This window comes from Streptomyces sp. NPDC059906, from assembly GCF_042730645.1.
In the GTDB taxonomy this organism is placed as follows: Bacteria; Actinomycetota; Actinomycetes; order Streptomycetales; family Streptomycetaceae; genus Streptomyces; species Streptomyces rubrogriseus.
Map to the genome: position 1 here is coordinate 335,794 of NZ_JBHWKU010000005.1, position 47,760 is coordinate 383,553.

Consider the following 47,760-nt stretch of genomic DNA (forward strand, 5'->3'; position numbering starts at 1 on the left):
TTCAGCGCGGCGGCCGTTCTCCTGTACGCGGGGGACGCCTTCAGCCTGACCGTTTTCGGAGGGCTGTCGGACAGCGTCTCGGCCACGACTCTGATGGCCGCCGCCGGAATCCTGATGGCCGCCTCCGTTCTCCTGCCACTTCTCCTGCACGTCTGCCGTTCCGGTGCGCGGCCCGCCCTCGCGGCGGACGACCGGGTAGCGGCGCCGACGGGCCGGAGCGAGGCGGGCGCATGAGCCCAAGGGCGCTTGTCATCGGGGGAACGGGCATGCTCGCCCCCGCTGTTCGGGTACTGGCCGACGAGGGCTACGAGGTGTTCCGGCCGAGTCGCCGTGGTGGTGGCACCGGTGTGTGGATCAAGGCCGACTGGACCGATCCGCCCGGCTTCGCGCGTACCGTGGCGCAGCGCGTCGGTGATCCGGTCGACCTGTTCGTCCTGTGGGCCCACCGCCCCCACCGAGCCGAGATCGCGCGGTTGCTGCGCCCGCTCGTCGGCACCTCCACGGTGGTGGTCGAAGTGGCCGGCTCGGCCCAGTACCGGGAGAGGGGCGAGGAGCGCGACATCGCGGGCTCCAGGCTCGTCGTCCTGGGGCGGGCCGCCGGGCCCCACGGCGAGCGCTGGCTGACGCACCCCGAGATCAGCGAGGGGGTGCTGAGGGCGCGGCACGCGCCGGTGGGCGCCGTGCGGTTCGTGGGCACCGTCCCCGAGTGACACGGTGCGACGGTGGATTCACTACGTGTGAGTGGCGACAAAATGTCATGCGCACATGTCGGAAGTATGGAGATCCTCCTGGCGGAATGCCACAGGATCTCACGGGCATAGCGCGCGTTCGGCTTGTTATGGGTACAAAGTCATCGTCTTGACTGGCCTGTTCCGTACGTGGCTACCTACCAAGATCAGCGTCTCTCCAGGTAGGAGCCAGCGTGGACCCACGGACAAGCACTTCCGCCGAGCCACGCGTTCGCTTCCTCGTTCTCGGCCCGCTCGAAGTCTGGTGCGGCGAGGACCGCCTGCAACTGAACCAGCCCTTGCAGCGGTGCGTCCTGGGCGTGCTGCTCCTGGAAGCCGGACGTGTCGTCCCCCTCGCGCGTCTGATCGAGGCCGCGTGGGGCTCGCAACCGCCGGCCACCGCACGGCATCAGGTGGTGAAACTCGTCTCCCATCTCCGCAAGCGACTGCCCGACCCGGAGACGCTCATCAGGGACGGCGCCGGGTACCGCATCGTGATCGAGGACGACCAGCTCGATCTGACCCGGTTCGGTGCGCGTCTGGCCCGGGCGCGGCAGGCTGCCGAGGGCGGCGCACCCGCCGCCGCGGCCGATGAACTGTACGCGGCGCTGAAGCTGTGGCGGGGCCCCGTCCTCGAGGGCTCGGGCGGCGCGGTCGTCGAATCCGCGGCCGCCGTGTTCGAGGAACGAAGACTCACCGCCGCGGAGCAGCTGGTCGATCTCAGGCTCGCGGCCGGGCAGGCGGTACAGGCCGTCGGTGACCTGCGGGCGCTGATCGCCGAGCACCCTCTGCGGGAGTCGTTGCGGGTCCAGCTCATGCGCGCCCTCTCGCACCGGGGGCGGCCGGCGGAGGCACTGGAGGAGTACGCACAGGCCCGGCACCTCCTCGCGGAAACGCTCGGCGTCGACCCCGGACCCGAACTGACCAGGACCTACGAGGAGATCCTCCGCGGCGCCGGCCCGGAGCACCGCCCGTCCGGCGGCGGCCTCGCCCACGCCCCCCAGCCGGTGCCCGCACGGGTCACGGCCGATCTCCCGGTCTGTGCGCTCCCCTACGACGTCCAGGACTTCACCGGCCGCGAGGCGGAGACGGAGGCGCTCCTGGCGGTGGCCGACAGGCCGGGGCCCACCATGCGCCTGTTCACCGTCGACGGCATGGGCGGAAGCGGCAAGACGGCGCTGGCCGTCCACGTCGCACACGCCCTGCGGGCGACGTACCCGCAGGCGCAGCTCTTCGTGGACCTGTGCGCCTACAACCCGGGCAGCGCCCCCCTGTCCCCGGGGGAGGCGCTGGGTGTGCTGCTGCGCTCCCTCGGTGTCCCCGGCGATCACATTCCGGAGGAGACCGCCGCGCGCAAGACGCTCTGGCGGACCGTGACGGAGAACATCAGGCTCCTGCTCGTCCTGGACAACGCGGTGGACGCCCGCCAGGTCGGCCCCCTGCTGCCCGTCTCGGCAGACGCGCTCGTCCTGGTCACGAGCCGGACCCGGATGGCGGACCTCGACGGCGGCGCCTCCCTCGCCGTGACCTGCATGCCCCGGCCGGACTGCCAGGCCCTGCTCGCCCGTTGCGTGGGCAGCCGGCGCATCGACGCGGAGCCGGAAGCGGTCGACGCGCTCATCGAGCTCTGCGGCCGACTGCCCTTCGCCCTGCGGATAGCCGCGTCGCGACTGCGTGCCCGGGCGCGCTGGCGGGTGCAGGACCTGGTGGACCGGCTGAGCGATGAACAGCACCGGCTCGACGAGCTGGAGAGCGGCGACCACAGCGTCAGCGCGAACATCGCGCTCTCCGTCAGGGCTCTGGCCCCCGAACACCAGCTGCTTCTCAGGCAGCTCGGCGCGCACCCGGGGACCGACTTCGGCGTCGGGTCGGTGGCGGCGCTCGCCGGGATCGCGCGTGCGCGGGCCGATCGCTCGCTGGACGTTCTCCTCGACGCCCACCTGCTGGACCAGCAGTCCGCCGACCGGTACTCCTTCCACAATCTCGTGCGCAGCTTCGTGCACCAGCTCGCCGCCGAGGAGCAGTTCGCGCCCGAGCGCGAGCGTGCCGTGCACCGCCTGATGGACGACTACGTGGTGACGTCCCGGGCGGCGACCGACATCCTCCAGCCCGGCCGCCGGGACATCCCCCTGGATCTGCCCGCCGACGCCGGGGCCCACCGGATGCCCGGCGACGAGACGCAGGCGCTGGCATGGTTCGACGCCGAGCGTGCCAACCTCGTCCAGTGCGTGCACGTGGCCCGGCGGACGGGGCTCGACCGCCACGCGGTGCTGCTCGCCCGGGATCTGGGCAACTTCCTCCAGCAGCGGGGATTCCTCGGCGATCTGCTGGAGGTGGACACCCTCGCCGTCGAGGCGGCCCGGCGAGTGGGAGACAGGTCGTTGGAGCGCAGTGCCCTCATCTCCCTGTCCGCCCCGTGCTGGCACACGGGCCAGCACCGCCGGGCGCTCCACGTGCTGGAGCAGGCACTGGCCATGGCCGTGGCGGACGACGACCCCGCCGACGAGGCCCTGATCCTTTCGAGGATGGGCTCGCAGCTGAGCAACCTCGGCGACTTCACCGCGGGGCTGAGGCACAAGATGTGGGCGCTGCGGCTGCACGATCGGCTGCGCGACCCGCGTGGTGCCTGCTGGGCGTTGATCGGAATGAGCTCGGCGCTGGTGCGCCTGGGGCACTACGAAACCGCCGGGGGCTGTGCCACCAAGGCGCTGTCACTCGCCGGAACCCTCGGGGACGCCGACGCGGAGATCATGGCCAGGGTCAACCTGGCCAACGCCTGCAACGGCCGAGACGGACACGACGACGCACTTCGGCACCTGGAGGAGGCGCTCGGCGTCGCGGGGCGAACGGGCGCGATGGACGGCCTGGCGGTGGTGCACGCACGCCTGGCCGACACCTGTGCCCTGGCCGACGACCTCGACGGTGCGTTCATCCACGGAAGCCAGGCCCTGGAACTGGCGAGGGCGATCCGCCGGCCGGCGCTCACGGCGACGGCGCAGAACCTGCTCGGCGCCGCGCATCACCGGCTGGGCGACGCCGAGGCCGCGCTCTCCCGGTACGGCAGCGCGCTGGAAGCGGCACAAGAGGCCGAATCACGGTACGAGCAGGCTCGCGCACTGGCGGGCACGGGCAACGCGTTTCGTCTGCAGGGGCGTATCGAGGAGGCGTTCGCGCGTTGGGACGCCGCGCTCACCTCCTTCGCCGCGATGCGCGTGCCGGAAGCGGCCGTCGTGGCCGAGACCCTCGCCACCGCCCGCCGGTCCGGGCCGCCCCGGGCGCCGGAAGAACACCTGGCCCGGACACCGGCGTCGCACGGGGGCGGGTGATCAGCCGCCGACCTTGTCGTCCTGCGGCGTCACGATCGCCGACGCCCGCACGGCGTGCTCCTGCGAGGTGTCCGTCGCGGCGTGAGCGGCCACGAGGGCCCCGGTGGTCAGCAGCAGCCCGGCGAGGGCGAGTCCTCGACGAGAGAGAAAAGTGCGCAAGGTGATCCCCGTTCTTCCCGAATGGTCCGCAGGCGGTGCCGCCTGCGGGGGAAACCCTCCGACGGCGCGCTCCTCCTGCGGTCCCACCTCGGTACCACCGCGCGCCCGTGGGACTTGTGAACGTGTGACACAGGGCACTTTTCCGAGTGACCCGGGCCGGGATGGGCATGAGCCAGCCTGAGCGAGTACCCGGGTCTCACCATGCGATACCGCAGGGGCGAAACCCGGACGCTCGGTAAAATGAGCCGACCGCAGTACATATACGTACGTGCGGAAAGAGACGGATTGAGCGAGGAGCGCACGTGGGCCTTGTCGTGCAGAAGTACGGAGGCTCCTCCGTAGCCGATGCCGAGGGCATCAAGCGCGTCGCCAAGCGGATCGTGGAAGCGAAGAAGAACGGCAACCAGGTGGTCGCCGTCGTTTCCGCGATGGGCGACACGACGGACGAGCTGATCGATCTCGCCGAGCAGGTTTCCCCGATCCCTGCCGGGCGTGAACTCGACATGCTGCTGACCGCCGGGGAGCGTATCTCCATGGCGCTGCTGGCCATGGCGATCAAAAACCTGGGGCACGAGGCCCAGTCGTTCACCGGCAGCCAGGCCGGAGTCATCACCGACTCGGTCCACAACAAGGCCCGGATCATCGACGTCACACCGGGTCGCATCCGCACCTCGGTCGACGAGGGCAACGTGGCCATCGTGGCCGGCTTCCAGGGCGTCAGCCAGGACAGCAAGGACATCACCACGCTGGGCCGCGGCGGGTCCGACACCACGGCCGTCGCCCTCGCCGCCGCGCTCGACGCGGACGTCTGCGAGATCTACACCGACGTCGACGGCGTGTTCACCGCCGACCCGCGCGTGGTGCCGAAGGCGAAGAAGATCGACTGGATCTCCTTCGAGGACATGCTGGAGCTCGCTGCCTCCGGCTCCAAGGTGCTGCTCCACCGTTGCGTGGAGTACGCCCGCCGGTACAACATTCCGATTCACGTGCGGTCCAGCTTCAGCGGACTGCAGGGCACGTGGGTCAGCAGCGAGCCGATCAAGCAAGGGGAAAAGCACGTGGAGCAGGCCCTCATCTCCGGAGTCGCGCACGACACCTCCGAGGCCAAGGTCACGGTCGTCGGGGTGCCCGACAAGCCGGGCGAGGCGGCCGCGATCTTCCGCGCCATCGCCGACGCCCAGGTCAACATCGACATGGTCGTGCAGAACGTGTCCGCCGCCTCCACGGGCCTGACGGACATCTCCTTCACGCTGCCGAAGACCGAGGGCCGCAAGGCCATCGACGCGCTGGAGAAGAACCGGCCGGGCATCGGCTTCGACTCGCTGCGCTACGACGACCAGATCGGCAAGATCTCCCTGGTCGGCGCGGGCATGAAGAGCAACCCGGGCGTCACCGCCGACTTCTTCACCGCGCTCTCCGACGCCGGGGTGAACATCGAGCTGATCTCGACCTCCGAGATCCGCATCTCGGTCGTCACCCGCAAGGACGACGTGAACGAGGCCGTGCGCGCCGTGCACACCGCCTTCGGGCTCGACTCCGACCGCGACGAGGCCGTGGTCTACGGGGGCACCGGGCGCTGATGTCCGCCAGGCAAGACACCGGCCGGGACGGCGGCCGTACAAGTCGGCCCACGCTCGCCGTCGTGGGCGCGACCGGTGCCGTCGGCTCGGTCATGCTCCAGATCCTGTCCCAGCACGCGGACGTCTGGGGCGACATCCGCCTGATCGCCTCCCCGCGCTCGGCCGGCCGCAAGCTGGCCGTGCGCGGGGAGGAGGTCGAGGTCGTCGCGCTGAGTGAAGAGGCCTTCGACGGGGTCGACGTCGCCATGTTCGACGTGCCCGACGAGGTCTCCGCGCGGTGGGCGCCGATCGCCGCCGCCAAGGGCGTGGTGGTGGTCGACAACTCCGGCGCCTTCCGGATGGACCCGGACGTGCCGCTGGTCGTGCCCGAGGTCAATCCGCACGCGGTGCGGATGCGGCCGCGCGGCATCGTCGCCAACCCGAACTGCACGACGCTGTCCATGATCGTGGCGCTGGGCGCGCTGCACGCCGAGTTCGGGCTGCGCGAGCTGGTCGTCTCCTCGTACCAGGCGGTCAGCGGGGCCGGGCGGGACGGCGTGGACACGCTGCGCCGGCAGCTGTCGCTGGTGGCCGGCACCGAGCTGGGGACGCACCCCGGTGACGTGCGGCGGGCCGTCGGCGACGACACCGGGCCGTTCCCGGAGCCGGTCGCGCTGAACGTCGTACCGTGGGCCGGATCGCTGCGGGAGGACGGCTGGTCCTCGGAGGAGATGAAGGTGCGGGACGAGTCCCGCAAGATCCTCGGGCTGCCGAACCTCCCGGTCGCGGTGACGTGCGTACGGGTGCCGGTCGTCACCACGCACTCCCTGACCGTGCACGCCCGCTTCGAGGGCGAGGTCAGTGTCCAGGGGGCCCGGGAGATCCTGGCCACCGCTCCCGGCGTCGTCCTGTTCGACAACCCGGCCGCGGGGGAGTTCCCGACGCCCGCCGACGCGGTCGGCACCGACCCGACCTGGGTCGGCCGGGTGCGCCGGGCCCTGGACGACCCGACCGCCCTCGAACTCTTCGTCTGCGGGGACAATCTGCGCAAGGGCGCCGCGCTCAACACCGCGCAGATCGCGGAGCTGGTGGCGGCCGAGTTCGGCTGAACCGGGATCAGAGAGGCGAAAAGGCCCGGCGGCCGTGGGTTTCGTTTGTAGGATCCATGGACGAGATGTGATCCGAAAGTTGGTCCGGACTACTTGTACCGGGCACCCGCGCCGTCAGAGGATTTCCTCCCCGCCCTCCGCAACCGTGCGAGCGGCGGGGAGCGTCTTTGCGGTCACCCATTCGTGGCGCGGGGCGTGGTTCGGCGCGGGGACGCCGAGGACGGGCGTGGGGACGCCCGTTCACATGGAACACAGGGGAAGAGCGGACGATGAGGGCCTATGACGCACCGTCAGCCGGGTGGCCGCCCGGGCGGCTGCCCGACGGACCCGGGAACGTGACGCCCGGCACGTACAACCCTCACGGGGGTGGACGTGTCCAACTGGCGTGGCAGAGGTTCTCGATTTCACCGCAGGCACGCGGGGCGCGGCTCTGCGCCCTCCCGTCCGGTCCGTCCGTCCCCGTGTGGCCGGTCCGGCCGGTGGCATGCCGGTGATCGCGCCGATGCCCGCAGCGCGGCCGGCCCGCATATCGAACCAGCGCGACGGCGCCGAGGACGTGGCGGCGGGTACCACCGTCGACCACCTCACCGAGACCTACCGGGCGCACTACCGCTCGCTGCTCGGTCTCGCCGCCCTCCTCCTCGACGACACGGCCTCCTGCGAGGACGTCGTCCAGGAGGCCTTCATCCGGGTGCACTCGGCGCGCAAACGCGTCCGCGACCCGGAGAAGACCCTGGCGTACCTGCGGCAGACCGTCGTCAACCTCTCGCGCTCGGCACTGCGCCGCCGCATCCTCGGCCTCAAGCTCCTGTCCAAGCCCATGCCGGACATGGCGAGTGCGGAGGAGGGGGCGTACGACCAGCTGGAGCGCGACTCCCTGATCAAGGCGATGAAGGGCCTCCAGCGCCGGCAGCGCGAGGTGCTGGTCCTGCGCTACTTCGCCGACATGACGGAAGCCCAGGTCGCCGAGACGCTCGGCATATCCCTGGGCTCGGTCAAGGCCTACGGGTCGCGCGGGATCGCGGCGCTCAGGGTGGCCATGGAGGCGCCGGCATGAGCGACGGCAACGACGCGCGACGGGACACCCGCGACGGGCGTGACCTGGGGTCGGGTGCTCGTGATGGGCGTGACTCGGGGTCGGGTGCTCGTGACGGGCGTGACTCGGGGTCGGGTGCTCGTGATGGGCGTGACCTGGGGTCGGGTGCTCGTGAGGGGCGTGACTCGGGGTCGGGTGCTCGTGAGGGGCGTGACCTGGGGTCGGGTGCTCGTGAGGGGCGTGACTCGGGGTCGGGTGCTCGTGACGGGCGTGACCTGGGGGCGGATGCCCGTGACGGGCACGACCCGGGGGCGGATGCTCGTGACGGGCATGACGCAGGACCGGACGCCCGGGACGGGCATGACGCGCCCGCCGGACCGGCCGGGCGGGAACAGCAGAAGCACACGCACGACACGCACGCTGGGAACGGAACTGTGAACCACGGCCCCGCCGCGCAGGGCCCCGACGCTCCAGGGGCCGACGGGCCGGCCGCCGACGAGGCCGCCCTGCGCGCGATGATGCAACGAGCGGTCCGGGAGATGGAGCCGAGCGACGGCACCCTGGAGCACCTGCGGCGCGCGGTGCCCGCCCGGCGGGCCCGCAAGCGCCAGGCCCTCGTCGGCGCGGCGGCCGCCGCCCTCTTCCTCGGTACGGCGGTCCCGGCCCTCGTACACGTCTCCAACGCCACCGGCGCGGGCGCCGACCCGTCCGTCGCGGGCAACGCCTCACAGGCCCAGGGCGGCGCCTCCCAGGGCAAGGACCCGGCCGGCGGCCAGAGCGGCGTCGCCGGCTCCGGGGACACGCCCGAGGACCCGGACAAGGCCGACCCCAAGGAGACGCCCGGCGGCAAGGAGCCCGGCGCCGCGACGGGCGCGCCCCCCTCGGGCGTCCCCAGCGCCAGCAGCCCCGCCGACGTCCCCGCCTGCGCGCCGGGGTCGCTCGGCCCGGCCGTCGCGAGCAGCGCCGAGCCCGACTCCACGGGCGTGGTCTACGGCTCCTTCCGCGTCACCAACGTCTCCCCGGGCGGCTGTACCGTCACCGGCCCCGGCACCGTGGTCACCGCTTCGCTGGGCGCCGCGGAGGCCACCAGGATCGGCACCGCACGGCACGCCGCCGGGGACGCCGCGGCCGGACTGCCCGACCCGTCGCTGGAGACCGCCTCGCTGGCCCTGGCACCGGGCGCCGCGTACGAGGTGCAGTTCGCCTGGGTGCCCTCGGAGACCTGTCCCACCACCGGCGGCACCCCGGGAGGCGGCAGCGGCGGGCCCTCGCCAGATCCCTCGCCCACCGCGGACACGACCGCCGCGGGCGGCACCTCCGCGGGCGGCGGCGAGGCCGGGCCCACGACCCAGCTGATCACCGAGGACGGCCCGGCCGAGGGCAGCGTGTCGGTGACGTACACGCCGGAGGGCGGTTCCGGATCGGCGACGGCCACGGTGTCCAACGCGTGTGCGGGGACCGTCTACTGGACCGGCCTGCTGGCGGACTCGGGCTCGGGGGCGTAGCCCGCAGGTCAGGTCCCGCGGGTCAGGAGACGAACCCCGCCCTGGCCTTTCCGGCGTCCTCGTCCTCCGTGGCCTCCGTGGCCTCCGTGTCCTCCGTGGCCTCCCCGTCCTCCGCGACCAGGCCCAGCTCGGCGTCCCGGGCGAGTTCGACCTCGCGGCGCAGCAGCCGGAACCACATGAAGATCACGAAGCCGACGAAGGCGAACCACTCGGCGGTGTAGCCGAGGTTCTGGAAGGCCTTCAGGTCGAGGCCCGTGTTCTGCGGCGCGCTCACGGGCACGGCCCGCATCCCCGAGTCGCCCTCGTTCAGCGTGACCCAGGCGTCGTACACGTCGTAGGGCACGAGGTTCAGCAGCGTCGCCGCGCTGATCGCGCCGGTCTGCCCGTCGGGCCACCCGGAGCGCCCGCTGACGCCGCCCGCGCCGGGGGACTCGGCGGCCTGGAGCGCCCCGGTGACGGTGACCTCGCCGGTGGGCGGGGCCGGGGCCTTGGCCGGGTCGGGTTCACCGGGGAGCCAGCCCCGCACGACCGGCAGGGCCTCGCCGCTGTCGGTGCGCAGGAGCGTGAGGACGTAGAAGCCCTCCCGGTCGTCCAGCTTCCGCTCTGGGACCAGCAGCTGATCGTCGTACCGGCCGGTCACGGTGGCCTGCCTGCCGACCGTCGCCTTGTCCACGGGCAGCAGCTCGGTCAGCGGGCGCGCCGCGTCCCGGGCGGCCGACTCCTGCTGCGTGGAGGCGGTCTCGTGGTCCTGCACCCGGTCCTCGAAACGGCCGAGCTGCCAGGAACCCATGAAGATGCAGAAGGGGATGGACAGGACGACGAAGACGTTGATCCCCCACCATCGGGGCGTCAGCAGAAACCGGTACACGCCCTCCACGGTACGGTGCGCGCCCGGACCACCCGGCTGCGGGGTTGTGGAAAACGTGACGGAGGGAGGAGGTTGTCCACAGGCTGGGGATCTCTTCTGCGCGTTGTCGCCGGGTCGGGGCAGTATGGGGCCATGACTGAGAGCAACGGGTTGCGGCAGACGCAGGGCGAGCAGGTGCCCGACTGGGAGAAGCGGTTCCGGGCGCCGAGGGTGTCGCTGCCCGACTGGGCCGAGGACGCCCCGGACCGCTCCCTGTTCGTCTCGAACGCGACGGGGACGTACGAGCTGTACGCCTGGGACCGGTCGAGCGGGGAGCAGCGCCAGGTCACGGACCGGCCCAACGGCACGACGGACGGCGTGCTCGCGCCGGACGGCGACTGGATCTGGTGGTTCGACGACAAGGACGGCGACGAGTTCGGCGTCTGGCGCCGCCAGCCCTTCGCGGGCGGCGCGGACGAGGAGGCCGTGCCGGGCCTCGACCCCTCCTACCCGGCGGGCCTCGCCCTCGGCCGGGACGGCCGCACGGCGGTGATCGGCCGCTCCACCGACGAGGACGGTACGACGATCCACCTCGCGCGCGGGGACGGCGGCGCACCGGCGGAGATCTACCGGCACCGCGAGTCCGCGGGCGTCGGCGACCTCTCCCACGACGGCTCCCTGATCGCGATCGAGCACACCGAGCACGGCGACGCCATGCACTCGGCGCTGCGCGTCCTGCGCCCCGACGGCAGCACGGTCGCCGAGCTGGACGACACCAGGGGCGGCGCGGAGGAGCTGGGCCTTGAGGTGCTGGGCTTCGCGCCGGTCGACGGCGACACCCGGCTGCTCATCGGCCACCAGCGCCGGGGCCGCTGGGAGCCCCTGGTGTGGGACGTGGCGACGGGCGAGCAGACCGACCTCGCCCTGGAGCTGCCCGGTGACGTCAGCGCCGAGTGGTATCCGGACGGCTCCGGCCTGCTGATCGTGCACGGCTTCGAGGCCCGCAGCGAGCTGTTCCGCTACGACTTCGCCGAGCGCGGCCTGACGGAGATCGACACCCCCGCCGGCACCGTCTCGGGGGCCACTGCCCGCCCCGACGGCAGCGTGGAGTACCTGTGGTCCTCGGCCGCCGAGCCGTCGGCCGTCCGCTCCACCACCGGCCGCGTCGTCCTGGACCCGCCCGGCCTGAAGTCGCCCCGCTCGGTCCCGGTGGAGGACGTGTGGGTGGAGGGGCCGGGAGGCCGCATCCACGCCCTGGTCCAGAAGCCCGCCGGGGCGGCCGGTCCGTTCCCGACGGTCTTCGACATCCACGGCGGCCCGACCTGGCACGACAGCGACTCCTTCGCCGCGGGCCCGGCCGCCTGGGTCGACCACGGGTACGCGGTGGTCCGGGTCAACTACCGGGGCTCCACCGGTTACGGCCGCGCGTGGACCGACGCCCTCAAGCACCGGGTGGGCCTCATCGAGCTGGAGGACATCGCGGCGGTGCGGGAATGGGCGGTCGCCTCGGGCCTCGCGGACCCCGAGCGCCTGATCCTCACCGGCGGCTCCTGGGGCGGCTACCTCACCCTCCTCGGCATCGGCACCCAGCCCGAGGCGTGGACGCTGGGCATCGCGGCCGTGCCGGTCGCCGACTACGTCACGGCGTACCACGACGAGATGGAGGGTCTCAAGGCACTCGACCGCACCCTGCTGGGCGGCACCCCCGAGGAGGTCCCCGAGCGCTTCGAGGCCTCCTCCCCGCTGACCTACGTCGACGAGGTCAAGGCCCCGGTGTACATCTCGGCGGGCGTCAACGACCCGCGCTGCCCGATCCGCCAGGTCGAGAACTACGTCGAGCGCCTGGAGGCCAGGGGCGCCGTCCACGAGGTCTACCGCTACGACGCGGGCCACGGCTCCCTGGTCGTCGACGAACGCATCAAACAGGTACGCCTGGAACTGGACTTCGCAAGCAGAAACCTCCCGAAGCCGTAGCGCCTTCCCGGGGCGGCTTCTCGGCCGACCGAGTGTGTCTTCGGGCTGGCTTCTTGGCCGACCGAGTCGGGTGGTGGGTGGGCATAGGCCGGGGGTCCAGGGGGCGGAGCCCCCTGGCGGGGTCGTAGGGGCGGCGCCCCTACACGTCAGCCCCCCGCCGGGCCCGCCGCCCCAGCAACTCCGCCAGCCCTCTCCGCGTCGCCGCCAGCACCACCCGATCCGAGCCCCGCAGGACATACGTGTTGGGCAGCTCCCACACCAACCGCGCCCCCCGCACCCCCTCCGCGGCACCGCCCTCCCCCCGCCGACCGTCGGAGACCTCCCCGTCGGAGACCTCGAGCGCCAGCACCCGCCACGCCCCCGCCCGGAACGCCTCCCCGACCGTCTTCCCCTCCAGCTGGGGATGCCCCGCCACCTCCACCGCCGCGAACAGCAGCACCCGCCGCTCGACGGGGATCGCCCCGAGGATCTGGCGGCCCATCATCGCCCCGGCGAAGGACGGCGCCGCCAGGTGCGTCACGCTCCGGCTGCGGGTGAGCGCGCCGGGGTGGGCGGCCCGCAGGGTGCGGTACACGGCGGTCGCGAAGTCGTCGTCGTACAGGCGCAGCACCACCCGCAGCCGCGACCGTACGGACCGCGCGTACAGCACCGCCTCCAGGTTGGTCGTGTCCACGCTGGTCAGGGCGAGCAGCGAGTGCGCCCGGTGGATCTTGGCGGCCTCCAGGACGCCCTCCTGGGTGACGTCCCCGAGCACCACCGGCACCCGCAGCCGCCGCGCGGTCGCCATGCCGCGCGCCTCGGGGTCGGCCTCGACGCACACCACGGGGATGTCCATCTCCCGCAGCCGGGTCAGGACGCGGGTGCCGATCTTGCCGAGACCCAGCAGGACGACATGCCCGCCGAGCCCGCGCGGCGGCTTCCGCAGTGTCGACGCGCTGCGGAAGGTTCCGAGGGCTTCCAGCACGGCGGCCAGCAGGACGGGCAGCAGCAGCAGCCCGACGAACCCGGAGAGGAGCTGGAGAATCTGACGGCCGGTGTCCTTGTTGTGCGCGGGTTCGTTGATGGAGAACAGGTCGAGCAGTGTCACGTACGTCGCGTGCAGGGGATGGTCGCCGGTGACCAGCATCAGGGCCACGGCGAGGGCGACCACGCAGGCCGCCAGGCCGGCCAGCGACCACCGCAGCCGCCGTGAGAACAGTTCGCCGAAGGCGGGCACACCGGCCCGCCCGGCGGGCAGCGGCGGCCCGGAGTACGACACCTGCTCCAGGGCCACGGTCCCGCGTCCGGTGGCCGCCTCCACCGCCGCCGCGTCGGGCAGCAGTTGCGGCCCGTGCTCGCCGCTGTCCTCCGAACCGTCCGCACCGGCCGGGTCGTTGCTCGTCGCGGACAGCAGTGCCAGGGTGCACAGCCCCGGGTCGGCCACCTCGCCGGGGCGGGGCGGATTGCGTTCGACCGCGCGCAGCAGCAGACCGTCCGTCTCGACGACCTTGCTGGTGCCGACGAGGGCGGTGGCCGCCAGCGCGGGCGCGGCGGTGTCGGCGTCGGACAGGACGGTCGTGGACCCGGCTCCGGTCCCGGCCCCGGTCCCTGCCCCGGGGCCGTCGCCCGTCGCCAAGGTCACGCTCTGGTCGAGGAGTTCCTCGATGTGCTGGCCCAGGCGCCGGTTGTACAGACGCAGGACCAGCCGCAGCCGGGGGTTGAGCCGACGGGCGGTCAGGGCGGCACGGATGTTGGTCTCGTCGTCGTCGTACACGAGGGCCAGCGCGGTGGCCCTCTCGACACCGGCGTCCGCGAGTACGTCCTCGGTCGGCTCGGTGGCGTCGAGTTCGCGGTCGGCGCCGCCCGGATCGCCGTTGCCCGTCCGGTTGACCGCCGCGTTGACCATGTCCAGCAGCGCCGCCGAGGCCGCGCGGGCCCGCCCGACCGGCTGGCGCACCCGGTGCCCGGCGGGCGGGACGACGAGTGTGACCTGTTCGCGGTAGACGCCGCGCAGTTCCGCGGCCAGCCGGTGGGCCAGTCCGTCGTCGCCGCACACCACCATGTGCGCGTACCCGTCGCCCTGCGGAACCTGGCTCGGAACGCTCCCCGTATGAGTCCCCATTTGAGGAAGGACAGTACAGGCGACGGGCGCGGTTCCAGGAGTGCCCGAAGAGATCGAGGGCGGCATTAAAGACGCGTAAAGATTGCCGGAGACCGGCAATGACGTGCTGTCGCGCCGCGTGTGACGATTCATCTCACCGAAGCTCAGCGACGGGCGGGAGGGGGACGGCACGCATGGCCTGGTTTCTCGGGCTGGGTATCACGGGGGTCGTGCTGCTCGCCCTGTCGCTGGTCTTCGACGGACTGCTGGAAGGCGTCTTCGACGGAGTGCTGGACGGCGTCCTGGACGGGTGGCTGTCGCTGCCGGTCGTCGCCGGGTTCGTGGCGATGACCGGCTTCGGTGGCGCCATCGCCCTCGGCGCCGGCTGGACCGGTCCCGCGGGCGCCGCCGGGGCCGGCGCGGTCGCCGGAGTGGGGGCCGGCTGGCTGACGTACCGCTTCGGCCGCGCCCTGATGCGCGACCAGACCGCCGTCACGCCTCGTACCGACGACCTCCTCGGCACGTCCGGCAAGGTCGTGACCGCCATCCCGGCGGACGGCTACGGCGAGGTCCTGCTCCGGCTCGCCGGGCAGCCGCTGAAGTGCGCGGCGCGCAGCACGGTGCCGCTGGCGCGGGGCGCCGAGGTGTGGGTCGAGGCGGTGCCGACGGGGACGTCGGTGGTGGTACGCCCGGTGGACCGCTGAGTTCTCCGCCTTCTGTGTCTCCTCTGCCGTCTCTGCCGTCTCTGCCGTCTCTGCCTGCTCTGTCTCTCTTCTGTCCGTGTTCTGTCCGTTCTCTCTGTGTGATTCGGGGGCGTTGTCATGAGTCCTGTCGTCATCGCGGTGCTGGGAGTCGTCGTACTCCTGGTGCTGCTCGCCCTGGTGGTGGTCAGCCGCTACAAGGTGGCCGGTCCGAGCGAGGCGTTCATCGTCACCGGGCGGCGCGGCAAGAGGTCCACCGATCCGGAGACGGGCCGCGTGTTCACCGACAACAGCGGCCAGAAGGTCGTGGTGGGCGGCGGCGTGTTCGTCGTACCGTTCGTGCAGCAGCGGTTCACGCTCGACCTCTCCTCCCGGCACATCCCGGTCGCCGTGCGCGGCGCGGTGACGCTGCGCGGGGTGAAGGCCAATCTCGAAGGTGTCGCGATCGTCAAGGTCGGCGGCACGGAGGACGCGATCCGCGCCGCCGCGCAGCGGTTCCTGATGCAGCAGGACGGCATCGTCGGCTTCACCCAGGAGGTGCTGTCCGGCGCGCTGCGCGCGATCGTCGGCCGGATGTCCGTGGAGGACGTCATCCGGGACCGGGCCGCCTTCGCCGGCCAGGTCGCCGAGGAGGCGGAGGCGAGCCTGTCCGGGCAGGGCCTGGTGCTCGACGCCTTCCAGATCCAGGACATCACCACCGAGGGCTCCTACCTGGAGGACCTCGGCCGTCCCGAAGCGGCACGCGCGAAGCAGGAGGCCGACATCGCGGAGGCGGTCGCCCGGCGGGCGGCCGAGCAGGCGCGGCTGAAGGCGGAGGAGGAGATCGCGGTCGCACAGCGGACCCTCTACCTGAAGCAGGCCGAGATCAAGGCCGAGACCGACCAGGCCGAGGCCCGCGCCAACGCCTCGGGTCCCCTCGCGGAGGCGGCCCGGCAGCAGGACATCCTCGCCGAGCAGGAGAAGGTCGCCGAGCGGCAGGCCGCGCTGAAGGACCGCCAGCTGGACACCGAGGTGCGCAAGCCCGCCGACGCCCAGCGGTACGCCGCCGAGCAGGAGGCGGAGGCCCGCCGGGTGGCGCGGGTGAAGCAGGCCGAGGCCGAGCGCGCCGCCGGGATCGCCGCGGCCCAGGCGGAGGCCGAGCGGGCCCGCCTCACCGGTGAGGGCGAGAAGCAGCGGCGCAGCGCCCTGGCGGACGCCGTACGGCTGGAGGGCGACGCCGAGGCCGCCGCGATCGGTGCCAGGGGCGCGGCCGAGGCCGAGGCGATGGAGAAGAAGGCCGACGCTTTCGACCGGTACGGCGACGCCGCGGTGCTGCAGATGCTGGTCGAGGTGCTGCCGCAGGTGGTGGCGAAGGCGTCCGAGCCGCTGGCGGCCGTGGACAAGATGACGGTCATCTCGACGGACGGCGCGAGCCGGCTCACCCGCACGGTCGCCGACAACGTGGCGCAGGGCATGGAACTGCTGGGCTCGACCACGGGCGTCGACCTGGCGTCCCTGCTGAAGGGCGTCACGGGAAAGGAGGGCGTCACGGGAAAGATGGGCATCACGGCCAAGGACGGCGTCACGGCCAAGGGCGAGGCGGGCCGGGCCACCACCGAGAACGGCAAGGTGGAGATCACGGACTGACGCCCCCGCGTCGACCGGTTGCCGGGACGGCCCGCGAGTCTAGATCTCCTGGGCGGGCCACCCCAGCAGCCGGGCTCCGATGACCGCGGTCTGCAGCGTGTAGCGGTGCACCGGGTCGGAGGCGTTCGCCCCGGTCAGCTGGTGGACGCGGTCCAGCCGGTAGGTGAGCGCCCGCACGCTGAGCGTGAGACGCCGGGCGGCCTCGGCCGCGGTGCAGCCGGCGTCGAAGTACACCTCCAGGGTCCGCAGCAGCGGCTCGGCACCGCCGCGGGCCTCGCGCAGCGGACCCAGCACGCTCAGCACCAGGTCGGCCATCGCCTGGCGGTCCCGGGCGAGGACCGGGTAGACCAGCATGTCCGCGGCACGCACCACGGGCTCCTCCAGGCCCAGCCGGTCGGCGAGTTCGAGGGTGCTGAGCGCCTCCTCGTAGCTGTGCACGACGCCGCCCGCGCCGTTCTGCGGCCGCCCGACGGCCACCCGGTTGCCGTCCGTGGCGGCGTAGGCCTGCTTGGCGAAGAAGGTGAGGACCTCGTCCTGGTCGCCGGGCGCGATGCAGATCAACTGCCCGTTCTTGGTGGTGATCAGGACGCGCCGGTCGCCGAAGCGGGAGATGAGCGCGCTCTCCACGACCCGCGTGACCGGGGCGGTGTCGTCGTACGCCTCGGGCCCCTGGGCCACCGCGACGGCGTGGGCGTGGGAGAGGACGAGCCCGAAGCGCTCGGCCCGTTCGGCGAGGCGGCCGAGGTCGCTGCGCCCGTAGAGCAGGTCGTCGATGAACTCCCGCCGCGCGGCCTCCTCCTGGCGTACGGCGAGCCGCTGCGCGCGTTCGTAGCCCTCCGCGAAGGCGTCCACGGCCTGGGCGACGGCGGCGAGCACGGTGCCCGTGGCGTCGGCGCCGGAGACCGTCGCACCGCGGCCGGGCCAGGAGGTGCGGGTGGCGTCCAGGTGCAGCCGGACGAGACTGCGCAGGCTGTGCCCGGCCTCCGCGGCCTGCTCTCCGAAGAGCCTGCGCTCCTCCAGCTCGTCGCGGGTCAGCCGGCGCCCCGTGTCGGCGACGCCCGCCAGGATCTCGGCGTACCCGGCCAGGTACGTGTCCCGCTGCTCCGTCTGCAGGTCCGTCACCCCGCGCCTCCCCTGCCGTTCACGCCCGGTGCGCGGTGTCCGGCAACGTGAGGGTAGTCAACGCTGCCGGAAACCGGCAACGCGGAAGGCAGGGGGCAGCGGCTAACCTTCGCCGGCCTCTCCCTAGGGCCGCTGGTACGGCTGCTGACCGGACGGTCCGTACGCCTGACCACCGGCCTCCTGCGCCTGGAGCTGCTCCGCCTGCTCCTTGGTCACCTGCTGCTCGGCGCCGCAGAAGGTGCACTGGGTCGCGTACTTCGTCGAGAAGGGGAACAGCGGCACGAAGAACAGGGTGAACTTCGTGACGCGCTTCCTGAGCGTGTGCGCGGCGGGATTGCCGCACCGGCCGCACACCAGGGTCAGTATCGCGAGCTGGTAGAGGTACCCCTTGGTGCCAAAAATGATCACGAGCTGTTCCTTCCCGGTCGGCCCCCGCGGGCGCGCGGGACAGCCTGATCACGTATGTCTACACGTACACCTACAGGTCGCACGCCGCCGTATTTGGGTGCCGCCCCGGATGGCCCGGACGGGCCCGTGCGGGCGAGTCTGGAAGCCACTCCCCTTACCCGGCCGCCACATCCTGGTGTGATCGTGATGCCCCACCCCGCAAGGAGAGCACATGGCCCGCCCCGCTGACCGCGTCGCCCGTCCAGGGCCCCGCGTCGGGAGGAGGACCCCATGCCCGTACCCGAAGACCGCCGGCTCGACGAGATCGAGTCCCGCCTGCACCGCGAGGACCCCCAGTTCGCCCGGGCCTTCGCCGACGGCCGTCCCTGCCGCCCGCGCGAGTACCGGTACCACCGGGCCTGGCTGCTGCTCGCCGCCGCCCTGGGCGCGCTGGCCGCCGGCATGTTCCTGGCCCACGGGCTGCTCATCGCCGCCGGGCTGGTCTTCGCCGGTGTCGCCGGTGAACTCTTCGACCCGCACCGGCGCGAGCGCGGCACCCGGTGCCCGCCGTCCGGGTCCTGACGTCGGCGGGCACGGGGCGGCGGACACGCGCGCGTGCGGGGTGGTCGGCACGGTCGCGTACGGGGTGGCGGGCACGGTCGCGTACGGGGCTGCGCACGCCGGTGCATGCGGGGCTGCGCACGCGGGCGCGTACGGCCCGGAGCGCGTCCGATGACCCTGTCCGAGCTGTACGTGATGCTGCTGATCGGCGGCACGGTCCTGCTGGCCAGCATCGCCGCGGCCCGGGCCGCCCACCGCATCGGCCTGCCCAGCCTGCTGCTGTTCCTGTGCGTCGGGCTCGTCGCGGGCGAGGACGGGCTCGGCCTGCGCTTCGACGACGCCCAGCTGGCCCAGGCACTGGGTGCCGCCGCCCTCGCGCTCATCCTGGTCGAGGGCGGGCTGACCACCCGGTGGAGCGACGTCCGGAGCCTGCTCGCTCCGGCCGGAGTGCTCGCCACGGTGGGCGTGGTGATCTCCGTGGTGGTGACCGCCGCGGGCGCGCACTGGCTGCTGGGGATCGACTGGCGGCTTGCCCTGCTGATCGGCGCGATCGTCTCCTCCACCGACGCCGCCGCCGTCTTCGCCGTACTGCGCGCCCTGCCGCTGCCGCGCAAGGTGAGCGTGCTCGTGGAGGCCGAGTCCGGCTTCAACGACGCGCCCACCATCATCCTGGTCCTGCTCTTCTCCACCACCGCCGAGCTGCCGGGCCCGCTCCCCGTCGTGGGCAACCTCCTCTTCCAGCTCGTGGCCGGCGGCGTCCTGGGCGTGGTGATCGGCCGCCTCGGCGTCGCCGCGCTGCGGCACATCGCTCTGCCCGCGACCGGCCTGTACCCGCTGGCCACCGTCGGTTTCGGCGTCATCGCCTTCGCCGCCGCCGGAGCGCTGGGCGCCAGCGGCATCATCGCCGCCTACCTCTCCGGGCTCGTCCTCGGCAACGCCAAACTGCCCCACCGCGCGGCCACCCGCTCCTTCTCCGAGGGCGTCGGCTGGCTGGCCCAGATCGGGCTGTTCGTCATGCTCGGCCTGCTCGTCGACCCGAGCGAACTGCCCTCCGCGATCCTCCCGGCCCTGGTCGTGGGCCTGGTCCTGCTGCTGCTCGCCCGGCCGGTGTCGGTACTGCTCTGCCTGCTGCCGTTCCGCGTGCCCTGGCGCGAGCAGGTCTTCATCTCCTGGGCCGGTCTGCGCGGCGCGGTCCCCATCGTGCTCACGACCTTCCCGGTCGTGGCCGGGGTGACCGGTGCGCGCGACGCCCTGAACATCGTGTTCGTGCTCGTCGTCCTGTTCACCCTGCTCCAGGGGCCCACACTGCCCGCCGTGGCCCGGTGGACGGGGGTGACCCGTCCGGACGCGCTGCGCGAGATCCAGGTCGAGACGGCGCCGCTCGACCTCCTGGACGCCGACCTGCTCACCGTGTCCGTCCCGCCGGGTTCGCGGCTGCACGGCGTCACCGTCTTCGAACTGCGGCTGCCGCACCCGACCGCCGTCACCCTGGTCGTCCGCGACGGCGCCAGTCTCGTCCCCGACCGCGACACCGTGCTGCGCGCCGGTGACGAACTGCTCCTCATCACCACACCCCAGGTCCGGGAGGCGGCGGAACGCCGACTGCGCGCCGTCGGCCGCCGCGGCAAACTGGCCCGCTGGCTGGGCGAGCACGGCACTCCGGAGTCGGAGCCATTGCTCCCCATGCACCCCGAAAAGCATCACAATGCGTAATAAGTGATGCGGTAAACTTCTTTACCGAGCCGTGATGCTCCGTCGAGCGGACGGGCGCTCAGTTCACCCAGACGGTACGGCAGTTCGAGGAGACGGGGGCAAGCCGGATGCACCAGACGCACCGAGCCGCCCCGCCCGTCAGCCCCGCCGACCCCGTGAACCCCACGCGCATCGACAACACGGCCCGAGACAGCGTCCCCGAATCCTGACGCACCCACACGCCGCAACCGAGGCCGGCAACCCCTCAGCCGACCGAGGGCAGCCGCCCGCTCCGTAGCTGCGAGCAGCCGCAACGCCGCCGCCGCGGACAGCCGCAACGCCGCCGCCGCTGCGAGTGCCGTAACGCCGCCGCCGCTGCGGGCAGTCGTGCCGCTGGGGCGGCACGGGTGGGCGCAGCGGCACCCCGCAACGCCGGGCAGCGCACCCACCCGGCCCGCACCGACCACGCACCGCACCCGCACCGCACCCGCACCCGACCACGCCCCGCCCGCGGCCCCGCACGCCCGCCGCCACCGACCCCCCCGGAGGACAGACGCCCGTGCACAACACCACCGCCGTGCTCATCGAACTCGGAGCGATCATCCTCGCCCTGGGCCTCCTCGGCCGCATCGCCGGCCGCGTGGGCTTCTCGCCCATCCCCCTCTACCTCCTGGCCGGCCTCGCCTTCGGCCACGGCGGCATCCTGCCCATGCAGGCCAGCGAGGAGTTCACCGCCACGGGCGCGGAAATCGGCGTCATCCTGCTCCTGCTCCTGCTCGGCCTCGAGTACAGCGCCTCCGAACTGGTCACCAACCTCAAGACCCAATACCCCTCCGGCGCGGTCGACTTCGTCCTGAACGCCGTACCCGGCGCCGTGGCGGCACTGGTCCTGGGCTGGGGCCCGGTGGCCGCCGTCGCACTCGCGGGCGTCACCTGGATCTCGTCCTCCGGCGTGATCGCCAAGGTCCTCGGCGACCTGGGCCGGCTGGGCAACCGCGAGACCCCCGTCGTCCTCGGCGTCCTCGTCATCGAGGACCTCGCCATGGCCGTCTACCTGCCGATCCTCACAGCCCTGCTCGCCGGCGTCAGCCTGGCCGGCGGCGCCGTCACCCTGCTGATCTCCCTGGGCACCGTCGGCGCCGTCCTCTACCTCGCGCTGCGCCACGGGCGGCTGATCAGCCGCGCGGTCTCCTCCGACAGCGCGGAAACGCTCCTGCTGGTGGTCCTCGGCCTGACCCTCGTCGTGGCGGGCCTCGCCCAGGAACTGCAGGTCTCCGCGGCGGTCGGCGCGTTCCTCGTCGGCATCGCGCTGTCCGGCGAGGTCGCCGAGGGCGCCAGCAGCCTCCTCACCCCGCTGCGCGACCTGTTCGCCGCCGTCTTCTTCGTCTTCTTCGGCCTGTCCACCGACCCGGCCGACATCCCGCCGGTCCTGCTCCCGGCCCTGCTCCTCGCCGCCGTCACCGCCCTCACCAAGGTCGCCACCGGCTGGTACGCCGCCCACCGCGCCGGCCTGCGCGGCGCGGGCCGCTGGCGGGCGGGCGGCACGCTGGTGGCCCGCGGCGAGTTCTCGATCGTCATCGCCGGGCTCGCGGTGGGTGTCGAGCCCCGCATCGGCCCGCTGGCGACGGCGTACGTCCTCATCCTCGTCGTACTCGGCCCGCTCACGGCCCGTTTCACCGAGCCCCTCGCCCGCCGCCTCACCCGCGGCCCCCGCAAGGCCGCGCCGGCCACCGCGACCACTCCCGCGGAGTCGACGCACGCCAACGTGTGAGGGTCGGGGCGGTGGCCCCGCGCACCGAAGCGAGGGCCGGGCTCACTCCCGCCCGAGGATCTCCGCGGCCGCGTCGACGCCCTCCCGCGTACCGATCACGATCAGTGTGTCGCCGTCGGCCAGCCGGAAGTCCGGCCCCGGGGACGGGAGCGCCTCGGCCCGCCGCAGCACCGCGACGACGGACACGCCGGTCTCGGTGCGGGTACGGGTGTCGCCCAGCAGGCGCCCGTTCCAGTGCGACGCCGCCGACAGTCCGATCCGCTCCGCGACCAGCCCCAGCTCGGCCGTCGACAGCAGGCCCGGACTGTGCTGGGCGGGCCTGAGCGCGTCGACGACCGCGGCCGCCTCCTCCGCGTCCAGCCGCAGCGAGAGCGCGGCGTCGTCCGGATCGTTTCTGCGGTACGCGCTCAGCGTCCGCGCCCCGCCCTGCTCCGCCACCACCGACAACCGGCGCCGCTCACGGGTGACCAGGTCGTAGCGCACGCCCGTCCCCGGCAACGGCGTCCTGCTCGTACGCGCAGCACCCACGGCCGCCTCCCTGTATCCCCAGGCCAGTCCTTCCGGCAACCCGCGACACCCTAGATCCTGTCCGGCCGGGCGCGGCCGTCCCGTGCCACTCCCATACGCCTCCCTTACGCCGTACCGCCCTCCTTGTCCGGCATGACGACGAGACTGATGAGGTGGCGGACGCGGCCGTCGTCCGGTCTGCGCCCGGTGCGACGGGCGACCACGGCCTCCAACTCCGCGACGAGTTCGGTGAACTCCTCGCCCGTCAGCCAGACCGCGCCCTGCCGGTAGAGGACGCCTTCGCGGACGGGCTCGGTGTCGTCGCGGGAGAGGTAGCGGTCGAAGTCGGCCATGAGGGCACCGGTGAAGACGGTGAAGGCCTGCCGGTGGTCGTCCTTGGTCATGGCGGCGCGGGCGTCCTCGTCCACGAGGGCCTCGTCCTGGCGGACCCGGTAGCTGCGCTCGACGGTGCCGCGCACGCGCCTCTCCTGGCTCACCTCCAGGACACCGGCCTCGGTGAGCGTGGCCATGTGCCGGTACATGGACGCGGGCGAGACGTCGGGGAGGCGTTCGCGCAGCTGAGCCGTGGTCAGTTCACCGGCTGCGACCAGGGTTTGGAGGATGCGCATGCGGACCGGGTGGAGGAGGAGATTCGAGGTAGCCATGAGACTCATGTTCTCACATCTGATAACGTTCTCGTAGTTGAGAGCGATCGAGAGAGGCGGAGCCTTGCCCGAAACCGACCTGACGGTCACCGCCGACGACGGGACCTCGCTGGCCGGCACCCTGAGCCTTCCCGCCGGCCCAGGACCGCACCCCGCCGTCCTCCTGCTGCACGGTTCCGGCCCCCTGGACCGCGAGGGCAACACGCCCAGGCTGCCGCTGAACCTCGGGCGCCCGTTGGCCGACGCCCTGGCCGCGGCGGGCGTCGCCACGCTGCGCTACGACCGGCGCGGCGCGGGGGCCACGCCCGGCGTCTGGGAGGAGAGCGGCTTCACCGACAACCGCCGCGACGCGAGCGCCGCCCTGCGTGCCTTGGCCGCGCACCCGGACATACGCCCCGACGCCGTCGGCGTCGTCGGCCACAGCGAAGGCGCCCTCCACGCGATGACCCTCGCCGCCCGGCAGGAGGTGGCGGCGGCGGTACTGCTGGCCGGGTTCGCCCGCGAGGGTGAGGCGGCCTTCCGCTGGCAGGCGGCGTCGGTCTTCGGGGGCATGTCCGCCCCGGTCCGCCTCCTGCGCCGCCCGCTGGGCGCTCTGGGCGAGCGCGTCCTGGCCCGCGTCAAGCGCACCCGCACCGACGTGGCGCGCATCGCCGGTCTCCGGTTCAACGCCCGCTGGATGCGCGAGATGCTCGTCCACGACACCCGTGACGACCTGGCCGCCGTCCCGGCCACGGTCCCCGTGCTCGCCGTCACCGGCGACAAGGACGTCCAGGTTCCTCCCGCCGACCTGGACGAGATCCGGCGCCTGGTGCCCGGCGGCGACACCGAGATCCACCGCGTCCCCGACCTGACCCACGTACTGCGCCGGGACACGGGCCGGCCCACGCTCCGTTCCTACCGTCGCCTCCTGCGCGAGCCGGTCGACCCCGAGCTGCTCGCCCTCGTCGCGACCTGGCTCCAGACCCGCCTGTCCGAGCCCTCGGGCGCCCCCGCGGAGGAGCGGCGTACGACCCGCTCCTGACCGCAACGAAACAACATCGGGCGCGCACGACACACAGCACCCACGACATCCGTCACCACGATCTCCATCACCACCATCTCCATCACCACGGACAACCGAAGGTTTGGCATGCTCACTTCACGCACGGCGTCGCACGGCACCTCACTCGGCGCATCCGTCCACACCGCCGCACCGGCCCCCGGCCGCAACTACCGCGCCGACCTGACCCTCTTCATGGTCATCGCCTTCGCCGTGAGCTGGCTCTCCTGGGGTACGGCGATCGCGCTGGGCGGCACGGAGACGAACGAAGCCGCCAACGCCCCCTACATGCTCGGAGCCTTCGGTCCCCTGATAGGCGCCCTCGTCATCCGCGTGCGCCGCCGCCGACGCGGCGAACCCGTCCCGGAGCACGTGGTCCCCTTCCGGGCGGCACTCCTGCTCATGGCCGTACTGCTGCTGGTGCTGGGCTCGGCGACCGTACTGGCCGCCGCCCTGCTGGCGAGCCGTGCGGGCGGCCCCGAACTGAGCCTGGACGTGGCCAAGGACGCCGTCGAGGACTTCGGCGGGCCCGCCGCGTTCCTCGTCGGCATGCTGGTCAGCGGCCCGCTGTCCGAGGAGCCGGGCTGGCGGGGTACCGCCTACCCGCGGCTGCGCGAGAAGCTGGGCACCCTCCAGGTCTGCCTGGTCCTGGGCGTCACCTGGGCCGTGTGGCACCTCCCCCTCTTCTTCATCGACGGCACCGTCCAGCACGACCTGGGCCTCGCCACCCCGAGCGGTGTCCTGTTCGTCGTCAGCAACATCCCGATGGCCATGCTGGTCACGGCCGCTTACGAGCGTGCCGGCATCGTCGCCTCGATCGCGGTGCACTTCGCGGTCAACGCGACGATGATCCTGCTCGCCGTGGAGGAGCCCGAGGTGCAGGCCATGATCCTCGGCATCCAGGCCCTGACGGTGACGGCCCTCCTGCTCACCCACCGCACGGGACGGCAGCGCCCGTAGACTCCGCGACCATGACGGACGATCTCCGCTTCACGATCCTCGGCAGCGCGAGCCCGTCCCCCCGAGCAGGGAATCCTTGCTCGGGATACCTCGTCGAAGGCGGAGGCGGAGGCGGAGGCGGGAGTGGGGGCGAGGGCGGGGGCGCCCGACTGTGGATGGACGCCGGAAGCGGGACGCTCGGCGCGCTGCGCGAGCACATACGCCTGGACCAGCTGGACGGCATCTGGATCTCCCACCTCCACGCGGACCACTGCGCCGACCTGCTGACCGCGTACTACGGCCTGCTGTACGCGGAGGTCGAACTCACCGCCTCCGTTCCCCTGCTGGCACCGCCCGGCATCGCCGACCGGCTCGCCCGCTTCCTCACCAACGGCCCGCGGCGAAGCCCCGTCGAGGACGCCTTCCGGGTCGTCGAACTCCACGACCGACACCGCGCCCGCATCGGCGGCCTCACACTCACCAGCCGCGCCGTGTCGCACGGGATGCCCGCCTTCGGGGTCCGCGTCGAGACCGAGGACGGTGCCCGTCTCGCCTACTCCGGGGACAGCGCCCCGTGCGAGGCGCTCACCGAGCCGGCCGACGACTGCACGGTGCTGCTGTGCGAGGCGGACTCCGCGCAGGCACCGCCGGCCGGCACCGAGGCGGTGCACCACACCCCGGAGGAGGCGGGTGCGACCGCCGCCACCGCCGGTGCGCACCGCCTGGTCGTCACCCACCTCGGCCCGTTCCTGGAGCCGTCGGCCGCTCTCGACCGGGCGGCGGCGTGCTACGAGGGCCCGGTGGAGTACGCGGCGCCCGGCCGCACCTTCCTGGTGGCGTGAGCGTGGCCCCGCTCGCTCGGTCCGGCTGCTCGGCTGCACGCCTACGCGATGGGAAAGTCGAAGTAGGTGTCCGGGTGCGGTTCCTCCTTCAGCGTGTAGTGCCACCACTCGCAGTCGTACGAGGCGAAACCGCAGGCGGCCATGATCGAGCGCAGATGCCGGCGGTTCGCCGCCTCGACCCGAGAGACCTCTCGGGCGTCGTGATGCGATATCGCGTCCATGAGGTCGTGGTCGCCGCCCATACCCGCGAGTTCACCGGTGGTCAGGTGGTACAGCGTCAAGTCGACGGTGCCACCCCGGCTGTGGCCCGACCTGGCGGCCACGTACCCCCTGTCGAACATCTCGGCCCTGCCGATGTTCGGATAGTGCCGGGCCTTCGTCCGGCCGTCCTCCGGCTGTTGCGACCAGCGGAGGAAGCAGTCCACGGCGCGCTGCGGGCGGTAGCCGTCCCAGAGGAGCAGCCCGAAGCCGAGGCCTTCGGCCCGCTCCTGTGCCCTTCCCAGAGCCGCGCACAGGGCCTTGGTGCCGACGATCCGGTTCGCCAGGTATCCGTCCACGGGTTTGCCGGTGAAGTTGTCCCAGGTGGCGTACTTGGCGTCCCACCGGATACCGGACACCAGCTCGTCCACGAAGGCGAAGTCCCCGGTCATCGGAGCTTCCCCGTCAAAGCCAGGGACAGCGTCCGGTCGATCACCTCGGACAGCGGCAGACCCGCGGCCGCCATCATCCTCGGATAACGGCTGTACGAGGTCATGCCGGGCAGGGTGTTGACCTCGTTGAGGACGACGTCCCCGTCCTCCTTGAGGAACATGTCCACCCGGGACAGTCCCCGGCATCCCAGGGCGCGGTACACGGCCTTCGCGGTCTCCTGGACGAGGGACCGCTGCTTCGCCGGGATGTCGGCGGGAACGACGGGCGTCGAGTTCTCCGAGCCGCTCTCGGGCTCCTCCTCCTGGTGGATCCGGAAGAATCCGTGGGAGAGCGCGATGCGGTCCACCTCGCCCGCGATCAGGTCGGGGTCGTTCCCCAGGATGGCGCAGCCGATCTCGCTGCCGACGACGGCCGCTTCGATCAGCACCTTCGTGTCGTACCGCCGGGCAGACTCCACCGCGGTCGCCAGATCTTCCGGCCGGGACACCTTGCTGACGCCGAGGGACGACCCCGAACGGGCCGGCTTCACGAAGACGGGGTACTCGAGGCTGCCGGGATCGATGGTCTCGTCCCCCGTCACGGTCCAGAAATCCGGCGTGGCGATCCCCGCACTCCTGGCGACGACGTACGCGAGGGATTTGTCCATGCACAGGGCGGAGCTCTGGACGTCGCAGCCCACGTACGGAATGCCGGAGAGCTCCAGCAGCCCCTGCGTCGCACCGTCCTCACCGAGGGTGCCGTGCAGGACGGGAAGGACGACGTCCAGGCGGACCGTCCGGTACCGCCCCTGCTCCAGGACGAGCAGCCCGTGCACGCTCCGGTCCGGTGACAGCACGACCGGACGGCAGTCGCCGTTCTCCCAGTCCGGGCCAGGACCGTCGCAGAGCCTCCAGGCGCCGTCCTTCGTGATCCCCACGAAGAAGGGCTGGTACTTCTCGGTGTCGAGGTTGCGTGCGACCTCCTGGGCCGACTTGACGGAAACGGCGTGTTCTTCGGAAGAGCCCCCGAATACGATGCCGACCGTCAACCTGGCCAACTTGTCCGACTCAGCCATGCTGTTTCCTGCTTCCGAAATTAAGGCAGTTGATGATGGAGTTCTCGACCGTGTCCCTCAGGGCGTGGTCGGTGTAATAGGCGGTGTGCGGGCTGATGAGTACGTTCGGCATCTTCTGCAACCGCGGGAGCCACGTGCTGTCGATGGTTCTGTTTCTGCAGTCGGCGTAGAAAATCCCTTCCTCCCCCTCGACGACATCCAGCGCCGCACCGCTCAATCTGCCGCTCTCCAACGCCGGGACCAGTGCCTCGGTGTCGATGAGCGGGCCGCGTCCGGTATTGATGACGAACGCGCCCCTTTTCATCCGCCGGATACGTCTTTGATCGAGAAGGTGATGCGTGTCCGGGGTCAGCGGCACATGAAGCGACACGATGTCGCTCGACCTCAGCAACTCGTCGAGGGGGACGTAATCTGCCGCGATGGTGGGCCGATTTCCGTGGGCCAGTACGCGGGAGCCGAAACCCCGCAGCCTGTCCACGACCCCCGCACCGATACGCCCCGTCCCGATCACCCCGACGGTCAGGTCGCGCAGCTCCTTCCCGCGTATCTCGTTCAGCCGGTAGTCGTGCAGCTCCGCGCGTCGGACGGTGGATTTCGCGTTGCGCACCGCCATCAGCATGAGCATCAGGGTGTAGTCGGCCACGCTGTCGGGAGAGTAGACGACGTTCTCGACGGATATCCCCACACCGGCCGCGTATTCCACGTCGATGTGGTTGTAACCGATGCTCCGGGTGGATATGTACCTCACGCCGGCTCGGTGGAGTGCACGGAGAGTGGCAAGTGTGACCGGGGTCTTGTGGCCAATGCTGATGCATTGATTTCCGGCCGTTAGCTCGATGTTTACTTCGGATACGGCGGCATCCGTGAGGGTCGCCTCGACGCCGAAACGGGGCGCCGTCCGACGGAACAGGACGGCCTCGTCCTGCCCGCAGCCGTAAACCGTGATTCCCGTTGCCGGCAGGAGCGGTGACGGGGGAGGGATCGAGGAGGTCGAGGAGAAGGTCATGCCTCCATTCAAGGCGCCTCGGTGTTGCCGTCCCGTATGCGCTTTTCGATATCCTGACGATATATTACCTACCAGTAATGTCGCCTGGGGGACGGCTCATTGGCCACGTCGCTTCATGTAGAGGTCGAAGGTCCGGTACACTAGCGGCCGCAGCGGCAGGTCCCACTCGCCCACGTACCGTACGGCCCGACCGCCGGTGCCGACCTTGAACTGGATCAGTCCGACGTGCGGGTCGTCCGCGTCGAGGGTCGGAGTGATGCCGCGCAGGTCGTAGACATCGCAGTCGGCGGCGAGCGCGTCGCGGATCATCGCCCACTGGCAGGCGTTGGAGCCGCGCACCTCGCGCTTCCCGGTGGACGAGGCGCCGTAGGCGTACACGGCGTGGGTGCCGACCCGGACCATGACGGTGGCGGCGACCAGGTCGCCCCCGTGGCGGGCCAGGTAGAGCTTGATCCGCTCGGGGTCCTCGGCACCGAGCACGGCGAACATGGTCGCGAAGTAGCGCAGCGGCCGGGGCGTGAAGTGGTCCCGCTCGGCGGTGTGGACGTAGAGGTCGTGGAACGCCTTCACGTCGTCCGCGACCGCCGCCTCCCCGACCGCGGCATACCCGGGCGTGGCGTCTCCGTGTGTGACCTCGACGCCCTCCTTGGCTGCCTTCCGTATGTTGCGCCGCCAGAGCTGGTTCATGCCCTTGAGCAGGTCGTCCTCGGTTCTTCCGGCCAGTGGGAGCTCGTACTTGAACTGCGGATGCCCGACCCCGAAGCCGTCCTCCGGGCTCTGCGGCAGCCAGCCGGCGTCCCTGAGCCGATCGGTCACGTGGGCACCGACCGGATCGGTCCACCGGGTGGGCAGTCCGGTGAGGCGCCGCGTGCCCGGATCGGCGATGCCCTCCTTGATCTCGTCCGCGCTCCACACGTCCGTGCACACCGGCGGACCGAGCCGTATCGCGAACGCACCACGTGCCTTGAGATACGCGGCGAGCGGATCGAGCCACGCGTCTATGTCGCCGGTCCAGTCGATGACCGGGCCCTCGGGCAGATAGGCCAGCGTGAAGCGCTTGAGCCGTGGCACCGGTCGGTGCAGGACGAGCCCGGCACCGACCAGCCGCCCGCCGTCGAACCAGCCCAGGGACTCGCTGTGCCACTCGGTCTTGACGCGCCCCCAGGCCGGGGTCTGCAGGAAGCTGACCGAGCGCTGCGCCCGCACGAACGCCAGGTGCTCGGCGGCACTGATCGGCCGGACGGTCGGCCGCGTCGGGGCCGCTGTTCGTACTGGTTCGCTGTAGGCCATGCCCCCAGTCAAGGCGGCGGGGTGTTGCCGACGCGTATGCGGTTTTCGATACGCCGACGATATGTTCCGGGCTGGGCCGGGACGGACCGCACCGACCCGCACCCTGCCCGTCAGACGATGCTCACAACCAGGCCGACCAAGCTGCCCGGGCCAACCAGGCTCACCAGCTGACCCCGGCCGCCACGGGCAGATGGTCGCTGCCGGTGGCGGGCAGCGTCCACGAACCGGTCGGCTCCACGCCGCGCACCAGGATCTGGTCGATCCGCGCCACCGGGAACTTCGCCGGCCAGCTGAAGCCGAACCCGTCCCCGGCCGCGTCCTGGACCGAGTGCAGCTGCGAGGTGATGCCCGCCAACGCGCGGTCGTCCACGGTGCCGTTCAGGTCGCCGAGCAGCGCCACCCGCTCACTGCGGTCGGCGGCGAGGGCCTCGCCGAGCGCCCGCGCGTTCCGGTCGCGGGAGTCCGTCCAGAATCCCGCCCGGGGATTGAGCCGTACGGAGCCCAGGTGGGCCACGTACACGACCAGCGGGCCCTTGTCCGTGGCCACCGTGGTGCGCAACGCCCGGTTGCCGGCCATCGTGACGTCGGCCGGTTTGGTGTCCGCCAGCGGCCCGTAGTCCGTGGCGATGTCGACCGGCCGCGTGCCCGACAGCGGCAGCTTGCTCCACACCCCGACCGTGCCCTGCACCGTGTGGTACGGGTACTCCTTGGCCAGCCCCTTCTCGTAGACGTCCCGGTCCTGTGCGGTGATCTCCTCCAGCGCCAGAACGTCCACTCCGGAGGCGGCCAGGTCGCGGGCGGTGCCGGTCGGGTCCGGGTTCTCGGCGCCGACGTTGTGGGAGGCCATGGTGAGGTCGCCGCCCGAGCCGGACTTGTCGCCGAGCAGCCCGCCGAAGAGGCTCAGCCACACCGTGACCGGCAGCACCAGCGCGGTCACCGCGGCGGGGGAGCGGCGCCACAGCGCTCCGGCGGCCAGCAGGGGGACGAACAGGCCGAACCACGGCAGGAAGGTCTCGACCAGGCTGCCGACGGACCCGAACCGGTTCGGAATCTCCGCGTGCAGCATCATCACGAAGCCCAGCAGCAGCGCCGACACCGTGAGCAGCGGCGCACGCTTCCAGAGCTCCGGCCGGACGGCGCTGCGGAGCGTCGCCGGGGAAAGCCGTCTCCGAGCCGGTGCCGGTGCCGCTGCGGCCGGCGGTGGTAGGACTGCTGGTGCTGGCGGCGCTGGCGGCGGCGGTGGCGGCGGTGGTGAGGTCTGACGCATGCGCCCAGTGAACGCGGCGGCGTGTTGCCGGCACGTATGCGGTTTTCGATATGCCGACGATATGTGGCGACTCGTAACCTCGACACCATGCGTGTGCTGATTGTCGAGGACGAGCCCTACCTGGCGGAGGCGATCCGTGACGGCCTGCGTCTGGAGGCCATCGCGGCCGACATCGCGGGCGACGGTGACACCGCGTTGGAGCTGCTGAGCGTCAACGCCTACGACATCGCCGTCCTCGACCGTGACATCCCCGGCCCTTCCGGTGACGAGATCGCCGAACGCATCGTCGCGTCCGGCAGTGGCATGCCGATCCTCATGCTCACCGCGGCCGACCGCCTCGACGACAAAGCGTCCGGCTTCGGACTCGGCGCCGACGACTACCTGACCAAGCCGTTCGAACTGCAGGAGCTCGCGCTCAGGCTCCGGGCACTCGACCGCAGGCGCGCCCACAGCAGACCTCCGGTGCGGGAGATCGCCGGCCTGCGCCTCGACCCGTTCCGCAGGGAGGTCTACCGGGGCGGCCGCTACGTCGCGCTGACCAGGAAGCAGTTCGCCGTGCTCGAAGTCCTGGTCGCAGCCGAGGGCGGCGTGGTCAGCGCCGAGGAACTCCTGGAACGTGCGTGGGACGAGAACGCCGACCCGTTCACCAACGCCGTCCGCATCACCGTCTCGGCCCTGCGCAAGCGTCTTGGCGTACCGGGGATCATCGCCACCGTGCCGGGTGTCGGATACCGCATCGACACGGCACCCGTCACCGAGCAGACGGGCGGCGACAGTGGATAGGAGACCCGGCCTGAGCGTCCGACTGAAGCTCACCCTCAGCTACGCGGGATTCCTCATGCTCGCGGGTGCTCTGCTGCTTGCAGCCGTGGGGGTGTTCCTCGTGCGCCAGGGGTGGTTGATCACCAATGAATGGGGGTCGGTGCGAGCGACTCCCGGCACGATCTTCCTCCGCAGTTTCGCGCCCACGGCAGCGTGGGTCATGGCGTTCCTCCTGGTGTTCGGCCTCGTGGGCGGATGGTTCCTCGCCGGACGCATGCTCGCTCCCCTGGACCGCATCACGGAGGCCACCCGCACGGCCGCGACCGGCTCCCTTTCCCACCGCATCCGGCTGCCGGGCCGCAGGGACGAGTACCGCGAACTGGCCGACGCCTTCGACGAGATGCTCGCCCGCCTCGAAGCCCACGTGGCCGAACAGCGGCGCTTCGCGGCCAACGCCTCGCACGAGCTGCGCACCCCGCTGGCCGTCTCGAAGGCCATCCTCGACGTGGCCCGCACCGACCCGCACCAGGACCCCGGCGAGATCATCGACCGCCTCCACGCCGTGAACACCAGGGCGATCGACCTCACCGAGGCCCTGCTCCTGCTCAGCCGCGCCGGCCAGCGCTCCTTCACCCGGGAACAGGTCGACCTGTCCCTCCTCGCGGAGGAAGCCACCGAGACCCTGCTCCCCTTCGCGGAGAGGCACGGTGTCACCCTCGAAACCAGCGGCCAGGTAACGCTGGCCCTCGGATCACCGGCCCTCCTCCTCCAACTGACGACGAACCTCGTCCACAACGCGATCGTCCACAACCTCCCCGGCCGGGGCAGGGTCTGGATCCACACCGCCCCCGGCCCCCGCACCACGCGGCTCCTCGTCGAGAACACCGGCGACCTGATCAGCCCCCACCAGGCCTCGACCCTCACCGAACCCTTTCAGCGCGGTACCGAACGCGTACACACCGACCACCCAGGCGTCGGCCTGGGCCTGGCCATCGTCAACACCATCACCCAGGCCCATGACGGCACCCTGACCCTCACCCCACGCCACAGCGGAGGCCTCCGCGTCACGGTGGAGCTGCCCGCGGCCGCTCCGCACACCGGCAGATGAGCCGTTTGGGGGGCGCGCACGGACCTATTGGGCGCGGAGGTAGTCACCGAGGCGGCGTAGGTCGACCTGCGCCGCCGTGCCGGGAGCCAGCACGATCCGCAGGTGGCTGGCGACCACGCTTTCGCGCGACGACGTCAGGTACGTGATGATGATCAGCCTCACTATGTCCGCCTGAGTGATCCGGCCCGAGAGCCGGGCGAGTCCGAGACCGACAGTGGTGATGGAGACTGTGCCCAGGTGTGCCGTGTTGCGGACCGTCGCCCAGAGTTCCATCAAGGCGTCCCACAGTTGGGAGACGCTGGACTCGCAGACGTAGTCGTTGCGCATCCGGCTGTAGGCCACTCCGTAGTAGCGGCGGTGTTCGGAGCCCAGGACAACAACGGTGCCCATAGGGTAGCGGTCCAGCTTTCCGAGCGGTTTGTCCTCCCGCCTCTCGCTCGCCACGATGGTGCGACCGGCGAGGGCCGAGGCGATCTCCGCGTCCAGCCGTGCCGTGTCGCCGGCGTACTCGCCTGTCAGGAGTTGGGCCTGGACACTGCCGGGGTGGATGAGGACCGGCAACGCGGTGTCGAAGGTGTCGGACATGCCGACGACGAGGTGGCCGTCCTGAGAGAAGAGGTCGCCGACGACGACGGAGACGCGGGTCGCGGGCAGTTCGAAGGAGCGGTCGAAGGAAAGACGTGGCCAGGCTGCCCACGTTCCGTAGCCGAGAGCGAGGGCCAGGGAGGCGGCGAGGACCGGGGCACCGAATTCCTCGGCGAGGTCGGGGAAGAGGCCGGTGCCGAGACCGCAGATGCCGGCGATCAGGCCGAGACCCGTGAGAAACGAGCGGCCGAAGTGGGCGAGAGTACTGCCGCGTCGCAGGTTCGCCAAGACCGCCCTGCCGGAAGAGCGGCTCACTGTGACGGCGGAGGCGACGACGTGCCGGTGCCCGCCCGGTCGGACTCTTCGGGCTGCCCGTCTGCCGCGCCGGTGTGCGTGAGGGCGCCGTCCGCGGTGAGCACACCGGCGGACTCGGGCGGCTCTACAGGGGTGAGGACCACAGTCTCCCGTCCAGGGCTGGCGATGATCTGGAATCCGTCGTTCGACCGCACGGTCACATGCACGCCTCGTCGTCTGACGAACTCCTCTACTTGTGCGCGAACAGCTTCCGCGTTCTCGGCGTCGATGGTGCCCACGTCGTATCCGACCAGGAGATCTTCGGGAGTGCGGTCGGTATTGACGCGGTAGGTGAGCGCGCGCTCGTCGGGCAGTGCGAGGTAAGCGATCAGTTCGTCGATGACTTCCCGTCGGCTGTCGGCCTTGCCCGCGGCGGACGCGAGGGGGTCACGCAAGACCGTCATCGGCACCGAGGAGTCGACGCGTTCGATGAGGGTGCGCAGAACGTTCTCCTGGCGGCGGGCCAGCACGAGAACCTCTTCCAGGACATCGCCCTGGGCCCGCGCCGGGGTCGTGGCGGCGGCGTCGCTCGGCATGTCCCGGGCCACGCGCAGCGCGTTCTCGATCCGGGAATAGAAGGCGTTGAAGGAGTCCTTCAGCCGGTCGTTGTCCAGGAAGTTGAGGCTGGCGTGGTCGCGCAGAGACTTCATCATTTCCAGCAACTGCGTTTCGCTCGTGCTGGAGACAGCCTGGAACTGCTTGAGCGGGCCGGTCAGGTCGCTGACGGGGAGATCGAGCAGGAGCGGCACGACTCGTGCGTCACCGATGGTTTTGGACAGCGCGCCGGCCTCGAAGTTGATCCAGGGCTTGAGGCTGTTCTCCCGGGTGACACAGACAATCCCGAAGGAGCTTCCCTCCAGTTCGGCGGCTATCTTCGGCAACGGCCGGTCGCCCCGGTCGATGTCCACGGACGAGACGAAGGGCGCGGCTTCCTGAATGACGAGGGGCAGCCAGCCCTTGAGGGACTCGGCCATGTGCTTCGCCTGCGGGCCCGACCAGCTGATGAACACCTTGATGGGCATGGTCAGATGCCGTTCCGAACGTCGTCGTACATGACGTCGGCGTTCGGGCCCGGGCGTCGGTGCCAGTGAAGGGTGATTTCGAAGTTGGTTTCGTCCAGTCCACGTGCGATGACGGCCTGTCCGCTGCCCGTGAGGGTCAGTCCGAAGCGGACGGTGATTTCGTCGGGCTGGTCGGCGCTTTCCCGGGCGGCTCTCGCCGCCGCGGAGGCAGCCTGAAGGATCGGCCGGAAAGCCCGCTCCAGCCGGCCGATGGGCCGGTCGGGATCGATGGGGCGGAGGTCGTCGGCGGCGGGCCTGATCTCCACCTGCACTTCGTCGCCGTCGTCCGTGGTGTACCTGACGACCTGTTCCCTGTCGGGTCGCATCACGCCCATGCCGTCCCCCTTGCGTCCCACGCCGTGGAGAAGAGATTACGGTCTGGGCGGGGGCCGTGGCGGGCACTCCGGAAAGTCGTGACTGCGCAGGCCCGCCGCCGGCCAGGGCGGCCAGGTGCGCTCGACATGCCCGCGTCGTACCGCAGGAATCGATCCGTTCGGCCGTCTCGGCACTGCACTGTTGTTGGCCGCGGCCCAGTAGCCGTCTCGAGATCGGCTACTCCATCGCTCCCGACGTCCGCCGCCAGGGTCCTTGAGGTCCCCGTCGGCAGTGCTGAGCACGAAACCACTCAGGGGCCCGACCCGCTGAGCGGATCAGGCCCCTGACCTGGTACTTCACTGTCGGGGTGGCGGGATTTGAACCCACGACCTCTTCGTCCCGAATGAGGTTCGGTTGGTGATCTTGCCAGCGCGATTGGTGTTTTACCTGATCAGGGCGTTGGTCTTGCGCGGTCTTGCGCGGTCTTGAAGAGGCTCGGAGAGCGGGTCGGCTCCCAGATGGCTCCCGAGGAGCCACGCGTCCGGACCCTGCCACTAACGTTCTCTATGTACTGGGCGAGGCGCTCGGGGAGCATGTCCACGAGACTGAGACTGACCGACATGGCTGCTGTCATCGTCCGGGCGGAGGCGTCGGCCACGCGGTCCCCTTGACTGCCGCGTCGAGGAGGTCGCCGAGCCGATGCCAGGCGCCCGGGCCGGCGTGAGACATGGGACTCGCCGCGAACCGCTCCCACGCCGCGTCACGGTCTCCGAGCGCCTCGGTGACGTAGGCGGCGACTGCGGGATGAGCGGTGTTGTAGTGCCGGCCGCGGGCTTTCAGCGCTGACCAGGCAGGCAGCAGCCGGAGCAACTCCGCAGGGCACTCGGGCTGGGCCAGCAGGATCTCGGCCCAGCTTCCACGTAGGTCGGGTCCGCCGCCCAGGCGCCTGCGTAGGTGCAGCGTCAGGTCAAGCAGTGCCTGCTGCGGGGCGGAGTGGCGGGCCAGCACGTCGTCGAAGGTGAGGGACTTTCGGTAGGAACGGACGGCAAAGGAGAGCAGGGCCTCCTCGATGAGCGGGTCGTTGCCCGTGTGTCGGTCCAGGTAGGCGACAAGAACGTCCTCGTCGGCGTCGGCCAGCTTCTTGAAACCGATGTCCTGCGGGTCGCCGAGGGAGGCCGTGCGCCGGCCCGGCAAGGCGGGGACGGGATCGGTGACGAGCGGCATGATGGTGGCGATCAGTTCCTTGGCCCGTCGGTTCTCCTCCCACGCGGAATGGCCGGAAGAGTAGCCGTGCGCATCGGACCGGGCGGACAGGGCCCGCCGAGTGTCCTGCACCACGAGACGTGCTTTCTGCCGCGCCTCGTCCGGGACTTCGGGGAGATGCACGAGGAGTGCGTGCAACCAGCCGAGATCGCGCACGGTCGGATAGCGAGAATCGGGGTCAGGCTCCCAGAGGCTCAAGGCGGTAAGGGAGATGGTCGCGAACCGGGTGCCGAGGGCGGCGACGAGTTCTTCAGACGCCAGCCATTCCCGTGGCCGTCCGAGATGCTGAGCCTCGCCGGGGTTGAGGAGGAACCGCCAGGTTTGCTTGCCTGCGCGCTCCACCCAGGCGACAGCGGAGCGGCAGGCCATGGTCTGGAGGTACCCGGACTGCATCTCCGCGTCGAGGAATCGCTCTACGTAGTCCCGCTCCTCCTGGGACGCAGCCGCCAGCTCGTCGGCGTAGCGCTCCCGTGCCTGCGCGGGCGTCAGCCCATCCCGGCAGGACCGGGAGATCCGGGTGAGGAGGACCGCGCGACCGAAGTGCTCCAGGTCGTGGGCGGCGACTTCCTCCAACAAGGACGGTTCGACGCGCCACGGCAACGAGTTGAGCAGGTGCTCGCGCACCACGCGATCGGCGTCACGGTGCTGCGCGCACCAGGTCAGCAGGCGGCGGTGATGCACGGTCTGTGCCTGGACGATGCCGGACCACATGCTGTCCCATGCGTCGGATGCGGCACGGTGGCGCTTCATCCACACCTCGACGTTCTCTTCGCCGTCATGCTCGTCCGGTCTGGACGGGAGGCAGTCGAGGGCTGCGACGAACATGTCCTCGTGCAGGTCGTGTTCACCGAGTACGAGCTGGGCCGGCGTCGGAACCGTCAGCAGCTCGGGGGTGATGGGCAGGTCCGTTGCCGAGCGGCGATGGAGCTCAGCAACGACGGCGCGGATGAGCGCTGCCCCACCCTCTTTCCGGCCAAGCACACCGAGTCGCGCGTCAGTGCACTCCCGCAGATACCGCACCCTGTATGCGTCCGGGCAGGCGGGGTGCGACAGGGCGACGCGGGTCAACTCCATGCGGTCGGTCGTCATGTATGGCTGCGGTTCGCGATTCAGATCGCTCTCCACCGCCGTGGCCAACAGCCACTCGGGCGCCGACTGCGCGAGCGGCCCGGTGAGCAGGGCCATGAGCAGGCCATCCCGATCCGGGCCCGGGGGTGTCGTGCGTATCGCCTCAACAGCCATGCGCGTAGGCGGGGAACCGTCGGATGCCTGTGCGATGACCGTACGCAGAAATTTGAAAGGGAGAGACGTACGTGACTCCGCGGCAGTCATCGGACTCCAATCTCCAACACCGCGCCCCTGGCCTCTGATCGGTCCCAGCCGGGCACGGTGATCCAGCAGGTGTTGGCGTCAATCATGCCGAAGGGGACTGACAGCGCAGTCGGTTACGGACATACGGGTCTAGATGGGGGTTGCCGGAGCAGAGTGGCTCCCGGAGTTCGGCACGGCGCCGATGTCTCTACGTCAGGCGTGACAGGTCGGCCACCAAGAGGTCGAGGGCCGCTTCCTCATGGAGCGCGACGCCGAGAGCGGTCATGGCTGGGGCGAAATCCGGGTCCCAGCCGGCGCTGACCGGCTCGCCGTCGAGCATCAGTTGAGGGATGCCCTCGGCTTGACTGCGAGCGGCCAGATGCTCGTAGTCCGCGGTGCCCATGTGCCACGGCAAGGCTTCATAGCGGCGGATGGTCGAGATGGCGAGAGTGATCCCCGGCCAGTCGAAGTCGCCGTGGTACGTGAAGCTGTAGCCCGTGGCAGCGGGGGAGTCGAGAAGCGTAAGGACCACCGTGCCGGCACTGCCGGACGTGCAAACGAGGGGCTGGACGCCCGCCGCTTCCGCCGGAACTCGCCAGCCCGCGACCTGCTCCGAAACCGTACATACGGCGCGCCTATGAAAATACCCGGCAATCTGCCCCTTGAGGCGTAGCACCGTGAGTCGTACACCCTTCCTGAGTGCAGGGAACCCGTGTGGAGCGGGGCGCCGGTGAAGGATTTCGGTAGCTTCGAGACCCTCGGTTTACTCGTCCGCTCCCCGGTCCTCTCGTGCTGACCTAGGATCGTTAGCGACCATGCACCCACCGTGATGGTTCGAGGCGGACCGAGAGCGTACACACCTTGGGGAGGCCCCGTATGGCTCGGCCTCTCCGCGACCACCGGCAACCCGGGGCGACAAAAGGGCGCGGCGAAGACGATGAGGGACCAGCGCCTGACGAGGGGCGAACTGATCGACGGCCGCTACGAGCTGGCGGAGCTGCTCGGCAGAGGTGGCATGGGCGAGGTGTGGGCGGCGTACGATCAGCGGCTGGACCGGTCTGTGGCGGTGAAACTGCTGACGCCACGGACGGCTGTCTCCAGGATGCCGCGCGGGCTCGATCCGCAGGACCCCGCCGTCGTCCGCTTCACCAGAGAAGCACGACTGATGGCCAAGCTGGAGCATCCGTACGTACCGGTCATCCATGATGCGGGCACCCATCGAGCGAGTCGGCTCTATCTGGTCATGCAGCGCGTGTACGGACACACGCTGGACCGGCTGGTGGCCCAGCGCGGGCCCTTTCCCGTGGAGTGGGCCGCCGCGGTGGGCGCCCAGGTGTGCTCCGTGCTGGTCCAGGCTCACGGACGCGGCTTCGTCCACCGGGATCTCACGCCCCGCAACGTGATGCTCACGGCAGACGGCACGGTACGCGTCCTCGACTTCGGTATCGCCACCGCCCTGCAACCACCGGACGGCCCACGGTTGACCGACGCAGGCATGGTGGCCGGAACTCCGGGCTTCATCTCTCCAGAGCAAGGCAAGGGGCAGGCGGCCACTCCCCTCAGTGATCTGTACGCACTGGGGTGCGTGCTGTACGAGATACTGGGTGGACGACCGCCGTTCACGGCCGACGAGCCGCTGGCCCTGGTGGTCCAGCACATCGCCGATACTCCAGTACCACTGGAACGGCTGCGTGACGACGCACCAGCCGAACTGTGCAACCTGGTCTCCCGCTTACTTGCGAAGCGCCCGGAGGATCGGCCAGTGGACGCAGCCGAAGTCCGGGAGGCCCTCACGCCCTGGGCCGAGCAGGCGGTGCCGAAGGCCGCCCGCGCCGGAACGCCGAGGCCCGCCAAGACCACCGCGCGCCTGCCGCACGATGGCAGCGACCTTCCGAACGATCCTCCTTCGGACAAAGCGCACGCATCCGTTCCGGAGCACGCCCCGGCCCCGCCCGCAACTGCACAACCTTCCGTTCGGCTAGCGCAACCGCCGCCCACCTTCGGGGCCCGGTCACCTGCGGAATCGGCGGACCTGCGCGAACGCGCGCAACGCCTTGCGGCAGAGGGACGGTTGTCACAGGCACTGGAGCTGCTGGGCAGGGATCTCAACGAGGTGCTGCCCCGTTTCGACTCCTCCCATCCGGAGGTCGTGTCCCGCCGACTGGCCATCCTTCGCTTGCAGTTCGAAGGGCAGGAACTGCAAGCGGCACGCGAGGGCTGCCTGGAGCTCGCGGAGACCCTCGTGTCGACCCGTTCCGCGCCGGACGCAGACCTCGCGGCTTGCCGGGTGATGGCGGCCCGCTGCCTTGGCCGGCTCGGGCACAACTCCGCCGCCCTCCTGGAGCTTCGCGAGGCACTCGATCTCCAGAAGAAGGTGCTTTCCCCTCTGGATCCGGAGGTGTTGGAGACCCGCCGGGATATCGCCACCCTCCTGGCGGGCTCAGGCTCGGCGGGTGAAGCCCTGGAGGCTCTGCGCCACCTCGCCGACGACCAACGGACGGCGCTGCCTCCCGACCATCAGGCCCATGCCGAGGTGGAGCGTCTGGTCAGCCGCCTGGGCAGACTGACCCGCGCGCTCCGCCTCCCGCAGTGACCCGCCGACGCCCCGTCCGCAACCAGGAGAGAAAGTATGTGATCTAGGTCAACGAAGGAATCGCTCGCCAATATGAGGCACTCCGGTAGGCACCGCCGTCTCGCCGGTAGTGATAGTGGAGGATGTCCGCATGCCCGGAACCACCCGTACTTCCGAAGCCTCCGGAATCGTCGCGCCGCCGAAGGTGAATGCTCTCGTTCAGGTACGCGGCCAGAACTGGGTGGTGTCCGGAGTCGAAGCCGCCCCGGCTGGCGATGCCACCGTGGTGCATCTACAGTCCGTTGCCGATGGCCGCTACGGCGACACCCTCTCCGTGATATGGGAGGTCGAGCCGGGACGCCGCGTCCTCCCCGCCGGCTCCCTTCCGGACGCCTCCACCGGAGCGTTCGACCCGCCGGAGCAGCTCGCGGCCTTCCTCGACGCCGTCCGCTGGTCCGCCGTCGCTTCCGCCGACGTGAAGACGCTCCAGTCCCCCTTCCGGTCAGGGGTGGCCATCGAGCCGTACCAGCTGGAACCGGTCGCTCGAGCCGTCGGCGCCCCCCGTGTCAATCTGCTGCTCGCCGACGATGTCGGTCTCGGCAAGACAGTGGAGGCCGGACTGGTCGCCGAGGAGCTGCGGCTGCGCGGCCGGGCCCATCGCGTCATGGTTGTCTGCCCAGCGGGGCTCACCCTCAAGTGGCGCGACGAGATGGCCGACAAGTTCGGCCTCGACTTCACCGTGGTCGACTCTGCCTGCTGCGCCGAACTGCGCCGCACGCACAGCAGCGCCGCCAACCCGTTCCGAGTGTTCCCCTTGACCATCGTCAGCCTCCCCTGGTTGCGCACGCCCAAAGCGCAGCGGCTTGTCGACGAAGTGCTACCCCCGGGAGGGGCGACGGAGCTGCCGGGCCGCCCCGGGCGCCGTACCTTCGATCTGCTGATCCTGGACGAGGCGCACCATGTCGCCCCGAGCGCGCCCAAGCAGATCTACGCCGTCGACTCCCAGCAGACCAAGCTGATCCGGCGTCTCGCCCCCCACTTCGAGCACCGGCTCTTCCTCTCCGCCACCCCGCACAACGGCTACCAGGAGTCGTACACCGCCCTGCTGGAACTCATCGACAACCAGCGCTTCTTCCGCGGCGGCGAGCCGGACAAGGCCGCCCTCGACGACACCGTCGTACGACGTCTGAAGACCTCCGTGACCGACGAGGAGGGCAACCCCCGCTTCCACGTCCGCGAGTCGAAGGCGCTGCCTGTCGAGTACCCCGACACCGAGCGCGAGATCCACGCCCTCCTCACCCGCTACGCAGAACTGCGCAAGAAGCGGGTCACGCCCGACCGGCGCGGCGGCCGGAAGGCCGTCGACCTGGTCACCCTGCTGCTGAAGAAGCGGCTGTTCTCCTCTCCCGCCGCCTTCGCGCACACCGTCGGTGTCCACCTCGAATCGGTACGCGCCAAGGCGAAGTCAGGCGGAAAAAAGGAGGTTCCGGTCCCGGTCGAGACCCCGCTGTGGATCACGCAGTACGAGGACTACGCCGCCGAGCTCGACGACGAGGAGCTGGCCGAGGCCGAGCACGACGCGATCACCCGCGCCTCCACGGTCACCCCGGGATCTTCCGAGGAAGAGGCCGAGCTGCTGGAGCGGATGGCCCGCTGGGGCCAGGCCCACCAGGCGTCCCCTGACGCCAAGGCCAAGGAGCTCGTCAAGACCCTCAAGGCCGTCTGCTTCACCGGCGGGACCTGGGGGAACGAGCGGGTCGTCGTGTTCACCGAGTACCGCGACACCCAAGACTGGCTGCTGAACCTGCTCCAGCAGGAGGGCCTGGCGCAAGAGGGCCGCGTCCTCACCCTCCACGGCGGGAAGAATGCCGACGAGCGCGAGCAGATCCGGCTCGCCTTCCAGGAACAGCCCACCAGCCCCGAGGGCACGGTACGCATCCTCATCGCCACTGACGCCGCAAGCGAGGGAATCGACCTCCAAGATCATTGTCGATATTTGATCAACTACGACATCCCGTTCAACCCCAACAAGCTCGAACAGCGCATCGGCCGCATCGATCGCTACGGCCAGCGATACAACCCGCAGATCATGCACTTCGTCGGCGCCGCCTGGGACAAGGCCAGGACAGACGTGTACGAGGCCGACCTGGAGTTCCTCGCCCGCATCGCGCGGAAGGTCACGCAAATGGAGGAGGACCTCGGCGAGGTCAACGCCGTACTCGCCGAGAAGGTACAGCTGCGGATGACGGGCCAGCTCAGCGACTTCGACATCGAGCACGCCCGAGCGAAGAAGATCAAGGGGCGCCCCACGGGCGGCAAGGTGGACGCCGATCAGAACGTCACTGAGCAGGTGCGGCGGCTCAGCGCCCAGCTGAAGCAGACGACCGTGGAACTCGGCATCACCCCGGACCGGGTCGCCCGCGTGGTGAACACCGCGCTGAACCTGGCCCGCCAGCAGCCCCTAGTACCGTGCCTCGACGAGAACGCGCCGTCCGAGGACGACTTCCGGCAGGGCCTGTACACCGTGCCCCCGCTGACCGGCTCGTGGGAGCGCGCCACCCGCGGCCTGCCCGACAAGCTCCGCCCCGACGTCCTTCGCCCGGTCACCTTCGATGCGCGGGCGGCCTCGGGACGCCCCGACATCGTGCTGGCCCATCTGAACCATCCCCTGGTAGCTATGTCGACGCGGCTGCTGCGCGCGGCCGTCTGGAACGCGGACAACGTCGACCTGCGCCGGATCACGGCCGTCGTCAGCGACGACCCCGCCCTGGAGACCACGTTCGTCGGCGCGTACGCCCGCTTCGTGCTGGTCGGCACGGACGGGCAGCGCCTCCATGAGGAGATCCTGCACGCGGGCGGCTGGCTCGGCGACAACGGCTGGCAGCGTCGGCTGCGCGGAGTGGAGGCGGTCGCCTCGATCCTGGACCGCGCGCTCACCGAAGGCCGCCCCGCCAAGGAGCGCCTGCTCCACCGGCTCCAGCAGAGCTGGCCGAAGACGTACGAGGGCCTCACCCAGTCCGTCGACGCGCGCGGCAAGGAACGCAAGGTGTCCCTGATGGACCGGCTGGCCGAGCGCCAGGCCGATGAGGAGCAGCGCATCAACGCCACCCTCGACCGTCTCCAGCGCACTCTGCGGAACCGGCTCGGCGAGACCTCTTCCGCCACGGCGGCCTCCCCGACGGGCGGGATGGACACGCTCTTCGGCCTGGACGAGCTGAAGGATCCCGACGAACGCCGCCAGCTCGCCGACGACCGCAAGCGCTGGCGGGCCCGGCTCGACGGCGTGGAGGACGAACGCGAGCGCGAACTCGCCGCGATCGCCGCCCGCTACCGCGAACCGCAGGACCATCTCTTCCCCGTCGCCGTCGTCTTCGTCATCCCCGCCAAGGAGGCATACTGATGAGCTCCGCGCCGCGCTCCGGAAGCCGCCGCCCCTCCGCCGCCGCAATCCGTGCCGCGAAGGCGTCCGACGGCAAGCAGCAGCACCTGGACTGGCTGAACCTCGTCGAGGTGTCCGGCCCGTTCCTCACCCTGCCGGTCCTGCTGCGCAGCTGGCCACAGCTGGAAGGCGTGCCCAGCGGGCGCCGCGCCGACATCCGCCTCCACCACGGCATCTGGCAGGACGACCGCAAGGGCGCCGGCCGCCTCGACTGGATCGGCTTCCAGCTACGCACCCTGCTGGAATGGGACGACGCCCTACATCTGCGGGAGGGCGCCGGACAGTTCGGCGACAGCGGTGAGAGCCTGGCCGAGGACGACACGCTGCTGGACCGGTTCGCCGTCAGCCCGCCCGGGTCCGACACCACCGTCCGCCCCGACTTCGCCCTCGTCCGCCCCGGAACCGACCCCACCGCCGAACCGGATACTGCTGGCACCGCCCAGCACGTACCGATCCTCGGCCTGATCCTCCCGCCCGACACCGTGCCGACCCGCCGAATCAGGGACGACTCCTGGGCGGCAAGCGGAGTCGACCGGCTCGCCCACGTCCTGCGCCACCATGGCGTCGAGCTGGGCCTGGTCACCGACGGCCGTTGGTGGTCCCTGGTCTGGGCACCGCCCGGCGGCGTCACGACGAGCGCCACCTTCGAGACCATCGCCTGGAACGAGGCAGCCGACCTGGTGGCGGTCCGCGCCTGGGTGTCCCTCCTCCGCCGCGGCCGGTTCTTCGGACGCCCGGTGGACGAACTGCTCCCTGCGCTGCTGCGCGAGAGCCTGGACGGCCAGGAAGACGTCACCGAGGCGCTCGGCATCCAGGTCCGTCAAGCCGTCGAACTCCTGGTGGATTCCATCGGCCGCGCCGAGGCCCGGATGGTCAAACGCGGCGGCAAGGGATTGTCAGGCGTACCGGCGAGCGAGGTCTACCGGGGCGCCGTTGCGGTCATGATGCGCGTCGTCTTCCTCCTCTTCGCCGAGGAACGGGGCCTGCTGCCCGCTGACAACGAGCTTTACGCGGAGGCGTACTCGGCCGGCCGGCTGTACGAGACGCTGGACAAACGCCGCCGCGCGGACGGCGAGGACTCCCTGGACCACACCACCGCCGCCTGGCACCGGCTGATCGCCCTCTTCCACGCCGTGCACGGCGGAGTGGACCACCCACTGCTCACATTGCCGGCGTACGACGGCTCGATCTTCGACCCAAAGCGCTTCCCCTGGTTGGAGGCAGTCCCGGAGGGCGCGGACGCCACGGGCGACGACGCCACGCGGGCCGCTGACGGCCACACTTCCCTCCTCCCGATCGACGACCGCACCGTCCTGCACGTCCTCGACTCGGTGCAGTTCGTCGTCGTCAACAGGGAGCGGCGCCGGCTTACCTTCCGCGCGCTCGACGTCGAGCAGATCGGCTACGTCTACGAGGGCCTCCTCTCGTACGACGGCAAGCGCGCCCAGGACACCGTGCTCGGGCTCATCGGCAAGCCCGGCCTGGAGCACGAAGTGAGCCTGACCGAACTGGAGGAACTGGCTGCCCCGTTCGGAGTGGGCGCACGCGCCGTCTCCGGTCAGAAGCTCGATCTCCCTGGCCTGTCGAAGAAACTGTACGAGCACTTGAAGGACCCCAGGCCGCCGGCCGCGGCGTCGAAGATGGAGAAGCTGCTCGCCCCTGGAGACGACCAGGTGCGGGGCAAGGCGACCCACCGCCTGCTCGCGGTCACTGAGAACGACCGCGACCTGGCCGAGCGCATCCTCCCCTTCCACGGCCTCCTCCGCGACGACCTTCGTGGTCTGCCGGTGGTGATCCCGGAGGACGGCTTGTACGTCACGGAGTCCCGCCTCCGCAAGAACACCGGCACTCACTACACGCCGCGTGTCCTGGCCCAGCAGGTCGCCGTGGGAGCACTGGAGCCACTCGTCTACCGTCCGGGCCCGCTCCAGACGGCGGACGACAAGCAGTGGAAGCTCATCGGCGCGGACGACATCTTGAAGCTCAAGGTCGCCGACATCGCGATGGGTTCGGCCGCCTTCCTGGTTGCCGCCTGCCGCTACCTCGCGGACCGTCTAGTCGACGCCTGGGTCGAGGCAGAGGACGAGGAGGCCCTTGCGTTCCGCGGCAGCCACCGCGACCAAGCGGGCGCGATGACGGCGGCGGACGCGGAGAGCGACCCGGTGATGGTCCGCGCCCGGCGCCTGATCATCGAGCACTGCCTGTACGGGGTGGACATCAATCCCATGGCGGTGGAGATGGCCAAGCTGTCGCTGTGGCTGATCTCCATGGACCCGGAACGGCCGTTCACGTTCCTGGATGACCGCTTGGTGGCGGGGGACTCGTTGTTGGGGGTCGCCAAGCTGGAGCAGATCGAGAACATCCACTTGGATCCGGCGGCAGGCCGCAAGCTGCACAAGGGGGCCTTCGACGAGCAGTGGACCGAGCAAACGCGCACCCGAGTCCACAACGCGTCAGGCAACCGGCAGGCCATCGCCGACATCCACAGCGACTCCATCGCCGACCTCGACGAGAAGCGACGCCTACTCGCGGCCAGCAACGAACACCTGCAGCGCCTCCGGCTGATCGGTGACCTGACGACGGGAGCGAGCCTCGCCTCCGGGGGCGGTAGCGATTCTCTGTACCTAAAGGCCGCGGAGCTGGCCAGCACGGTCGCCTCGGATACGGTCCGCGACTCCGATCCAGTGATCCATGAAGCTCGGACGCGTGCTCTGGAGTGGCTGAGCAAGGACCTCCCCACGGACGGCTTCGTCCGCCTGCCCGTGCATTGGCCACTCGTCTTCCCTGAGGTCTTCGAGGCGGAGCAGGGAGGCTTCGACGCGATCATCGGCAACCCACCGTTCCTCGGTGGCCAGAAGCTGACGGGAACACTGGGGCAGGCGTACCGCGAGTACTTGGTGCTCGGTCTGGGGCGCGGGCAGCGTGGTAGCGCTGACCTCGTCGCGTACTTCGAACTCAGAGCCCACCAACTGCTCAGCGAGCGCGGCCAGACGGGTCTGATCGCTACCAACACCCTTGCCCAGGGCGACACTCGGGAGGTTGGCCTCGATCAGCTACTCGACGACGGCATCGAGGTACGCCGAGCGGTGAAGAGCGCACGTTGGCCTTCGAGGTCTGCGGCGCTGGAGTACTGCGCTGTCTGGACTACCAGGCCGGGGTTGGGTGCTGAGGCCACTCGGGTACTGGACGATGTGGAGGTCCGGGGTATCACTTCGTCGCTTGATCCACGGTCTCGGATTTCGGGACGGCCGTACCGTCTGGTAGCGAACAAGGGCCAGTCGTTCCAGGGGTCCAACGTGCTGGGGAAGGGCTTCATCGTCACCCCTGAACAGGCCCACGACCTCATCCAGCGCGACCCCCGCAACAAGGACGTCCTCTTCCCCTACCTCAACGGCGAGGACCTCAACTCCCGCCCGGACTGCTCGGCCAGCCGCTGGGTGATCAACTTCCATGGCTGGAGCGAGGAACGGGCCCGGGGATACCCCGAAGTATTCGCCATCGTCGAGAGAGACGTGAAACCCGAACGACTCAAGAACAACCGCAAAGT

The 47,760-nt window shown here is 70.8% G+C and carries 38 protein-coding genes (1 of these 38 only partly in view); 21 read left to right on the top strand and 17 right to left on the bottom strand.

Translation table 11 applies throughout. The features are described from left to right. The 3 genes from ACFV9J_RS11330 to ACFV9J_RS11340 form a co-directional block, all read left to right on the top strand. A protein-coding gene (locus ACFV9J_RS11330) for an MFS transporter (protein WP_385352829.1) crosses the window boundary here: on the top strand, positions 1 to 234 show its end. Its footprint begins 1,068 nt before the window's first position; 234 of the gene's 1,302 nt are visible here — the last part of the coding sequence; the start codon falls outside the window, past its left edge; its stop codon occupies positions 232 to 234. A gap of 32 nt (positions 235 to 266) precedes the next feature. Continuing rightward, complete coding sequence (locus tag ACFV9J_RS11335; RefSeq protein WP_385352831.1) at positions 267 to 710, top strand: hypothetical protein; 444 nt, start codon at positions 267 to 269, stop codon at positions 708 to 710. A gap of 212 nt (positions 711 to 922) precedes the next feature. Continuing rightward, on the top strand, positions 923 to 4,054 hold the full coding sequence (locus tag ACFV9J_RS11340) for a BTAD domain-containing putative transcriptional regulator (RefSeq protein ID WP_385352833.1): 3,132 nt from the start codon (positions 923 to 925) through the stop codon (positions 4,052 to 4,054). On the opposite strand, the gene ACFV9J_RS11345 is transcribed toward ACFV9J_RS11340, so the two are convergent. After that, positions 4,055 to 4,213 (bottom strand): hypothetical protein, encoded by a 159-nt coding sequence (locus ACFV9J_RS11345; protein ID WP_385352835.1) that lies wholly within the window; start codon positions 4,211 to 4,213, stop codon positions 4,055 to 4,057. It lies immediately after the preceding gene. Positions 4,214 to 4,515: 302 nt separating this feature from the next. Between ACFV9J_RS11345 and ACFV9J_RS11350 the strand changes: the two genes are divergently transcribed. From ACFV9J_RS11350 to ACFV9J_RS11365, 4 genes are all read left to right on the top strand, one after another. Then, the gene (locus ACFV9J_RS11350) at positions 4,516 to 5,793 is read left to right on the top strand and encodes an aspartate kinase (protein ID WP_061443392.1); all 1,278 of its coding nucleotides are present in this window, start codon (positions 4,516 to 4,518) and stop codon (positions 5,791 to 5,793) included. Further along, positions 5,793 to 6,881, top strand: coding sequence for an aspartate-semialdehyde dehydrogenase (locus tag ACFV9J_RS11355; RefSeq protein ID WP_385352837.1), 1,089 nt, complete (start codon positions 5,793 to 5,795; stop codon positions 6,879 to 6,881). Before ACFV9J_RS11350 ends, ACFV9J_RS11355 begins: the two co-directional genes overlap by 1 nt. Positions 6,882 to 7,365: 484 nt before the next feature. Then, on the top strand, positions 7,366 to 7,938 hold the full coding sequence (locus ACFV9J_RS11360; protein ID WP_030183825.1) for a SigE family RNA polymerase sigma factor: 573 nt from the start codon (positions 7,366 to 7,368) through the stop codon (positions 7,936 to 7,938). Between the two features lie 413 nt (positions 7,939 to 8,351). Then, complete coding sequence (locus tag ACFV9J_RS11365; RefSeq protein ID WP_385352840.1) at positions 8,352 to 9,422, top strand: hypothetical protein; 1,071 nt, start codon at positions 8,352 to 8,354, stop codon at positions 9,420 to 9,422. Between the two features lie 22 nt (positions 9,423 to 9,444). Here ACFV9J_RS11365 and ACFV9J_RS11370 read toward each other — a convergent pair whose 3' ends face one another. Further along, positions 9,445 to 10,290, bottom strand: a complete 846-nt coding sequence (locus tag ACFV9J_RS11370) for an SURF1 family protein (protein ID WP_385352842.1) — start codon at positions 10,288 to 10,290, stop codon at positions 9,445 to 9,447. A gap of 132 nt (positions 10,291 to 10,422) precedes the next feature. Between ACFV9J_RS11370 and ACFV9J_RS11375 the strand changes: the two genes are divergently transcribed. Continuing rightward, positions 10,423 to 12,243, top strand: coding sequence for a prolyl oligopeptidase family serine peptidase (locus ACFV9J_RS11375; RefSeq protein ID WP_385352844.1), 1,821 nt, complete (start codon positions 10,423 to 10,425; stop codon positions 12,241 to 12,243). A gap of 139 nt (positions 12,244 to 12,382) precedes the next feature. Here the strand turns inward: ACFV9J_RS11375 and ACFV9J_RS11380 are convergent, their stop codons facing one another. After that, positions 12,383 to 14,284, bottom strand: coding sequence for an NAD-binding protein (locus ACFV9J_RS11380; RefSeq protein ID WP_385352920.1), 1,902 nt, complete (start codon positions 14,282 to 14,284; stop codon positions 12,383 to 12,385). Between the two features lie 233 nt (positions 14,285 to 14,517). Between ACFV9J_RS11380 and ACFV9J_RS11385 the strand changes: the two genes are divergently transcribed. Together ACFV9J_RS11385 and ACFV9J_RS11390 are read left to right on the top strand one after the other, a co-directional pair. Next, positions 14,518 to 15,027 (top strand): hypothetical protein, encoded by a 510-nt coding sequence (locus ACFV9J_RS11385; RefSeq protein ID WP_385352846.1) that lies wholly within the window; start codon positions 14,518 to 14,520, stop codon positions 15,025 to 15,027. A gap of 117 nt (positions 15,028 to 15,144) precedes the next feature. After that, positions 15,145 to 16,650, top strand: a complete 1,506-nt coding sequence (locus tag ACFV9J_RS11390) for a flotillin family protein (RefSeq protein ID WP_385352848.1) — start codon at positions 15,145 to 15,147, stop codon at positions 16,648 to 16,650. 39 nt (positions 16,651 to 16,689) lie between these two features. On the opposite strand, the gene ACFV9J_RS11395 is transcribed toward ACFV9J_RS11390, so the two are convergent. Together ACFV9J_RS11395 and ACFV9J_RS11400 are read right to left on the bottom strand one after the other, a co-directional pair. After that, complete coding sequence (locus ACFV9J_RS11395) at positions 16,690 to 17,772, bottom strand: PucR family transcriptional regulator (RefSeq protein ID WP_385352850.1); 1,083 nt, start codon at positions 17,770 to 17,772, stop codon at positions 16,690 to 16,692. Between the two features lie 123 nt (positions 17,773 to 17,895). Further along, entirely contained in the window at positions 17,896 to 18,180 is a 285-nt protein-coding gene (locus ACFV9J_RS11400) for a zinc-ribbon domain-containing protein (RefSeq protein WP_356868534.1), read from the bottom strand. A 270-nt stretch (positions 18,181 to 18,450) separates the two neighbouring features. On the opposite strand from ACFV9J_RS11400, the gene ACFV9J_RS11405 reads away from it, so the two are divergent. The 3 genes from ACFV9J_RS11405 (at position 18,451) to ACFV9J_RS11415 (ending at position 22,183) form a co-directional block, all read left to right on the top strand. Continuing rightward, the gene (locus ACFV9J_RS11405; RefSeq protein ID WP_385352852.1) at positions 18,451 to 18,741 is read left to right on the top strand and encodes a DUF3040 domain-containing protein; all 291 of its coding nucleotides are present in this window, start codon (positions 18,451 to 18,453) and stop codon (positions 18,739 to 18,741) included. 150 nt (positions 18,742 to 18,891) lie between these two features. Further along, positions 18,892 to 20,433: a potassium/proton antiporter gene (locus ACFV9J_RS11410; RefSeq protein ID WP_385352854.1), complete on the top strand. Its 1,542-nt coding sequence runs from the start codon at positions 18,892 to 18,894 to the stop codon at positions 20,431 to 20,433. Between the two features lie 538 nt (positions 20,434 to 20,971). Beyond that, the gene (locus tag ACFV9J_RS11415) at positions 20,972 to 22,183 is read left to right on the top strand and encodes a cation:proton antiporter (protein WP_385352856.1); all 1,212 of its coding nucleotides are present in this window, start codon (positions 20,972 to 20,974) and stop codon (positions 22,181 to 22,183) included. Between the two features lie 42 nt (positions 22,184 to 22,225). Here the strand turns inward: ACFV9J_RS11415 and ACFV9J_RS11420 are convergent, their stop codons facing one another. Together ACFV9J_RS11420 and ACFV9J_RS11425 are read right to left on the bottom strand one after the other, a co-directional pair. After that, positions 22,226 to 22,711, bottom strand: a complete 486-nt coding sequence (locus tag ACFV9J_RS11420) for a cation:proton antiporter regulatory subunit (RefSeq protein ID WP_385352858.1) — start codon at positions 22,709 to 22,711, stop codon at positions 22,226 to 22,228. A 104-nt stretch (positions 22,712 to 22,815) separates the two neighbouring features. Further along, positions 22,816 to 23,355, bottom strand: a complete 540-nt coding sequence (locus ACFV9J_RS11425) for a helix-turn-helix domain-containing protein (protein WP_385352860.1) — start codon at positions 23,353 to 23,355, stop codon at positions 22,816 to 22,818. Positions 23,356 to 23,419: 64 nt separating this feature from the next. On the opposite strand from ACFV9J_RS11425, the gene ACFV9J_RS11430 reads away from it, so the two are divergent. The 3 genes from ACFV9J_RS11430 to ACFV9J_RS11440 all read left to right on the top strand — a co-directional run bounded on the left by ACFV9J_RS11430 (position 23,420) and on the right by ACFV9J_RS11440 (position 26,175). Further along, on the top strand, positions 23,420 to 24,376 hold the full coding sequence (locus tag ACFV9J_RS11430) for an alpha/beta hydrolase (RefSeq protein ID WP_385352862.1): 957 nt from the start codon (positions 23,420 to 23,422) through the stop codon (positions 24,374 to 24,376). 108 nt (positions 24,377 to 24,484) lie between these two features. After that, complete coding sequence (locus ACFV9J_RS11435) at positions 24,485 to 25,354, top strand: CPBP family intramembrane glutamic endopeptidase (protein WP_385352864.1); 870 nt, start codon at positions 24,485 to 24,487, stop codon at positions 25,352 to 25,354. 11 nt (positions 25,355 to 25,365) lie between these two features. After that, positions 25,366 to 26,175 carry an MBL fold metallo-hydrolase gene (locus ACFV9J_RS11440; protein ID WP_385352866.1) on the top strand — a complete coding sequence of 270 codons (810 nt, stop codon included), beginning with the start codon at positions 25,366 to 25,368 and terminating at the stop codon, positions 26,173 to 26,175. A gap of 41 nt (positions 26,176 to 26,216) precedes the next feature. Here ACFV9J_RS11440 and vanX read toward each other — a convergent pair whose 3' ends face one another. The 5 genes from vanX to vanJ all read right to left on the bottom strand — a co-directional run bounded on the left by vanX (position 26,217) and on the right by vanJ (position 31,443). After that, the gene (vanX, locus tag ACFV9J_RS11445; RefSeq protein WP_385352868.1) at positions 26,217 to 26,825 is read right to left on the bottom strand and encodes a D-Ala-D-Ala dipeptidase VanX; all 609 of its coding nucleotides are present in this window, start codon (positions 26,823 to 26,825) and stop codon (positions 26,217 to 26,219) included. Continuing rightward, positions 26,822 to 27,862, bottom strand: a complete 1,041-nt coding sequence (gene vanA-Sc / locus ACFV9J_RS11450; RefSeq protein WP_385352922.1) for a D-alanine--(R)-lactate ligase VanA-Sc — start codon at positions 27,860 to 27,862, stop codon at positions 26,822 to 26,824. Before vanA-Sc ends, vanX begins: the two co-directional genes overlap by 4 nt. A gap of 10 nt (positions 27,863 to 27,872) precedes the next feature. After that, positions 27,873 to 28,886 carry a D-lactate dehydrogenase VanH-Sc gene (vanH-Sc, locus tag ACFV9J_RS11455; protein WP_385352870.1) on the bottom strand — a complete coding sequence of 338 codons (1,014 nt, stop codon included), beginning with the start codon at positions 28,884 to 28,886 and terminating at the stop codon, positions 27,873 to 27,875. A 96-nt stretch (positions 28,887 to 28,982) separates the two neighbouring features. Next, on the bottom strand, positions 28,983 to 30,176 hold the full coding sequence (locus tag ACFV9J_RS11460; protein WP_385352872.1) for a lipid II:glycine glycyltransferase FemX: 1,194 nt from the start codon (positions 30,174 to 30,176) through the stop codon (positions 28,983 to 28,985). 160 nt (positions 30,177 to 30,336) lie between these two features. Beyond that, complete coding sequence (gene vanJ, locus ACFV9J_RS11465) at positions 30,337 to 31,443, bottom strand: teicoplanin resistance protein VanJ (RefSeq protein ID WP_385352874.1); 1,107 nt, start codon at positions 31,441 to 31,443, stop codon at positions 30,337 to 30,339. An 87-nt stretch (positions 31,444 to 31,530) separates the two neighbouring features. Between vanJ and vanR-Sc the strand changes: the two genes are divergently transcribed. Both vanR-Sc and vanS-Sc read left to right on the top strand, forming a co-directional pair. Then, positions 31,531 to 32,226, top strand: coding sequence for a VanSc-type vancomycin resistance response regulator transcription factor VanR (vanR-Sc, locus tag ACFV9J_RS11470; protein ID WP_385352876.1), 696 nt, complete (start codon positions 31,531 to 31,533; stop codon positions 32,224 to 32,226). Beyond that, complete coding sequence (gene vanS-Sc / locus ACFV9J_RS11475; protein ID WP_385352878.1) at positions 32,219 to 33,313, top strand: VanSc-type vancomycin resistance histidine kinase VanS; 1,095 nt, start codon at positions 32,219 to 32,221, stop codon at positions 33,311 to 33,313. Before vanR-Sc ends, vanS-Sc begins: the two co-directional genes overlap by 8 nt. A 24-nt stretch (positions 33,314 to 33,337) precedes the next feature. Here the strand turns inward: vanS-Sc and ACFV9J_RS11480 are convergent, their stop codons facing one another. The 5 genes from ACFV9J_RS11480 to ACFV9J_RS11500 all read right to left on the bottom strand — a co-directional run bounded on the left by ACFV9J_RS11480 (position 33,338) and on the right by ACFV9J_RS11500 (position 38,878). After that, entirely contained in the window at positions 33,338 to 34,186 is an 849-nt protein-coding gene (locus ACFV9J_RS11480; RefSeq protein WP_385352880.1) for a macro domain-containing protein, read from the bottom strand. A gap of 23 nt (positions 34,187 to 34,209) precedes the next feature. Further along, positions 34,210 to 35,274 carry a toll/interleukin-1 receptor domain-containing protein gene (locus tag ACFV9J_RS11485; protein ID WP_385352882.1) on the bottom strand — a complete coding sequence of 355 codons (1,065 nt, stop codon included), beginning with the start codon at positions 35,272 to 35,274 and terminating at the stop codon, positions 34,210 to 34,212. A gap of 2 nt (positions 35,275 to 35,276) precedes the next feature. After that, the gene (locus tag ACFV9J_RS11490; protein WP_385352884.1) at positions 35,277 to 35,648 is read right to left on the bottom strand and encodes a CU044_2847 family protein; all 372 of its coding nucleotides are present in this window, start codon (positions 35,646 to 35,648) and stop codon (positions 35,277 to 35,279) included. Positions 35,649 to 36,258: 610 nt separating this feature from the next. After that, positions 36,259 to 38,076 (bottom strand): hypothetical protein, encoded by a 1,818-nt coding sequence (locus tag ACFV9J_RS11495; RefSeq protein ID WP_385352886.1) that lies wholly within the window; start codon positions 38,074 to 38,076, stop codon positions 36,259 to 36,261. Positions 38,077 to 38,410: 334 nt separating this feature from the next. After that, positions 38,411 to 38,878: a DUF2399 domain-containing protein gene (locus ACFV9J_RS11500; RefSeq protein ID WP_385352888.1), complete on the bottom strand. Its 468-nt coding sequence runs from the start codon at positions 38,876 to 38,878 to the stop codon at positions 38,411 to 38,413. 261 nt (positions 38,879 to 39,139) lie between these two features. Between ACFV9J_RS11500 and ACFV9J_RS11505 the strand changes: the two genes are divergently transcribed. The 3 genes from ACFV9J_RS11505 to ACFV9J_RS11515 form a co-directional block, all read left to right on the top strand. After that, positions 39,140 to 40,795, top strand: coding sequence for a protein kinase (locus tag ACFV9J_RS11505; RefSeq protein ID WP_385352890.1), 1,656 nt, complete (start codon positions 39,140 to 39,142; stop codon positions 40,793 to 40,795). 130 nt (positions 40,796 to 40,925) lie between these two features. Further along, positions 40,926 to 44,174, top strand: a complete 3,249-nt coding sequence (gene drmD, locus ACFV9J_RS11510) for a DISARM system SNF2-like helicase DrmD (protein ID WP_385352892.1) — start codon at positions 40,926 to 40,928, stop codon at positions 44,172 to 44,174. Beyond that, on the top strand, positions 44,174 to 47,760 hold a 3,587-nt coding region (locus ACFV9J_RS11515), incomplete at its 3' end, for an Eco57I restriction-modification methylase domain-containing protein (protein WP_385352894.1). The genes drmD and ACFV9J_RS11515, both read left to right, overlap by 1 nt.

Bases quoted from the DNA above. Each gene is read 5' to 3' on its own strand.
- ACFV9J_RS11390 (WP_385352848.1), top strand. From the start codon at position 15,145: ATGAGTCCTGTCGTCATCGCGGTGCTGGGAGTCGTCGTACTCCTGGTG.
- ACFV9J_RS11485 (WP_385352882.1), bottom strand. From the start codon at position 35,274: ATGCCCATCAAGGTGTTCATCAGCTGGTCGGGCCCGCAGGCGAAGCAC.
- ACFV9J_RS11460 (WP_385352872.1), bottom strand. From the start codon at position 30,176: ATGGCCTACAGCGAACCAGTACGAACAGCGGCCCCGACGCGGCCGACC.
- ACFV9J_RS11495 (WP_385352886.1), bottom strand. From the start codon at position 38,076: ATGGCCCTGCTCACCGGGCCGCTCGCGCAGTCGGCGCCCGAGTGGCTG.
- ACFV9J_RS11385 (WP_385352846.1), top strand. From the start codon at position 14,518: ATGGCCTGGTTTCTCGGGCTGGGTATCACGGGGGTCGTGCTGCTCGCC.
- ACFV9J_RS11360 (WP_030183825.1), top strand. From the start codon at position 7,366: ATGCCGGTGATCGCGCCGATGCCCGCAGCGCGGCCGGCCCGCATATCG.
- ACFV9J_RS11490 (WP_385352884.1), bottom strand. From the start codon at position 35,648: ATGGGCGTGATGCGACCCGACAGGGAACAGGTCGTCAGGTACACCACG.
- ACFV9J_RS11380 (WP_385352920.1), bottom strand. From the start codon at position 14,284: ATGGTGGTGTGCGGCGACGACGGACTGGCCCACCGGCTGGCCGCGGAA.
- ACFV9J_RS11440 (WP_385352866.1), top strand. From the start codon at position 25,366: ATGACGGACGATCTCCGCTTCACGATCCTCGGCAGCGCGAGCCCGTCC.
- drmD (WP_385352892.1), top strand. From the start codon at position 40,926: ATGCCCGGAACCACCCGTACTTCCGAAGCCTCCGGAATCGTCGCGCCG.
- vanJ (WP_385352874.1), bottom strand. From the start codon at position 31,443: ATGCGTCAGACCTCACCACCGCCGCCACCGCCGCCGCCAGCGCCGCCA.
- ACFV9J_RS11425 (WP_385352860.1), bottom strand. From the start codon at position 23,355: ATGGCTACCTCGAATCTCCTCCTCCACCCGGTCCGCATGCGCATCCTC.
- vanH-Sc (WP_385352870.1), bottom strand. From the start codon at position 28,886: ATGACCTTCTCCTCGACCTCCTCGATCCCTCCCCCGTCACCGCTCCTG.
- ACFV9J_RS11335 (WP_385352831.1), top strand. From the start codon at position 267: ATGCTCGCCCCCGCTGTTCGGGTACTGGCCGACGAGGGCTACGAGGTG.
- vanR-Sc (WP_385352876.1), top strand. From the start codon at position 31,531: ATGCGTGTGCTGATTGTCGAGGACGAGCCCTACCTGGCGGAGGCGATC.
- ACFV9J_RS11355 (WP_385352837.1), top strand. From the start codon at position 5,793: ATGTCCGCCAGGCAAGACACCGGCCGGGACGGCGGCCGTACAAGTCGG.
- ACFV9J_RS11435 (WP_385352864.1), top strand. From the start codon at position 24,485: ATGCTCACTTCACGCACGGCGTCGCACGGCACCTCACTCGGCGCATCC.
- ACFV9J_RS11405 (WP_385352852.1), top strand. From the start codon at position 18,451: ATGCCCGTACCCGAAGACCGCCGGCTCGACGAGATCGAGTCCCGCCTG.
- vanX (WP_385352868.1), bottom strand. From the start codon at position 26,825: ATGACCGGGGACTTCGCCTTCGTGGACGAGCTGGTGTCCGGTATCCGG.
- ACFV9J_RS11505 (WP_385352890.1), top strand. From the start codon at position 39,140: ATGAGGGACCAGCGCCTGACGAGGGGCGAACTGATCGACGGCCGCTAC.
- ACFV9J_RS11375 (WP_385352844.1), top strand. From the start codon at position 10,423: ATGACTGAGAGCAACGGGTTGCGGCAGACGCAGGGCGAGCAGGTGCCC.
- ACFV9J_RS11410 (WP_385352854.1), top strand. From the start codon at position 18,892: ATGACCCTGTCCGAGCTGTACGTGATGCTGCTGATCGGCGGCACGGTC.